This is a genomic window from Exiguobacterium chiriqhucha RW-2 (genome assembly GCF_000416965.1).
GTDB classification, from domain to species: Bacteria; Bacillota; Bacilli; order Exiguobacteriales; family Exiguobacteriaceae; genus Exiguobacterium; species Exiguobacterium chiriqhucha.
The window spans coordinates 167434-223775 of sequence record NZ_ATCL01000014.1; the positions used below are offsets into that span (position 1 = coordinate 167434).

59 protein-coding genes (2 of these 59 only partly in view) are annotated in these 56342 nt (G+C 53.7%); 44 read left to right on the forward strand and 15 right to left on the reverse strand.

Features of this window, described 5'->3' with window-relative positions; genetic code table 11:
* From M467_RS20600 to amyS, 4 genes are all read left to right on the forward strand, one after another.
* On the forward strand, nucleotides 1-174 hold the 3' portion of the coding sequence (locus M467_RS20600; protein ID WP_021066044.1) for a YfbR-like 5'-deoxynucleotidase. Its footprint begins 954 nt before the window's first position; the window shows 174 of its 1128 coding nt (coding positions 955-1128); its start codon lies off the left edge, out of view; its stop codon occupies nucleotides 172-174.
* A 113-nt stretch (nucleotides 175-287) separates the two neighbouring features.
* Nucleotides 288-620 (forward strand): PadR family transcriptional regulator, encoded by a 333-nt coding sequence (locus M467_RS20605; RefSeq protein ID WP_021066045.1) that lies wholly within the window; start codon nucleotides 288-290, stop codon nucleotides 618-620.
* Entirely contained in the window at nucleotides 617-1144 is a 528-nt protein-coding gene (locus M467_RS20610) for a DUF2812 domain-containing protein (RefSeq protein ID WP_021066046.1), read from the forward strand. Before M467_RS20605 ends, M467_RS20610 begins: the two co-directional genes overlap by 4 nt.
* Nucleotides 1145-1342: 198 nt before the next feature.
* Nucleotides 1343-2860, forward strand: coding sequence for an alpha-amylase (gene amyS / locus M467_RS20615; protein ID WP_235045174.1), 1518 nt, complete (start codon nucleotides 1343-1345; stop codon nucleotides 2858-2860).
* A gap of 56 nt (nucleotides 2861-2916) precedes the next feature.
* On the opposite strand, the gene M467_RS20620 is transcribed toward amyS, so the two are convergent.
* Nucleotides 2917-3747, reverse strand: coding sequence for a lipoate--protein ligase family protein (locus tag M467_RS20620; RefSeq protein WP_021066048.1), 831 nt, complete (start codon nucleotides 3745-3747; stop codon nucleotides 2917-2919).
* A gap of 18 nt (nucleotides 3748-3765) precedes the next feature.
* Nucleotides 3766-4665: a lipoyl synthase gene (gene lipA, locus M467_RS20625; RefSeq protein WP_338041854.1), complete on the reverse strand. Its 900-nt coding sequence runs from the start codon at nucleotides 4663-4665 to the stop codon at nucleotides 3766-3768.
* Between the two features lie 326 nt (nucleotides 4666-4991).
* Between lipA and M467_RS20630 the strand changes: the two genes are divergently transcribed.
* Complete coding sequence (locus M467_RS20630) at nucleotides 4992-6941, forward strand: glycoside hydrolase family 3 protein (RefSeq protein WP_021066050.1); 1950 nt, start codon at nucleotides 4992-4994, stop codon at nucleotides 6939-6941.
* Nucleotides 6942-6992: 51 nt separating this feature from the next.
* Here M467_RS20630 and M467_RS20635 read toward each other — a convergent pair whose 3' ends face one another.
* Both M467_RS20635 and M467_RS20640 read right to left on the reverse strand, forming a co-directional pair.
* Nucleotides 6993-7838 (reverse strand): DegV family protein, encoded by an 846-nt coding sequence (locus tag M467_RS20635; protein ID WP_021066051.1) that lies wholly within the window; start codon nucleotides 7836-7838, stop codon nucleotides 6993-6995.
* 4 nt (nucleotides 7839-7842) lie between these two features.
* On the reverse strand, nucleotides 7843-8691 hold the full coding sequence (locus M467_RS20640) for a lipoate--protein ligase family protein (protein ID WP_031199988.1): 849 nt from the start codon (nucleotides 8689-8691) through the stop codon (nucleotides 7843-7845).
* 100 nt (nucleotides 8692-8791) lie between these two features.
* Here M467_RS20640 and M467_RS20645 point away from each other — a divergent pair, with 100 nt between their 5' ends.
* On the forward strand, nucleotides 8792-10087 hold the full coding sequence (locus M467_RS20645) for an HD domain-containing protein (protein ID WP_021066053.1): 1296 nt from the start codon (nucleotides 8792-8794) through the stop codon (nucleotides 10085-10087).
* Between the two features lie 23 nt (nucleotides 10088-10110).
* On the forward strand, nucleotides 10111-11697 hold the full coding sequence (locus M467_RS20650) for a Na/Pi cotransporter family protein (RefSeq protein ID WP_021066054.1): 1587 nt from the start codon (nucleotides 10111-10113) through the stop codon (nucleotides 11695-11697).
* A gap of 40 nt (nucleotides 11698-11737) precedes the next feature.
* On the opposite strand, the gene M467_RS20655 is transcribed toward M467_RS20650, so the two are convergent.
* Nucleotides 11738-11926, reverse strand: a complete 189-nt coding sequence (locus tag M467_RS20655) for a 2-hydroxymuconate tautomerase (protein WP_012727443.1) — start codon at nucleotides 11924-11926, stop codon at nucleotides 11738-11740.
* 164 nt (nucleotides 11927-12090) lie between these two features.
* On the opposite strand from M467_RS20655, the gene ypfJ reads away from it, so the two are divergent.
* From ypfJ to M467_RS20700, 9 genes are all read left to right on the forward strand, one after another.
* The gene (ypfJ, locus tag M467_RS20660) at nucleotides 12091-12948 is read left to right on the forward strand and encodes a KPN_02809 family neutral zinc metallopeptidase (RefSeq protein ID WP_021066055.1); all 858 of its coding nucleotides are present in this window, start codon (nucleotides 12091-12093) and stop codon (nucleotides 12946-12948) included.
* 108 nt (nucleotides 12949-13056) lie between these two features.
* Nucleotides 13057-13905, forward strand: a complete 849-nt coding sequence (locus tag M467_RS20665) for a MurR/RpiR family transcriptional regulator (protein WP_021066056.1) — start codon at nucleotides 13057-13059, stop codon at nucleotides 13903-13905.
* Entirely contained in the window at nucleotides 13902-14357 is a 456-nt protein-coding gene (locus M467_RS20670) for a GNAT family N-acetyltransferase (RefSeq protein ID WP_021066057.1), read from the forward strand. Before M467_RS20665 ends, M467_RS20670 begins: the two co-directional genes overlap by 4 nt.
* A 170-nt stretch (nucleotides 14358-14527) precedes the next feature.
* Nucleotides 14528-15421, forward strand: a complete 894-nt coding sequence (gene murQ, locus M467_RS20675) for an N-acetylmuramic acid 6-phosphate etherase (RefSeq protein WP_268743708.1) — start codon at nucleotides 14528-14530, stop codon at nucleotides 15419-15421.
* Nucleotides 15422-15433: 12 nt separating this feature from the next.
* Entirely contained in the window at nucleotides 15434-16807 is a 1374-nt protein-coding gene (locus tag M467_RS20680) for a PTS transporter subunit EIIC (RefSeq protein WP_021066059.1), read from the forward strand.
* A gap of 54 nt (nucleotides 16808-16861) precedes the next feature.
* On the forward strand, nucleotides 16862-17914 hold the full coding sequence (locus M467_RS20685) for a DUF871 domain-containing protein (protein ID WP_021066060.1): 1053 nt from the start codon (nucleotides 16862-16864) through the stop codon (nucleotides 17912-17914).
* 57 nt (nucleotides 17915-17971) lie between these two features.
* Nucleotides 17972-18475 carry a YwhD family protein gene (locus M467_RS20690; protein ID WP_021066061.1) on the forward strand — a complete coding sequence of 168 codons (504 nt, stop codon included), beginning with the start codon at nucleotides 17972-17974 and terminating at the stop codon, nucleotides 18473-18475.
* Nucleotides 18476-18633: 158 nt separating this feature from the next.
* Nucleotides 18634-19896 (forward strand): dicarboxylate/amino acid:cation symporter, encoded by a 1263-nt coding sequence (locus M467_RS20695; RefSeq protein ID WP_031199993.1) that lies wholly within the window; start codon nucleotides 18634-18636, stop codon nucleotides 19894-19896.
* Nucleotides 19897-19957: 61 nt separating this feature from the next.
* Entirely contained in the window at nucleotides 19958-20491 is a 534-nt protein-coding gene (locus tag M467_RS20700; RefSeq protein ID WP_021066063.1) for a TVP38/TMEM64 family protein, read from the forward strand.
* Here M467_RS20700 and cls read toward each other — a convergent pair.
* On the reverse strand, nucleotides 20467-21990 hold the full coding sequence (gene cls, locus M467_RS20705) for a cardiolipin synthase (protein WP_235045164.1): 1524 nt from the start codon (nucleotides 21988-21990) through the stop codon (nucleotides 20467-20469). The two genes, M467_RS20700 and cls, sit on opposite strands and share 25 nt — an antisense overlap.
* 138 nt (nucleotides 21991-22128) lie before the next feature.
* Here cls and M467_RS31725 point away from each other — a divergent pair, with 138 nt between their 5' ends.
* Nucleotides 22129-22269 carry a hypothetical protein gene (locus tag M467_RS31725; RefSeq protein WP_021066065.1) on the forward strand — a complete coding sequence of 47 codons (141 nt, stop codon included), beginning with the start codon at nucleotides 22129-22131 and terminating at the stop codon, nucleotides 22267-22269.
* A 39-nt stretch (nucleotides 22270-22308) separates the two neighbouring features.
* Here M467_RS31725 and M467_RS20710 read toward each other — a convergent pair whose 3' ends face one another.
* A complete protein-coding gene (locus tag M467_RS20710; RefSeq protein ID WP_021066066.1) occupies nucleotides 22309-23229 on the reverse strand; it encodes an EAL domain-containing protein in 921 nt (306 codons plus the stop codon).
* Nucleotides 23230-23435: 206 nt separating this feature from the next.
* Here M467_RS20710 and speE point away from each other — a divergent pair, with 206 nt between their 5' ends.
* The 4 genes from speE to M467_RS20730 all read left to right on the forward strand — a co-directional run bounded on the left by speE (nucleotide 23436) and on the right by M467_RS20730 (nucleotide 26668).
* The gene (gene speE / locus M467_RS20715) at nucleotides 23436-24275 is read left to right on the forward strand and encodes a polyamine aminopropyltransferase (protein ID WP_021066067.1); all 840 of its coding nucleotides are present in this window, start codon (nucleotides 23436-23438) and stop codon (nucleotides 24273-24275) included.
* Nucleotides 24272-25153 (forward strand): agmatinase, encoded by an 882-nt coding sequence (gene speB / locus M467_RS20720; protein WP_021066068.1) that lies wholly within the window; start codon nucleotides 24272-24274, stop codon nucleotides 25151-25153. The genes speE and speB overlap by 4 nt, the downstream gene beginning before the upstream one ends.
* A 2-nt stretch (nucleotides 25154-25155) precedes the next feature.
* Entirely contained in the window at nucleotides 25156-25524 is a 369-nt protein-coding gene (locus M467_RS20725) for a Na-translocating system protein MpsC family protein (protein ID WP_021066069.1), read from the forward strand.
* Between the two features lie 193 nt (nucleotides 25525-25717).
* Entirely contained in the window at nucleotides 25718-26668 is a 951-nt protein-coding gene (locus M467_RS20730; protein ID WP_021066070.1) for a sodium-dependent bicarbonate transport family permease, read from the forward strand.
* 39 nt (nucleotides 26669-26707) lie between these two features.
* On the opposite strand, the gene M467_RS20735 is transcribed toward M467_RS20730, so the two are convergent.
* Nucleotides 26708-27460, reverse strand: a complete 753-nt coding sequence (locus M467_RS20735) for a homing endonuclease associated repeat-containing protein (protein WP_021066071.1) — start codon at nucleotides 27458-27460, stop codon at nucleotides 26708-26710.
* Between the two features lie 420 nt (nucleotides 27461-27880).
* Between M467_RS20735 and M467_RS20740 the strand changes: the two genes are divergently transcribed.
* From M467_RS20740 to M467_RS20760, 5 genes are all read left to right on the forward strand, one after another.
* Nucleotides 27881-29800, forward strand: a complete 1920-nt coding sequence (locus M467_RS20740) for a polysaccharide biosynthesis protein (RefSeq protein ID WP_021066072.1) — start codon at nucleotides 27881-27883, stop codon at nucleotides 29798-29800.
* 29 nt (nucleotides 29801-29829) lie between these two features.
* Nucleotides 29830-30675, forward strand: a complete 846-nt coding sequence (locus M467_RS20745; RefSeq protein ID WP_021066073.1) for an NAD-dependent epimerase/dehydratase family protein — start codon at nucleotides 29830-29832, stop codon at nucleotides 30673-30675.
* Entirely contained in the window at nucleotides 30672-31814 is a 1143-nt protein-coding gene (locus M467_RS20750) for a DegT/DnrJ/EryC1/StrS family aminotransferase (protein ID WP_021066074.1), read from the forward strand. The genes M467_RS20745 and M467_RS20750 overlap by 4 nt, the downstream gene beginning before the upstream one ends.
* Nucleotides 31815-31826: 12 nt before the next feature.
* Nucleotides 31827-32411: a hypothetical protein gene (locus tag M467_RS20755; RefSeq protein ID WP_021066075.1), complete on the forward strand. Its 585-nt coding sequence runs from the start codon at nucleotides 31827-31829 to the stop codon at nucleotides 32409-32411.
* Nucleotides 32412-32500: 89 nt separating this feature from the next.
* Nucleotides 32501-33154: a hypothetical protein gene (locus M467_RS20760; protein ID WP_021066076.1), complete on the forward strand. Its 654-nt coding sequence runs from the start codon at nucleotides 32501-32503 to the stop codon at nucleotides 33152-33154.
* A gap of 26 nt (nucleotides 33155-33180) precedes the next feature.
* Here the strand turns inward: M467_RS20760 and M467_RS20765 are convergent, their stop codons facing one another.
* Nucleotides 33181-33945 (reverse strand): MerR family transcriptional regulator, encoded by a 765-nt coding sequence (locus M467_RS20765; RefSeq protein WP_021066077.1) that lies wholly within the window; start codon nucleotides 33943-33945, stop codon nucleotides 33181-33183.
* 47 nt (nucleotides 33946-33992) lie between these two features.
* A complete protein-coding gene (locus M467_RS20770) occupies nucleotides 33993-34457 on the reverse strand; it encodes a GNAT family N-acetyltransferase (RefSeq protein ID WP_021066078.1) in 465 nt (154 codons plus the stop codon).
* A 214-nt stretch (nucleotides 34458-34671) separates the two neighbouring features.
* Here M467_RS20770 and M467_RS20775 point away from each other — a divergent pair, with 214 nt between their 5' ends.
* The 7 genes from M467_RS20775 (at nucleotide 34672) to M467_RS20805 (ending at nucleotide 41757) form a co-directional block, all read left to right on the forward strand.
* Nucleotides 34672-36381 carry a glycoside hydrolase family 13 protein gene (locus M467_RS20775; RefSeq protein ID WP_021066079.1) on the forward strand — a complete coding sequence of 570 codons (1710 nt, stop codon included), beginning with the start codon at nucleotides 34672-34674 and terminating at the stop codon, nucleotides 36379-36381.
* Nucleotides 36382-36474: 93 nt separating this feature from the next.
* A complete protein-coding gene (locus M467_RS20780) occupies nucleotides 36475-37134 on the forward strand; it encodes a Type 1 glutamine amidotransferase-like domain-containing protein (protein WP_021066080.1) in 660 nt (219 codons plus the stop codon).
* Between the two features lie 186 nt (nucleotides 37135-37320).
* Nucleotides 37321-37740 carry a YwiB family protein gene (locus tag M467_RS20785; RefSeq protein WP_021066081.1) on the forward strand — a complete coding sequence of 140 codons (420 nt, stop codon included), beginning with the start codon at nucleotides 37321-37323 and terminating at the stop codon, nucleotides 37738-37740.
* The gene (locus M467_RS20790; protein ID WP_021066082.1) at nucleotides 37737-38165 is read left to right on the forward strand and encodes a hypothetical protein; all 429 of its coding nucleotides are present in this window, start codon (nucleotides 37737-37739) and stop codon (nucleotides 38163-38165) included. The genes M467_RS20785 and M467_RS20790 overlap by 4 nt, the downstream gene beginning before the upstream one ends.
* Before the next feature lie 133 nt (nucleotides 38166-38298).
* Entirely contained in the window at nucleotides 38299-38814 is a 516-nt protein-coding gene (locus tag M467_RS20795) for a GNAT family N-acetyltransferase (RefSeq protein ID WP_021066083.1), read from the forward strand.
* A 6-nt stretch (nucleotides 38815-38820) separates the two neighbouring features.
* Entirely contained in the window at nucleotides 38821-39537 is a 717-nt protein-coding gene (locus tag M467_RS20800) for a hypothetical protein (protein WP_021066084.1), read from the forward strand.
* A gap of 90 nt (nucleotides 39538-39627) precedes the next feature.
* On the forward strand, nucleotides 39628-41757 hold the full coding sequence (locus tag M467_RS20805; protein ID WP_021066085.1) for a (Fe-S)-binding protein: 2130 nt from the start codon (nucleotides 39628-39630) through the stop codon (nucleotides 41755-41757).
* Between the two features lie 39 nt (nucleotides 41758-41796).
* On the opposite strand, the gene M467_RS20810 is transcribed toward M467_RS20805, so the two are convergent.
* Nucleotides 41797-43095: a methyl-accepting chemotaxis protein gene (locus M467_RS20810; protein ID WP_021066086.1), complete on the reverse strand. Its 1299-nt coding sequence runs from the start codon at nucleotides 43093-43095 to the stop codon at nucleotides 41797-41799.
* A 173-nt stretch (nucleotides 43096-43268) separates the two neighbouring features.
* Here M467_RS20810 and M467_RS20815 point away from each other — a divergent pair, with 173 nt between their 5' ends.
* From M467_RS20815 to M467_RS20835, 5 genes are all read left to right on the forward strand, one after another.
* Nucleotides 43269-44588, forward strand: a complete 1320-nt coding sequence (locus M467_RS20815; RefSeq protein ID WP_021066087.1) for a hypothetical protein — start codon at nucleotides 43269-43271, stop codon at nucleotides 44586-44588.
* A gap of 80 nt (nucleotides 44589-44668) precedes the next feature.
* Nucleotides 44669-45148, forward strand: a complete 480-nt coding sequence (gene rpoE, locus M467_RS20820; protein ID WP_021066088.1) for a DNA-directed RNA polymerase subunit delta — start codon at nucleotides 44669-44671, stop codon at nucleotides 45146-45148.
* Nucleotides 45149-45383: 235 nt separating this feature from the next.
* Complete coding sequence (locus M467_RS20825; RefSeq protein WP_021066089.1) at nucleotides 45384-46979, forward strand: CTP synthase; 1596 nt, start codon at nucleotides 45384-45386, stop codon at nucleotides 46977-46979.
* 133 nt (nucleotides 46980-47112) lie between these two features.
* Nucleotides 47113-47943 carry a TVP38/TMEM64 family protein gene (locus tag M467_RS20830; protein WP_031199997.1) on the forward strand — a complete coding sequence of 277 codons (831 nt, stop codon included), beginning with the start codon at nucleotides 47113-47115 and terminating at the stop codon, nucleotides 47941-47943.
* Between the two features lie 42 nt (nucleotides 47944-47985).
* Entirely contained in the window at nucleotides 47986-48534 is a 549-nt protein-coding gene (locus tag M467_RS20835; RefSeq protein ID WP_021066091.1) for a GNAT family N-acetyltransferase, read from the forward strand.
* A gap of 14 nt (nucleotides 48535-48548) precedes the next feature.
* Here the strand turns inward: M467_RS20835 and M467_RS31415 are convergent, their stop codons facing one another.
* From M467_RS31415 to M467_RS20850, 3 genes are all read right to left on the reverse strand, one after another.
* The gene (locus M467_RS31415; RefSeq protein WP_144060653.1) at nucleotides 48549-49217 is read right to left on the reverse strand and encodes a helix-turn-helix transcriptional regulator; all 669 of its coding nucleotides are present in this window, start codon (nucleotides 49215-49217) and stop codon (nucleotides 48549-48551) included.
* 114 nt (nucleotides 49218-49331) lie between these two features.
* Nucleotides 49332-49544 (reverse strand): hypothetical protein, encoded by a 213-nt coding sequence (locus M467_RS20845; protein ID WP_021066093.1) that lies wholly within the window; start codon nucleotides 49542-49544, stop codon nucleotides 49332-49334.
* A gap of 265 nt (nucleotides 49545-49809) precedes the next feature.
* Nucleotides 49810-50925 (reverse strand): NADH-dependent flavin oxidoreductase, encoded by a 1116-nt coding sequence (locus M467_RS20850; RefSeq protein WP_021066094.1) that lies wholly within the window; start codon nucleotides 50923-50925, stop codon nucleotides 49810-49812.
* 262 nt (nucleotides 50926-51187) lie between these two features.
* Between M467_RS20850 and M467_RS20855 the strand changes: the two genes are divergently transcribed.
* Complete coding sequence (locus tag M467_RS20855) at nucleotides 51188-52843, forward strand: glycerol-3-phosphate dehydrogenase/oxidase (RefSeq protein ID WP_021066095.1); 1656 nt, start codon at nucleotides 51188-51190, stop codon at nucleotides 52841-52843.
* Between the two features lie 37 nt (nucleotides 52844-52880).
* Here M467_RS20855 and M467_RS20860 read toward each other — a convergent pair whose 3' ends face one another.
* The gene (locus M467_RS20860; RefSeq protein WP_021066096.1) at nucleotides 52881-53303 is read right to left on the reverse strand and encodes a hypothetical protein; all 423 of its coding nucleotides are present in this window, start codon (nucleotides 53301-53303) and stop codon (nucleotides 52881-52883) included.
* Between the two features lie 112 nt (nucleotides 53304-53415).
* Here M467_RS20860 and M467_RS20865 point away from each other — a divergent pair, with 112 nt between their 5' ends.
* The 5 genes from M467_RS20865 to fsa all read left to right on the forward strand — a co-directional run.
* Nucleotides 53416-53766: a YxeA family protein gene (locus tag M467_RS20865; RefSeq protein WP_021066097.1), complete on the forward strand. Its 351-nt coding sequence runs from the start codon at nucleotides 53416-53418 to the stop codon at nucleotides 53764-53766.
* 80 nt (nucleotides 53767-53846) lie between these two features.
* Nucleotides 53847-54209, forward strand: a complete 363-nt coding sequence (locus M467_RS20870; protein ID WP_021066098.1) for a response regulator — start codon at nucleotides 53847-53849, stop codon at nucleotides 54207-54209.
* Nucleotides 54210-54366: 157 nt separating this feature from the next.
* Nucleotides 54367-55221: a class II fructose-1,6-bisphosphate aldolase gene (gene fba, locus M467_RS20875; protein WP_021066099.1), complete on the forward strand. Its 855-nt coding sequence runs from the start codon at nucleotides 54367-54369 to the stop codon at nucleotides 55219-55221.
* Between the two features lie 97 nt (nucleotides 55222-55318).
* Nucleotides 55319-56149 (forward strand): hypothetical protein, encoded by an 831-nt coding sequence (locus M467_RS20880; protein WP_021066100.1) that lies wholly within the window; start codon nucleotides 55319-55321, stop codon nucleotides 56147-56149.
* A 79-nt stretch (nucleotides 56150-56228) separates the two neighbouring features.
* On the forward strand, nucleotides 56229-56342 hold the 5' end (the start) of the coding sequence (gene fsa / locus M467_RS20885) for a fructose-6-phosphate aldolase (RefSeq protein ID WP_021066101.1). It continues 537 nt past the right edge of the window; 114 of the gene's 651 nt are visible here — the first part of the coding sequence; the start codon lies at nucleotides 56229-56231; the stop codon falls past the right edge of the window.

Below are 56342 nucleotides of genomic sequence, written 5' to 3' on the forward strand. Positions count from 1 at the left end.
ATGGACAAACTCGATGCGCTCATCAAGATGAACATGGAGCGGAAGATGAACGGGGCTGAGTACGAGGTCACGTATCGGGAACAACTTCGTAAAGTGCAGATGCGCTACGAGAACCCGAGCATGTTGTTCTTCTTGGCGTATATCTTGCACGATTTAGATTACGTCACTAGTTAACAAGGTCGCAGACGAACTGTCTGCGGCTTTTTTATATCATTTATTGACATATATCATTAAACGATATATATTTAGAGTAAGATATATCAATGAATGATATAGGAGGTGGCGGGATGCCACGTAACGACACAATCGAGCTCGGAGAATTGACCGACAGCATGCTCTATATCCTGCTCGCCTTGACCGAGGCGCGTCACGGCTATTTGATTATGCAGTTCGTCGAGGAGTTGACGAACGGACGAATCAAGATCGGTCCTGCGTCGATGTACACCATCATCAAGAAGCTCGTGAACGCGCAACTGATTGATCCGATTGACGGGGACGGCAAGCAGAAACGCTATGTGATTACGGGCCAAGGCCGTGCCCTCGTGGCGGAAGACTTGAAACGGCGGCAAGCGATCGTTGACGATGCACGCTTCATTTTAGACGGGGAGGGACACCGATGAAACGCAAATATATGTCGAGTTGGGGATTGGCGTTCGCCGAAGAACGGGAAATGAAAAAGCTAGGGGAGATGGCAGCTCGTGGCTGGCATTTAGAGAAGTTCGCTCCACTCGGCTATACGCTCGTCGAAGGGGAACCGATGGACGTGCGCTATAGTCTCGATTATCGCAAACAACCGGACGAGGATTACTTCGAACTGTTCGCCGCGAGCGGATGGGAACATGTCACGTCGACCGGCGATGAGATTCATGTGTTCAAAGGCAGTCCGGACGCGACGCCTCTTTATACGGATCGCCAGACGACCCAAGAGAAATATGGGCAAGTCGAGCGGACGATGGGGCGGGGTGCGCTCATCTGCTTGCTGTTATTCCTCGGATTCGTGTTCATGCTCCAATTGGATTGGCCGCAGACGGCGGAAGCCATCATTTTGGTGCTACAGACGCTTGTCGTCATCGGGCTCGTCTTCACAGGACTCCCGTATCTCGGTTTCCTCGTGAAGCGAAAACGTTTGGAACGGAATGAATGACTAGGCGGATGGCACAAGCCATCCGTTTTGCTTTGGTCGACTGAACTATTCAAGAAAAAAATAGTTAGGCGCAGAGAACTGTTTTATGGAAATCCTCTATTCAACCAAAATAGAATCGGGCATGATAATTAATGAAAGCGCTTGCATTCATTTTGAAGAGGAGGAACAGGCATGGGTAAAAGACGGAAAGGGTTAGCGATGACGGCAGGTGTCACCGCGATTGCACTGCTCGCCGGGCAACCGGTCGCACAGGCGGCGACGCCGCAAAACGGTACGATGATGCAGTACTTTGAATGGTACGTGCCGAACGACGGACTGCATTGGAACCGACTATCGAACGATTCACAGCACTTGAAAGACATCGGGGTGACGACGGTGTGGATTCCGCCGGCGTACAAAGGCACGTCACAGAACGATGTCGGGTATGGGGCGTACGATTTATACGATCTCGGCGAGTTCAATCAAAAAGGGACGACCCGGACGAAGTACGGGACGAAAGCGCAGCTCCAGACCGCCATCTCGAACTTGCGCGGTAAAGGGATCGGCGTGTACGGCGACGTCGTCATGAATCATAAGGGCGGGGCCGACTATACCGAATCCGTTCAGGCAATCGAGGTCAATCCGTCGAACCGGAACCAAGAGACGTCCGGCGAGTATGGCATCTCGGCCTGGACCGGGTTCAACTTCACGGGGCGCAACAATACATACTCGCCGTTCAAATGGCGCTGGTACCATTTTGACGGCACCGATTGGGATCAGTCACGCAGCTTGAGCCGCATCTATAAGTTCAAGAGCACGGGCAAGGCGTGGGACACGGACGTGTCGAACGAGAACGGCAACTATGATTATCTTATGTATGCCGACGTCGATTTCGAGCATCCCGAGGTCCGCCAAGAGATGAAGAACTGGGGCAAATGGTACGCCGACTCACTCGGGCTCGACGGTTTCCGGTTGGATGCGGTCAAACATATCAGCCACTCGTACTTGAAGGAGTGGGTGACGAGCGTGCGCCAGACGACCGGGAAAGAGATGTTCACGGTCGCCGAGTATTGGAAGAACGACCTCGGTGCCATCAACGACTATCTGTATAAGACGGGCTACACACACTCCGTCTTCGATGTGCCGCTCCATTACAACTTCCAAGCTGCCGGTAACGGCGGCGGGTATTACGATATGCGCAACATCTTGAAAGGCACCGTCACCGAACAGCATCCGTCGCTGTCCGTGACGATTGTCGATAACCACGACTCACAGCCGGGCCAGTCGCTCGAGTCGACGGTCGCCAACTGGTTCAAACCGCTCGCCTACGCGACGATCATGACGCGCGGTCAAGGTTATCCGGCCCTCTTCTATGGAGACTATTACGGCACGAAAGGGACGACGAACCGCGAAATCCCGAACATGTCGGGCACGCTCCAACCGATTTTGAAGGCACGAAAAGACTTCGCCTACGGGACGCAGCATGACTACCTCGATCATCAGGACGTCATCGGCTGGACACGTGAAGGTGTGACCGATCGTGCCAAATCGGGTCTCGCGACGATTCTATCGGACGGTCCGGGCGGCTCGAAGTGGATGTACGTCGGCAAACAGAACGCCGGCGAGGTATGGAAGGACATGACGAACAACAACGCCCGTCTCGTCACAATCAATGCTGACGGCTGGGGCCAGTTCTTCGTCAACGGAGGTTCGGTCTCGATTTATACGCAACAATAACGAAAACACCCGATTGAAGTGAGGGGATCCTCTCTTCGATCGGGTGTTGTTTGAATTTAGCGTTTCCAGACCCACTCGTCACTCTCATATTTGGCGACGAGCTCCTGAATCTCTTGTTGCTGCGCCTCGGTGAACGTCAGCGGTTCGAACGTCAAGTCGAACGCGTCACGGAACCCGTCCGTGAACGCCGCCGCGACCTCGTCGAAGGCGACCGGTCGACCGAGCGTCTCGTTCAAGGAGACGGCCTTGTCACCAAAGCGGGCTTTCGCCTCCGCCTTCGCATCGGCCTCGAGATTGAAGCAGTCGAACAAGACGTCATCGTCAATCGATAACGGAATCGACCCGTGCTGTAGGACGGCACCTTGGTGGCGCACTTGGGCGCTCCCGGCGATTTTCTTCCCGTCGACCGCGAGCTCATAGTACGAAGCGGCGTCAAAACAGACGGCCGATTTCGGTTTTCGGAGCGCCTCACGGTCGGCCTCGGTCAGCGGCACCGAGAACTCGGCAGGGACGCCGAGCGCGTGGTAGCCACGGCGCACCCCTTCGGTCAGGAGGCGATAGCTCTCGATGACGTTCGTCGGCAAAGACGGCATCGTCTCAGGGAGAATGACGCTATACGTCAGCTCGTCCGCGTGCAAGACGGCCCGCCCGCCGGTCAAACGACGGACGACCGGGATGCCGTTCAACGTGAGTGCGTCCCGATCGAGGTCGCGCGTCGCCCGTTGGAAGCGTCCGACGCTGATGGCGTGCGGGGCCCAGGCATAAAAGCGAAGTGTCGGTTTTACGTCACCACGCGCGACCCAGCCGGCGATGGCCTCGTCGATAGCCATATTCTCGGCCGGGGACAGCGGGGCGGTATGAAGCAAATGCCATGTCGTTCCAATCATAAACGTCTCTTCTTTCTCTTAGTCGATTGGCAACATCGTGTGACGACGCGCCTTGTGGACTTGTTCGTCCGCGTGATACGAGGAACGCACGAGCGGTCCGGCCTCGCAATGGGAGAATCCTTTCGCCAATGCAATCTCTTTCAGCTCGGCGAACTCATCCGGATGGTAATAGCGTTCGACGTCGAGGTGCTTCTTCGTCGGCTGCAAGTATTGGCCGAGCGTGAGGATGTCGACATGATGGGCCCGGAGGTCGTCCATCGCTTGAATCAACTCTTCCTTCGTCTCGCCGAGTCCGACCATGATGGACGACTTCGTCGGGATATCCGGGTTTAGCTCTTTCGATCGTTTTAAAAATTCGAGCGTCCGGTCGTACGTCGCTTTGGCGCGGACTCTAGGTGTCAAGCGGCGGACCGTCTCCAAGTTATGGTTCATGATGTCCGGTCCGGCATCGATGAGCGTCTGGAGCGCCGAGAAGTCACCCATCATATCCGACGGGAGCACTTCGATTGACGTCTCCGGGTTCATACCGCGGACAGCGCGGACCGTCTCGGCGAATACCGTCGCTCCGTAGTCGTTCAAGTCGTCGCGGGCGACGGCCGTGATGACGACGTGCTTCAGGTTCATGAGGCGGACCGACTCGGCAACGCGTTTCGGTTCTTCCCAGTCTAGTTCGTTCGGCTTGCCCGTCGTGACCGCGCAGAAGCGGCAGGCGCGGGTGCAAATGCTCCCAAGAATCATGAACGTCGCGGTGCGGCGGACGGCCCAGCATTCATGGATGTTCGGACATTTCGCCTCTTCACAGACGGTATGTAGATTTTTCTCGCGCATCATCTTTTTGAGACCGGTGTATGTCTCGTTCGTGTTCAGTTTAATCTTTAACCATTCCGGCTTTCGTTTCAGTTCCCCTCGTGCCAAGATGATTTCCCCCTTTTTGAAAGTTAACCCCTAACAAAAAGAGTTTACCAAAGATGAGGAAGAATTCGAACCAGCGAAATTATTGGCTTTGCCAATACAGCTTGGATGTGTGTCAAAACAGAACATATATTTCAAAATGGTTACGCTTTCATGTGAAGTGTTGTTTCCCATTTTTTGAATTGCTATACTGACGTTGACCACCTGAATAAGGACCATATGTAACTGATACGATCAGGCATGGGGTGAACGAGCGTTGGTGAGGCAACGCTTCTTCCTCCATGCCTTTTTGTTTGGGGGTCGGGGAAACTTTCAAAAAAGGAGTGGGGAACATGAACAAAGCATTGAACTGGACGGCGACACTGGGGCTAACGACAGCGCTACTCGTCTCATCGGTCCCGATGGCGACTGCGGTCGTAGCGGAGGAGACGCCAGCAACGTCGATTGAGCAGCGTGTGGACGCCAAGCTCGCGTCGATGACGCTTGAACAAAAGCTCGGTCAAATGATCATGCCAGACTTCCGATTATGGAACGGGGCGAACCATACGGCACTCGCGACAGATGTGGCGCGCGTCGTCGATCGGTTTGACCTCGGGGGTGTCATCTTGTTCGCGGAAAACGTGACCGAGACCGAACAGACGACGAAACTCGTCCACGACCTCCAAGAAGTCGTCAAACAAGACGAAAGCAACGACGTACCGCTCTTCATCACGATCGACCAAGAGGGTGGAATCGTGACACGTCTCGGGACGGGCACGAACTTGCCGGGTAACATGGCGCTCGGGGCGACACGGAGCAGCCAGTACGCATACGACGCGGGGAATATTATCGGTTCGGAGTTGAACGCTCTCGGGGTGAACGTCAACTTCGGTCCGGTGCTAGACGTCAACAACAACCCGGCCAACCCGGTCATCGGCGTACGCTCGTTCTCGAGCCACCCAGAACTCGTCGGCGAGCTCGGCTCGGCGATGACACAAGGGATTCAAGACCAGGGCGTCGCCGCGACGGCGAAGCATTTCCCAGGTCATGGTGACACGGCGGTCGACTCGCATTACGGACTTCCGATCGTCGACAAATCGCTCGAAGACTTGCGCGGTCTCGAGTTGTTACCGTTCAAACGAGCCATCACCGAAGGCATCGACATGATCATGACGGCACACATTGGGATGCCACAAATCGAGGATGAGGTCGTCAACTCACCGCGCGGCACATTCCCGCTCCCAGCGACGCTCTCGGACGACGTCATCACGGGCGTGTTACGGGAAGACATGGGCTATGACGGGATTGTCATCACGGACGCCTTGAACATGCAGGCGATTGCCGATAACTTCACGGAAGCCGAAGCGGTCATCAAGACGTTCGATGCGGGCGTGGATATCGCGCTCATGCCGACGATTTTACGGTCGAACGCGGACGTCGTGAAGCTCGAGACGATCTTTGAAGACGTCATGGCGGCCGTCGAGGATGGACGCCTGTCAGAAGAGAAGATTGATGCAGCGGTCGAGCGGATTTTGACGCTCAAAGCGGAACGCGGTATTTGGCAAGAGTCGGTCGACACGACGACGCTCGAGGCGAAACTCGCCGAGGCGAATGCGGTCGTCGGCAGTGCCGAACATAAAGCGAAAGAACGTGAAATCGCCGAGGCGGCGGTCACGCTCGTGAAAAATGACGACAAGACGCTCCCGTTCAAACCGAAAAAAGGTGAGACGGTCCTCGTCTTGTCACCGGCGAAAGACCAGACGGACAGCATGATCAAGACGATCAAGTCGCTCGAGAAGAACGCCGGTAACATGAAAGACGTGAACGTCATCGCTGCGAACTATACGGCATCGACGAAGCACTTGGATCAAAACCCGGCATTGAAAGAAAAACTCGACGCGGCCGACTATATCATCGTCGGCTCGAACGTGAACAACAGCGCCAAGCTGAAATCGACGTCGGCTGACAACTACGTGCCGGCCGAAGTGTTCCGTTACGCCAACGAGACGGGCAAGAAGTCAGTCTTGCTCAGCCTGCGTAACCCGTACGATGTGGCGGTTCAGCCGGACGCACCGGCCCAGCTCATCATCTACGGCTTCAAAGGTGACCCGAACGGACCGGATTCAGAGGCGGGCAATGCCAAATCGGCAGGACCGAACCTCCCGGCCGGCATTCGCGCCATCTTTGGTGAAGTGAAACCGACGGGCAAACTCCCGGTCGACGTACCGACGTTCGAGAACGGCGTGTTCGGAGATGACTTGCACCTCGAGTTTGGTGACGGATTCCGTAACTGGAACAAGTAAACTAAAACCGCGAGCGCCCCATGAGGGTGCTCGCGGTTTTTCGTTTGATTGTCACGCCTCGAAATAGCCGACGACGAGAAGGCCTGGGCCTGTGTGCGCCCCGATGGCCGAACCGACGATCGTCTTCGTGACGCTCGCCGGGTTCACATGTTCCCGTAACAACGCCTCGAACTGATCGGCTTTGACCGGGTCGTCCCCGTGACCGATGAAGATATGCCCACCCTCGACGAGCGGTTTCGACTCGGTCATCCACTCGACGATGCGGCGTAACACTTTCTTGTGACCGCGCACCTTCTCGATTGGGACGAGTTTGCCGTCTTCGACTGTCAAAAGCGGTAAAATTGTCAACAAATCCCCGATGAACGCGCTCGCTTTCGAGACACGGCCGCCGCGCATCAAATACTCGAGCGATTCGACCGTGAACAAATGCCGGATTTTGCCGACGAGCGACGTCGCGTAGGCGACCGTCTCTTCATACGTATGGTCTTGGCCATACTCGGCGACCGTCTTGACGAACAGCCCTTGGCCGACGGACGCGGCACGCGTATCGAGAATATGGAACGTGCTGTTCGGGTATTCTTCTTTAAGTAGGTTGCCGACCATGACGGCCGTCTGGTATGTACCCGAGAGCTCGCCCGAGAAAGCGAGATACAGGAACGGGATTTCTGATTCGAGATGTTGGCGGAAACAATGCTCAAGTCGGGCCGCCTCGATTTGGAACGTCTTCGGTGTCTTGCCGTTCCGCATCGCGTCGTACACGTCTTTCGGTTGAATCGTTTCTCCGTCTAAAAATTCCTCGTTGTCGATGATGACGCCGAGTGGCAATACCTCGAGGCCGTACTCGATAACTTGGTCTTGGGTCAAATCGGCTCCGGTATCGGTTATGATTTTAAACATGCGGTCACTCCTCTGCTAATTGTTGTTCAATGTCGCGAATCGGTTCGTTGCGTTTCCACATCCGGTCGAGCTGGGTCGCGAGCGTCGTTTGTTCGTTCTCATCGAGCGTGCCAGGTATGAGCCGGCTCATGCCACCGAGGACGGTGTAGGCGCGACGCAACACGTCATCGACAGTGAGCGGGATTCCAAGCAAATCCTCGAGTGACGCCATCGTCTCAGGGACGATGGCCGGATAGGTAAAGCGCGTCGCTTCACCTTGGATGGCTTGCGCATAAAAGTCACGGATGAGCGCGGCCCGTTCACTTCCGCTCTTGCGGACGCTCAAGTAAATCTGGACGGCGACGCCGCCACGGACGCGGCGCTGTGAAATACCGGCGAACTTCTTGCCGTCAATCGACAAATCGAAGCTGCCCGGGCAGTATGAGCCGACGATTTCGCCAGGCACGATCTCGTTCGTCACATCTTGGAACATGAGTTGGATGAGTGACGTCATCGCCTCGTAGCCGCTATCGATTTGAATCCCGTCTTTCTCGGGTAAAATCAAAGATAAGTTCAACACGTCCGCGTCTAAGACGACGGCCAGTCCTCCTGAATTGCGGACGACAGGACGGAAGCCGTGTTCATGAAGCAAACGGATGCCATCTGCCAAGTGGGGCAGACGGGCGTCTTGAATCCCGAGCACGACCGTGTTTAGATGAACCCAGGCCCGCAGGACGGCACCTGACGTCGCGGTCGAGGCACAGAGCGTATCGTCCGTCGCGAACGATTGCTCGGCTTGGAACGCCGGACCGAGCGAAGACTGGTCAATGACACGGTAGGTCGGTTGTCGTAATAATGGATGGGTCATATACATAATTCCTTTTCAATAAATAATTTCCTTCCCATTATAACATGGGAGGAACCACGCGCTAGAAGTCGAATCCAATCATTAATGAAACGTAGGGGGCAACGTCATGTATACGTCACGAGGTCAATTGTCAGGATCGAAAGTGTTCAAAGATCCGGTTCATCGATATATATACGTCTATGATCATCTCGTCTGGGAATTGATCAATACGAAAGAGTTTCAACGGTTACGTCGCATCAAGCAGCTCGGGACGTCGTTTTTGACGTTCCACGGGGCCGAGCATACGCGTTTCCATCATTCGCTCGGCGTCTACGAAATCGCCCGACAGCTAATCGATCAGTTCCATGAGTATCCGGAGTGGGATGACCGCAACCGGGAGTTGTTGCTCGCGGCGGCGCTGCTGCACGATGTCGGACATGGTCCGTTCTCGCACGCGTTCGAGCACGTCTTCGCCGTCCGTCACGAGGTGTGGACCGAACGCATCATCCTCGGGGACACGGAAGTGAACAAAGTGCTGTCCGAGATGGGGGTCGGCTTCCCGGAAGAAGTGGCGGCCATCATCAATAAGACACACCCGAACCGACTGCTCGTCAACATCCTCAGTTCGCAGCTCGACGTCGATCGGATGGACTATCTGCTCCGTGACGCCCATTTCGCCGGTGTCAGTTACGGCAAGTTCGACCTTGAGCGCATGCTTCGGGTGTTGCGTCCCGATGAGGACCAAGTCGTCGTCAAACAGTCGGGCATGCATACGATTGAGGACTATATCATGCGGCGCTATCAAATGTATTGGCAAGTCTATTTGCACCCGGCGACGCGGTCGAGCGACCTGTTGCTCAAAGCCGTGCTCGAGCGGGCGCAAGAGCTGTACGAGTCGGGCTACGCCTTCGAGATGACGCCGAAGCATTTCTTGCCGATTTTCAATCATGAGGACATGACGCTCGAGCATTACTTGAAGCTCGATGAGACGATCGTCTATTTCTATTTCCAAGAATGGATGGACGAGGTGGACCCGATTTTGGCCGATCTCGCGAGCCGGTTCGTCAACCGCCGCCTGTTGAAGTATAAGAATTTCCCGGAAGCGAACCGCGTCCGCTACATGGACCGCTTGCGTTCGACGATGGAGTCAATCGGGTTGCCGACCCGCTACTACTTACTCGAGGACCAGCTCAGTCAACTGCCGTACGACTTGTATAAAGGGCATGGCAAATACGAAGGCATCTACCTGCAAATGAACGACGGCGACCGTCGCGAAATCTCAGAAGTATCGATGCTCGTCCAATCGATTTTGAACTCGCGCCAGTCAGACGAGAAAATCTATTATCCTGAGGACGTGCTCCTCAATTTGAAAGATTACGCGTCAGAAAAAACATGGATGTTGTCAACGTTACGGGGAGAGTGAATCGTTGAAAAGGAAGTGACACCATGGGAGTTGGCACATTGGTCGGCGGGGTCGGGATCTTCTTGCTCGGGATGATGCTGTTGACGGATACGTTGAAAAACATGGCCGGGGAAAGGCTCCGGCAACGCTTGAACCTATTGGCAGAGGGACCGGTGTCAGGTGCGTTTCTCGGAGCCACAATGACGACACTCTTCCAGTCATCGACCGTGACGACGCTCATGACGATCAGTTTCGTCAGCGCCGGTCTGTTGACGTTCACCCAAGCGCTCACACTCGTCATCGGAGCGAACGCGGGCAGCGCGACGACCGGATGGATTGTAGCGCTCTTAGGTTATAACGTGGATATTCGCGAACTGTTGCTCCCGCTCATCGGGGTCGGTATGGCGCTACGTTTGATCGGACGGCGCGTCAAGCGCATCGGTATGCTCATGGTCGGACTCGGTCTGATTTTCGTTGGCATCGGGACACTTCAAGAGGCGATGCGCGACGTCGTCACGTTCTCATTCGCCGGTTGGGAAGCGGACACACCGTTGCATCAACTCGCACTGCTTGGGACAGGATTACTGATGACCGTCCTATTACAGTCCTCGAGCATTGGTCTCGTCTTGACGATGACGGCGCTCGCGACCGATACGGTGACGCTCGCCCAAGCCTGTCTGCTCGTGCTTGGACAAAGCGCCGGGACGAGTCTCGTCGTCGCCATCGGGTCGATTGGAGGCTGGAAGTCGGCCCGCCGCATCGTCTTGGCGCACGTGCTCGTCCACGGCTCGATTTTACTCATCGGCTGGCTGACGTTCCCGCTCTTGTTCGGTGTCGTGAACGGTGTGGCCGATCGCCTCAATTGGAACGAACTGTTGCGGCTCGCCTTGTTCCACACCTCGTTCCATTTGCTCGGGGTGTTCACGTTCCTGCCGTTCCATCAGGCGTTCAGTCGTCAGTTGCTCAAGTGGATCCCGAGCCGGGCGGAAAAGCTGACCCGGTTCCTCGACCCGAATATGGCCCGCATCCCGACGGTCGCGCTCGAGGCGGCCCGGCGCTCGTTGATTGAGATTGAGCGCTATTTGGCCAAAGAGACGCAACTGTTGCTGAACGAGGCACGTAAACGCGACGACGAGCTTCAACTCGTCGAGAAGACGCTCGGCGACGTCCGTGTCTTTTTGAGCACGATTCAATTGGAAGAAGGGCGAGGACGCAACGACTACGGCCAACATCTGTCGCTGCTCCATACAATCGACCACTTGGAGCGGTGGCTGTTCGTCATGCGTGAAGTCGACCCGGTCGACGCGCTCCGCGATACGGACTTCCTGGTCGCGCGTCAGCTCGTCTTGCATGAACTCGACATGGTCGAGACGCTTAACCATCACACGCCCCCGGAAGAGTCGCGGCAGTGGAAGACGGCCTCGAAACAGCTCGCTGAATATCGAAAAGCGCATCGGGCCGAACTGCTCGAGGAGACGGCGGCGAATCAGCTCGAGATGGACCAGACGATTCAAAAAGTCCAGGCGCTCCTCTGGCTCGACCGGATCGGCTATCATATTTGGCGAGCGACGCGTCACCTCATTAAACCGACCGTCCCGAGCGAGCGGTTTGAAGTGAATCTGGAAGATTGAAAAACGACCGCCCTCCGAGATGGAAGGGCGGTCGCTGTGTTTACTTCTTATCTGCGTGCATGACGCCGGCTTGGCCGTAGTGCGTCGCGTCCATCTCTTCGATGAAGACGGTGATGTTTTCTTTCGGGGCGTTCGTCGTCTCGGAGACGGCGTCTGTCACCTTTTCAATCAACGCACGTTTTTGTTCGACCGTGCGACCTGGGAGCATTTTAACCGTTACGTATGGCATCACATTTCCTCCTTTTAGTTCGTTCCCTTTCATTCTAGTGAAAGGTGAGGCAAGTGGAAAGCAGAAAATCGATTGGGCGGACGGTACAAATAAAAAATGCAGGTGCGAAATATGTGAAAACGGGGTAAGGAACAAGACAGACTAGTCGTAGGAGGAACAGGCGGATGAAATGGAAGGGTAGACAAGCAAGTCGAAACGTCGAGGATCGACGGGGGCAACGTGTCGGAGGGAAAGGCATCGCAGGAATCGGTGGGGGCTTTGGTCTCATCTTGGTCATCGTCTTCACACTGCTCAACGGGGGCAATCCGGGCGATATCGTCAACAACATCGGACTCGGAGAACCGGAACAGTCCTCTGGAACGTATGAAGGCTCGGCGCGGGAAGAAGAGATGGCCGACTTCGTGTCGGTCGTGCTAAGGGATACCGAAGAAGTGTGGACCGATATTTTTGCGGAGAACGGATTGACGTATCGGGAGCCGACGCTCGTCATCTATAAAGATCAAGTCGAATCGGCGTGCGGGATTGCCGGATCGGCTGTCGGACCGTTCTACTGTCCGGGTGATCAGAAGTTGTATATCGATTTGAGTTTCTATGATGACCTGAGTCAACAGTTCAATGCACCGGGTGACTTCGCGATGGCGTACGTCGTCGCCCACGAGGTCGGTCACCACGTCCAGACGTTGCTCGGCACGACGGACGAGATTATGCCGCTCCGAAACGAGATGAGTGAGACACAGTTCAACAAATATTTGGTCCGCTTCGAACTCCAGGCCGATTATTATGCAGGCGTTTGGGCCCACCACGCTCAAGGGATGGGTTACCTCGAGTCCGGCGACGTCGAAGAAGCGATGAATGCGGCGCACCAAATCGGGGATGACACCCTTCAGAAACAGGCGCGCGGCTATGTGACACCGGATTCGTTCACGCACGGGACGTCCGAACAACGGAAACGCTGGTTCGATAAAGGGTTCCAAAACGGGACGATTCAAGGCGGCGATACGTTCAACGCTAAAAACTTATAACCATGAGGTCAAGCGATGGCTTGACCTTTTTCCATGTCCAAGTTGGCTTGTGAAGAAAGAATCCGCTATCATGGAAACAGAAACTAGAAGTAGGAAGGGGATGACCCGATGGAATCCTTACTCAAAAAAATCGAATTCGCCAAAAGCGAGATGACGTCCGTGGAGAAAAAAATCGCCGACTATATTTTATCCCACTCGACGCTCGTTCCGAATATGACGACGAAAGAGCTCGCTCAAAAGACGGACGTGTCCGAGGCGAGTATCGTTCGCTTTGCGCGTGTCGTCGGAATCGATAGCTTCAAGGCGTTCAAACTCGCCCTCGTCAAAGACTTGGCGATCACCGAGACGACGCTCACCGATTTCAACGTGTTGCAGCAGAAAGACACACCTTACGATTCGTTTCAAAAAGTCATCCATGTGAACAAAATGGCCATCGAGGCATGTGCCGAGGCGATGGACAAGCGTGAGCTCGAGCATGCGATCGATACGTTCGCCCGAGCGAACCGGGTCGTGTTTTATGGGGTCGGCGGTTCGTCGACGGCCGCCTATGACGCGCAATATAAATTCACAAAGCTCGGCTATGCGGCCCAGACATCGCAAGATTTCCATTACATGTTGTCTCTCATTCCGCATCTCGGCCCGAACGACGTTTTCGTCGCCATCAGTACGTCGGGTCGGACGAAAGACGTACTCGAACTCGTCCGCTTCGCCAAGAAAAAAGGGGTGCCGGTCGTCGCCATCACGGACCTCGATAAATCTCCGCTCTATCGAGAAGCGGATGTCCGACTATGCACGCCGAGCGTCGAACGTGATTTCCGGATTGCGAGCATCGCTTCACGGATGACACAGTTGACGATTATCGACACACTTTATATGGGGCTGTTGCACCGAAAAGGCGAGGGATTGATTGATCGCTACGCCGAGGCACGTGACGAGATGGTGAAGTTGCGCCGATGATTCACGTCTATGACCCAACGTGGCGCGATGCGGTGGCGGCGTTCCTCTTACAACAACGGTCGTTCGCGGAATTGAACGGACAGGCGCCCGAAACGTTCCGCGATGAAAACGTGGCCGATTTTGAGACGGAGGAGACCGTCAGCCTCGTCTTTGAGGACGGGGACGTCATCGCCGTCGCCGACTTGTTGAAGCAACACCCGGTCGACGGCTCGCTTTGGCTCGGTCTGTTCGTCGTCGATGAACGGCTGCACGGCACCGGGATTGCGACGCGGTTGTATGAACAGCTCGAACAAACATATATGCGTCCGTTCCAGACGGTGTTCCGACTCGGGGTGTTACCTCACAATGAGCGGGCGCGTCGCTTTTGGGAACGGCAAGGCTACGTCTATGAAAAAGATTCCATCACGGCACGCGGCGATCACGTCCACGTGTTGAAAAAAGTCATCAGCTAAAGCGCTCGGTCCAATAGGGCCGGGCGTTTTCCATACATGTATACATGTATACAAATTTACATGCATACACGTATACGCCTGACCTATAATGAAATTTTATTTCCTTATTTTTTCAAATAAGTTTGACTTTTAATTTCAAGTTAGTACAATAAAATTAGAGAGAAGAAAGGATGGTGGCGATGTTAGACAAACTGGCTACTGAAAGACGAAATGAACGAACGATACACTTGGACGAGATGGCGGTCGAGGAGTTCCTTGCAGTGATGAATGAGGAAGATCAATCGGTCCCACACGTCATTCAAGAAGAACTGTCGGTCATTGCCGAAGTGACGAAGCGTGCCATCGCATCCTTCAAACAAGGCGGACGTTTGATTTACATCGGCGCAGGGACGAGCGGACGGCTCGGCATCTTAGACGCGGCAGAATGTGTGCCGACGTTTGGCGTGTCACCGGATATGGTCGTCGGACTCATCGCAGGTGGCGAACGGGCGTTGATTAAAGCGGTCGAGGGAGCAGAGGATAGCAAGGATTTGGCAGTCAATGATTTGAAAGCGCTTCACTTGAATGCGTTCGACACCGTCATCGGGATCGCCGCGAGCGGACGGACACCGTACGTCATCGGCGGACTCGATTACGCCCGCGAGGTCGGCGCGACGACAGCCGCGCTATCGTGTAACAAAGGTTCAAAAATCAGCGAACACGCCGAGTTCAAAATCGAAGTCGAGACGGGACCAGAAGTATTGACCGGATCGACCCGATTGAAAGCAGGGACGGCGCAAAAACTCGTCCTCAACATGATCTCGACGGCGTCGATGATTGGGGTAGGGAAAGTGTATCAAAACTTGATGGTCGACGTGCAGCCGACGAACGAGAAGTTGGAAGTGCGGGCCAAACGGATGATTGCGGAAGCGACAGGGGTCGACGAACAGACGGCCGCGCGTTATTTCGATTCATCCGGTGGTCACGTCAAGACGGCGATTGTCATGATTTTAGCCGACGTCCCGCATGCGGAGGCAGTCGAGCGATTAGAGCGTGCGAACGGATTCGTCCGTGACGCATTATAAGGGGGATTCGAGATGAAGAAAGAAGAGGTTCTTGCACATGCGATATTAGAGCATGTCGGGGGGAAAGATAACATTCGTCAACTCGCGCACTGTATGACACGTGTGCGTTTAGCGCTCAAAGATCCGACGAAAGCGGATCTCACTGCATTGAAACAAATCGATGGTGTCATGGGTGTCATCGATGACGAGACGTTGCAAATCGTCGTTGGCCCGGGGACGGTCAACCGCGTGGCGGACCATCTCAGTCGTGAGACGGGGCTCGCCATCGGGGAAGAGTCGGTCGATGCGAATTTGACGCCGGACGAACGGGCGGCCATCGAACGTCAAAAAGTGAAAGACAAACAGAAGTCGCCGTTCAAGCGCTTCTTGCGTCGCTTAGGGAACATCTTTATTCCGCTCATTCCAGGGCTTGTCGCTTCAGGTATCATTAACGGGGGAGCCAACTTCGCGAAGAACGCCGGCGTTGACCCGACCGAAACGTGGATGCAAATCCTCTTATTGCTCGGTAGCACAGTGTTCGCGTATCTCGCCATCCTCGTCGGTTGGAACACGGCCAAAGAGTTCGGCGGGACGCCGGTACTCGGTGCCATCGCCGGGGGGATTCTCTTCAACCCGGTGCTCGCGGATATCACCATTTATGGGGAACCGCTCGTTGTCGGGCGGGGTGGACTGTTCGGGGTCATCTTTGCCGCTTGGCTCATGACGTACATCGAGAAACACGTTCGTCGCTTCATGCCGACGGCGATCGATATCATCTTTACACCGCTTCTCACGGTCCTCGTCGTCGGTTTCACGGCGCTCTATGCGATCATGCCGGTCGCAGGCATCTTGTCAGACGGGATCATGCAAGGATTGAACGCCGTACTTGAAGTCGGTGGACCGGTAGCAGGGGCTGTCCTTGCTGGATTCTTCCTCCCGCTCGTTATGGTCGGGTTGCACCACGGACTCACACCGATTCACTTGGAACTCTTGAACACGGTCGGTAACACGGCACTCTTGCCGATCCTGGCGATGGCAGGGGCCGGACAAGTCGGGGCGGCGCTCGCGATTTTCGTGAAGACGCGCAACCAACGTCTCCGTAACATCATCAAAGGGGCCATTCCGGTCGGATTCCTTGGAATCGGCGAGCCGCTCCTTTACGGGGTCACACTCCCGCTTGGCCGTCCGTTCTTGACGGCTTGTATGGGGGCCGCGGTCGGCGGTGCCTTCCAAGCGACGATGAAGACGGCAGCGCTCGGGATTGGGGTCTCGGGTCTCTCGCTTACGCCGCTCATCGACAACGGCATGTACTTGACGTACATCGCAGGTCTTGTCATTTCGTATACGGCTGGCTTCATCTTCACGTATTTCTTCGGCTTCAAAGAAGAAATGGCAGACGGGATTTAACAACTGAGGCGGCTCTTTGGAGTCGCCTTTTCATTTGATGAGGAGGAATTTCTGATGAAGGGATTATCGGTTTATTTGAGCGAACCGCTCACACCGCAGTTCAAGATATGGGTCGGACGCATGCGCGAGATTGGCTTCACCTCGATGTTCACGTCACTGCATATCCCCGAGGACGACACGTCGGTGTATACGGAACGGCTTCGTGACCTCGGGACGCTCGCACGAGAACTCGACATGGAACTGTTTGCGGATATCGCACCGACGTCGCTCGCCGCGCTCGGCAAGACGTGGGACGATGCCCATACGCTCACCGAGTGGGGCGTGACGGGGCTGCGCGTCGATTACGGCGTGACGCCGAAACAAGTCGCCGACTTGTCGACCCGAATGACGGTCGCCTTGAACGCGAGCACGCTGTCTGAAGCGGAACTCATAGAGATGAAGCAACACGGCCTCGTGACGGACAACGTCGAGGCGTGGCACAACTTCTATCCGCGCCCGGAGACGGGGCTCAATCGTAACTGGTTCGATGCCAAGAACGATTGGCTGAAGCGGCAAGGGTTGAGCGTCCAGGCGTTCATCCCTGGTGACGGGACACTCCGAGGACCGCTGTTCGAACGGCTGCCGACGCTCGAGGACCATCGCCTGTTGTCGACGTTCGCCTGCTACATGGACCTCATGGATTCAGTCGATCGCATCTTAATCGGCGATCCGGGACTCACCGATGAGACGATTGAACAGTTCGCCTCACACGCCGACAAAATGCTCGTTCTTCGGGCCGAAGCGGAGACGACGATTGAGGCCGCCTTCTATCGTGTCCAGACGAACCGGATGGACCCGGCACGTGACGTCGTCCGTTCGGTCGAATCGAGGGGCTATGGACGTCCGGGGGACCGCTTGCTCGAGCCGATGGCAGCAAGACCGCGTCCGCTCGGAACGATCACGGTCGATAATGCGAAGTACGGGCGCTATGCCGGTGAGCTGCAAATCACAAAACGCGATTTGGTGGCAGACGATCGGATCAACGTCCTTGGGCGCGTCATCGAGGCAGACCGGCCGCTCATCCAATCGATCGGACCGGGCACGAAGTTTCGAATCGAGTGGTGTTGACGTTCCGGATTGCCACATTCCCTCGTCTTTGTGTACAGTAGAGAGGGAGGGAATGCCATGAAAGAGATTAATTTTAACATCGTCGCTGACGATTCGACCGATGGCCACGGCGGTTTTGGGGTCGGTTCGCTCAGTTTGAACAATATGTCTCCCGTCATCATCGATGTCGAGGCGGGGACCGCGGTCATCGATATGGGGGCCATGCATGCCAAATCGGCGATCGAGAAACGCATCAAATTTTTGACGGATCCAGAAGCGGTGCCGAACGGAAAACCGTATTGGATCGTCTGGGTCACGGTCGGACGAAAGCCAGAAGGATTCTATTACGGCGGTGTCGCAGCTTGTGACATGTCGATTGACCTCGAGGCACGGCGCGGCTATAAACTGTTGCCGTATCACGTCAACCAGATGGACAAGTCGCTCAAAGGCCGCATCTTGATTGACATGATGGATGCACCGTCACGCGACGTGCTCGCTGCCTTTTTGAAAGAACATCGTCCTGAAATCTGGGAACAATCGACCGAACTTCAAACCGAGCTTGAGCGTTTGAGCGCCGAGTGAAAAGATTGGACCGTTTCGGTCTCCAATCTTTTTTGTTTTCATGTGCCCCGATTTGGGAACATGAATTTGTTATCATGTTGTGATTTCACCGTAATTGTATGAATATTCAGCATTATGCTATACTAAACGCACTTGTGTAAAAGAGAAAGGGTGACACGATGAGTGAAACTAAGAAAATTATGATTGGGCTACTGTTGGGGGTAGCCGTCGGTTTAGCATTAGCAGGATTACCGGGCAATATTTATGATATGGCCAATACGTATGTCCTCTCGCCAGTCGGAACCGTATTTTTGAACTTAATTAAAATGTTAGTCGTCCCGATTGTCTTCTTCTCGATCATTCTTGGTGTCATGGGTCTCGGTGACCCGAAAGAACTCGGTCGCGTTGGAACGAAATCATTGCTCTTCTTCTTGACGACGACGGCGCTCGCCATCGTCTTGGCGATGGGTGTCGCTTATGTCATCCAACCAGGAGAACGTGGAGATTTCCCGACGACGGGATTAGAGTTTGATGCCTCTGGCTCGGAAGAATCGTCTAATATCGTGCAGACGTTCGTCAACATGATTCCAACGAACCCGGTCCAAGCGCTCGCTGAAGGCAACATGCTTCAAATCATCGTGTTTGCGGCACTCATCGGATTCGCGATGATCGCACTCGGTGAAAAAGCGCGCACGTGGCGCCGGTTCGTCAAACAAGGTGACCGCATCATGATGTACTTGATTCATTTGGTCATGAAGCTCGCGCCGTACGGTGCGTTCGCTTTGATCGCCTCAGCCATCGGTGGCATTGGATTAGAGGCTGTCCAAGCGATGGCATGGTATATGATTGCCGTCGTCTTGACGTTGGCGCTCCATTCAGTCATCGTCTACGGCGGTGCAGTGGCGTTGCTCGGGAAAATGAATCCCGTCTTCTTCTTTAAAAACTTCTACGAGGCGATGACGTTCGCATTCTCGACGTCTTCATCGAATGCGACACTCCCGGTGTCGATGGAAGTGGCTCAAACGAAACTCGGTGTCCCACGCTCGATTTCGTCGTTCGTCCAACCGCTCGGTGCGACGGTCAACATGGACGGAACGGCCATCATGCAAGGGGTCGCAACGATTTTCATCGCGCAAGTGTTCAATGCTGATTTGACGATGACAGAGCTCTTGACGGTCGTCATCACAGCGGTACTCGCCTCAATCGGGACGGCGGGCGTACCAGGTGTCGGACTTGTCATGCTCGCGCTCGTTTTACAATCCGTCAACTTACCGGTCGAAGGGATTGCCCTGATCATCGGTGTCGACCGGATCCTCGATATGCTCCGGACGTCGGTCAACATTACAGGGGACGCCGCTTGTGCGGTCGTCGTCTCGAAACTCGAAGAGAAACATCTCCCTGCAGTCGACGAAGACTCGTGGGATGAAGTGGACGCAAAATAACCTAAAGGCTGACCCGGTTCATACCGGGCCAGCCTTTTCAAATGAAGTGAGGTTTTCATACATGGAATGGGAAGTTCTGCCGATCCCGCTGTTTGTCGTGGTCAGCATCATCTTAAACAGCATCATCGCCATCGCGGGCGTATTGCCGAGTGCCTTTTTGACGGCACTGAACGTTCAACTGCTAGGATTCGGACCAGGGGTCGCCGTCTCCATCGTCGGTGAGGCCGTCGGCGCCGTGCTCAGCTTTATCCTGTATCGGCAGGCACTCCATCGCTACACATCACCGGACGGAAAGCGGCTGCGGCGTCTCCGTGAAGCCGAAGGGGTCGAGGCTTGGTTCCTCGTCCTCGGGCTCCGGCTGTTACCGTTCGTGCCGTCTGGTCTCGTCACGCTGTCGGCTGCATTCAGCAGGATGTCGCTCCCCTCGTTCGCTGTAGCGAGCACGATTGGAAAAGTACCGGCGCTATTGATTGAGGCGCTTGCCGTCACGGCCGTCCTGACCGTGGCGAGCGGGTGGCAACTCGTTCTCGTCGCCGTTCTCGCCGTGCTGTACGCCGTGTGGCGTTTGTCTCAGAGAAGCGGCGAGAAGATATGACAGAACGCTTCGACGAAGCGTTTGCCGTTCGATTTCTTACGCATCATCGACCAGTCGACGAGAATCGATTCATCGAAGTCGTTCAAGAACGCTTCGTGCAACTCTTGAATGGATGACGTCTCGAACTGGGCGATGGTCATCTCATGGTTCAAATACATGCTCCGAAAATCAAAGTTAGCCGTCCCGACGAGCGCAATCTTGCCATCGATGAGGACGGTTTTTGCGTGGATAAAATGACGATTGTATTTATAAATCCGGATGTTCCGTTTGAGCAATTGCTCAAAATAATACTCGGTCGCATGGAAACTGAACCATTCGTCTCCTTTTCCGGGGACGACGATTCGGACGTCGATGCCTCGCTTGCCGGCGACTTCTAACAGCGCGAGCATTTCGGGAGGCGGAATCAAGTAAGGGGTCGTCATCCAAATCGATTCTTTCGCCTGCATCAACAGAGCCATGAGCCCGTCTCGAATCGTCACATCTTTCCCTGGTGATGTGACGAGCAGTTGCGTCGCCCCGTTTTCTTGTTGCGGCTCATCGATAAAGTATTCCGGTAAGTGTTTGCTGTCGGCAAACAAGTCCCACGTCTCTTTGTCTTCCTCATGACCGGCATACAGCCAATTCTCGACGAACAGGCGCTGCAATTCCCGGACGAGCGGCCCTTCGAGACGCAGATGGGTATCGCGCCAAAATCCGAGCTTTTTATGTTTGCCCAAATATTCATCTCCGACGTTCAGGCCACCCGTGTAAGCGATTCGTCCATCGATGACGATCAACTTCTGATGATTGCGGAAGTTGGCATTAAAGACGAGGAGCGGGTGGACGACCGGGTCGAACGCCTCGACGTGGACACGGGACTCGCGGAGTGGTTCGAGAAACGCTTCGCTAATCTCTTGACTGCCGAGGCCGTCATACAAGAAGCGGACGGTGACGTTCTCGTTGGATCGCTTGATGAGAGCGTCACGAATCTTGAGCGAGATTTCATCGGTCCGGAACAGATAATACTGGACGTGGATATGATGGGTCGCTTGCTCGATATCTTTAATCACTGCATCGAATTTTTCCTCGCCATTGACGAGTAGTTTCGTCGACGTGTGGCCGTCCGCGCCGGTCGCCCCGAGTTTTTCGAGCGTGCGCGTGAGCGGATAACGATCGGATACGTCATTGGACGTCTCGACGCGTTCCTCTTCAATCGCTTGGCGGAACATACGAATCTCGGTCGAAGTCCGTTTAATCCGACGGTGGCGTCGCGGTGTCCGTCCGAATAGTACCCAGGCGAGGGCGCCGAGGAACGGGATGAACAGGACGGCGAGTAGCCAAGCGAGCTTGGCCTGCGGTTGGACCTGGTCGAATAAAATATGCCAGCTGACGAGGAGCGGCGCCACGATCGCGAGACCAATCAAGAATGGGATCAATCCGTCCACGGAGTAGAGGACGAGGAGAAGGAGGAGGCCGAGTACAATCATGGTGAGGAGTTGCCAGACGCGTCGTTTCAACACGTACACCTTCTTTCTGTTCAGTTGTCATCACTGAATTCATTCCACCGTTTACACATTGTTAATCTAAAATTACGTTTCACGATATGGGCGAAGGGAATTATCGTAACTGTACGACACAACGTAAAAGGGGTGTTAGCGATGAAGAAGAAAGGTGCATTGGCCGCGTCGCTCTTGGCGACAGGCATCATTCTCGGGGCTTGCGGGGGAGCAGACGAAGAACCGATGAACAATGAAGATACAGAAATGCAAGAAGATATGGATGAAGAAGAAGACGATTAAAAAAACGGCCTAGAGCGGATGCTCTAGGCCTTCGTTGCGTCAAAGCGAATACGGGGACGGTTTGCCAAAGTAATAGCCTTGGGCGAGGTCGAATCCGAGTTCACGACAGACGTCGACTTCTTCGGCGCGTTCGATGCCTTCGGCCAGAATCGTGATGTCCATCGATTTGGTCAATTGACGTACATTTTTCAAGAATGTCCGTTTTTCGGCGTCTTGATCGCAAAACGAGATGTACGACCGGTCGATTTTGACATAGTCTGGTTCGAGGCGTTTCAACATATCGAGCGTCGAGAAGCCGGCCCCGACATCGTCGAGGGCGACTTTCATGCCGCGCTTCTTATATGTAGAGAACACGTGCTGCAAGTGGGCCACGTCTTGCACTTTCTCCGTCTCGACGACTTCAAAGATGAAACGGTCGGGACTAAGCCCGTATTGATCGATAATCTCGAACGTATGTTGCAGACAATAGTCCGGGTTATAAATCGTCGACGGCAAGAAGTTGATGAACGTCTTCTCGTGCGGGGCGACGGCATGATAGGTCGCTTTAATCGCCTCGGCGCGAGCGCGCTGGTCAAGCTTGGAATGCAGACCGAAACGGTTGGCCGCGCGGAACAGTTCTCCGGGAGAGACGTTATTGCGACTGCGGAGTAACGCTTCGTAACCGAATCGTTCACCGGTATCGAGATGGACGATTGGTTGCAGATGGCTCTCGAATTCACCGTGTTGAATGAGTTCGATCGTATCACGGTTGGCGATTTGTTCGAGCAGATTACTCGCCGAGATGATTGCAGTTTGACGTTTCGTCACTTGATCAACGCAATAGACGTCCTCCTCGACGGTGGAGAGGTGTGCGCTTAATTCATCTAACGATTCATACGGATGGAACGTGTCGTTGACGACGACAAGGCCGCGCTCAAAGAACGGGATGTTCGTGGAGCAGGCGGTACAGGGAGACCACATGTACATTCCTCCTTTCCAAGAGATAAAGTTGGTTCTATTTAGTTTATCGGATAAAACTCACATAAAACTCACATGGTAGGACAAATAAATAAAAAAATCGTGCAAAATGCGGGCAGTTTTTGTATACTTCCTATCGTATGAATAAGAAGCGCCTCAAAACGCCACTCGCATACGAACAACTTTTTGAACAGAAAGGGGTTCTATCGATGGACCAAAAATTAAAATTATGGTTTACGGAGCACCAGACAGAAGATTACGGAATCACGTTCCGTGTAAACCACGTTTATGAGAGCGAACAAACGGAGTTTCAACGACTAGAAATGGTCGAAACGGACGAGTTCGGAACAATGTTGTTACTTGACGGAATGGTCATGACGACGGATAAGGACGAATTCGTCTATCACGAGATGGTGGCTCACGTCCCACTCTTTACGCACCCGAATCCGAAGCATGTGCTCGTAGTCGGCGGCGGAGACGGCGGCGTCATCCGTGAGATTATGAAACACCCATCAGTCGAAAAAGCAGTTCTCGTCGACATCGACGGGAAAGTCATTGAATATTCGAAGAAATACTTACCAAACATCGCAGGCGAACTCGACAACCCACGCGTTGAAGTCATCGTCGGCGACGGCTTCATGCATATCGCTGAGTCTGAGAACGAGTACGACGTCATCATGGTCGACTCGACAGAACCAGTCGGCCCAGCGGCCAACTTGTTCACGAAAGGATTCTACGCCGGAATCTCGAGAGCGCTCAAAGCCGATGGAATCTTCGTCGCGCAGACGGACAACCCATGGTTCACGCCAGAGCTCATCCAGACAGTCCAACGTGACGTGAAAGAAATCTTCCCGATCACGAAGCTCTACACAGCGAACGTACCGACGTACCCGAGCGGCATGTGGACGTTCACAATCGGTTCGAAGCAGTATGACCCGGAAGCAGTGGCTTCGGAGCGTTTCCACGACATCGAGACGAAGTACTACACGCCGAAGCTTCACAATGCAGCCTTCGTCCTTCCTAAATTCGTGGAGGACTTGACGAAATGATTAAACGTTTCGATGAAGCCTATTCAGGCAAAGTGTTTATCGCGAGCCTGCCAGAAGTCGCAGACGCGAAGACGGTCCTTTACGGGATGCCGATGGACTGGACGGTCAGTTTCCGTCCAGGCTCACGTTTCGGTCCGAACCGAATCCGTGAAGTCTCAATCGGGCTTGAAGAGTACAGCCCGTACTTGGACGGAGATTTGAGTGAAGCCGCCGTCTATGACGCTGGTGATATCCCGCTTCCGTTCGGGAATGCTCAGAAATCGCTCGACATGATCGAGTCGTTCGTCAAAGACGTCATCCAAGCAGGCAAGTTCCCGCTCGGTATGGGTGGGGAACACCTCGTCACTTGGCCGGTCATCAAGGCGATGCACGATGCGTACGGCGACGATTTCGTCATTCTTCACTTCGATGCGCACACGGACCTCCGTGACGAATACGAAGGCGAGCCGTTGTCGCACTCGACACCGCTCAAAAAAGCGGCCAACTTGATTGGACCATCGAACTGCTACTCGTTCGGAATTCGTTCTGGGATGAAAGAAGAGTTCGACTGGGTCAAAGAAGTCGGCTATAACATGTATAAATATGAAGTGATCGAACCGCTCAAACGCGTGTTGCCGACGCTCGCCGGGAAGAAAGTGTACGTCACGATCGACATCGACGTCCTCGACCCATCGGCAGCGCCGGGAACGGGCACGCAAGAAATCGGTGGCATCACGACGAAAGAATTGCTTGAAGCGGTCCACGCCATCGCGAACGCCGACGTCGACGTCATCGGGGCCGACCTCGTCGAAGTGTCACCGGCGTACGATCAGTCGGACATGACGGCCATCGCCGCCGCGAAGATCCTTCGCGAGATGATGATCGGGTTCGTGAAGTAACGATGCCGAAAAAAGGTCAGCTCGAGATGGAGCTGAGTGCTCGCATCACCCAATGGGAGAAAGAGTATCTCGGACGCGGTTCCTTGACGTGTAAAGCAGATTTGCTCCGCGACCTGGCGATCGTGACGCTCCAAGGCGTCTTGACCCCGGCCGAGTACGAACTGGCCGCCAAGTCGGCCGGGCGCGAGCAATTGAAGAAGTACCGCAACAACCTCGTCGAATCCGGTCGGCCTCAGCTCGAGGCCATCGTGCACGACGTGCTCGGGCGGCGACTCGTCTCGCTCCACACGGACATCAGCACGAAGACAGGGGAACGCCTCATCGTCTTTCGCCTCGATGCGCCATGGGAGAATGGGATTGACAAGCCGTGACGACGTTTTTACACTAGAAGCAGAGACGGTTCAGGATTGGTGGTGTCCGCGAGACATCCCCGTCGTCCTGAACCGGAGCTGACTAACTACACATCCGACAATTGTCGGCTAGACGGAGCGAACGTGTTCGAGCCGTCGGCATGCAGCGCACACCTTTCTTTGGTGTGCGCTTTTGTCGTCTAGGAGGAAATGTATGGAACTATTGACGTTTTTATTGACGAGCGCCCCGGTGCTTTTGTTCGTGACCGGCGTGATTGCCGCTCTCGGAAAATCGAATTTGCGAATCCCGGAGTCGCTCAGCATCACGCTCAACTTGTACTTACTGCTCGCCATCGGGTTGAAAGGGGGAATCGGTCTCTCCTCGGTGTCGATGGACGAGTTGGCGCTCCCGCTGGCAGTGACGCTCGTCGTCGGCATCATCTTGCCGCTCGTCGCCTTTGGAATCGGGTCGCTGCTCAAATTTACGTTCCCGGAACGGATCGCCATGGCGGCCACGTTCGGCTCGGTCTCGCTCGTGACGTACGTGGCCGCGACAGCCCAGCTCGAACGTCTCGGTATCGTCTATGAACCGTTCATGACGACGCTCGTCGTCGTGCTCGAGATTCCGGGTCTCGTCGTCGCGCTGTTGCTCTACAATCAGAGCCGTGTCCTCGGGATTACGGCGGCCCCGACTCAATCGTTCACGGTCATCCGCGACAGTCTGCTTTCGAAGAGCATCCTGCTGTTGTTGGCCGGTCTCGTCGTCGGAATCGTCACGCCGGATACATCGGCGCTCGAACCGTTTTTCATCGACTTGTTCCCGGGCGTCTTGCTCTTGTTCCTGCTCAGCCTGGGCGTCAAGGTCGGTCATCAGTTGAAGGCGGTGCCGTCCTATGGCCTCAAGTTTTTAGTCATTGGCATGACGTTTCCGCTCGTCGGGGCCGTCATCGGTTACATCGCGGCCGGGATGGCCGGACTGTCGGACGGGGGAACGATTCTCTTCATGACGCTCGCCGCGAGCGGGTCATATATCGCCGCCCCGGCCATGCTCCAGGCGTCGGTACCTGAAGCGGAGCCGTCGTTTTATTTGACGCTCGCCCTCGCCGTCACGTTCCCGTTCAATCTGCTCGTCGGCATCCCGCTATTCATTTCAATCGTCACCTGAAAACAGGCCCGTTCTCACGAGTTGAGACCGGGCCTGTTTTTATTGATTCACTTTTTGTTCTTCCATACATTTTAACGCCGCCGTCCAACTGCCGAATAAGGCGTTGATGGTCGATGTGCTCGGCACGTTTCGTCCTTCGGCCCATTTCCGATAATGGAGGATGCTGAAGTGAGACAACTCTTGTCTGGCGACCCGAAGCGCCTCGATGACATCTTCTTCATCCCATTTCCGCTTCGGTGGGGCGATATCGAGGACGAACAAGGCGTAGCTCCACGATCCGTACTTCCGCGCAATCGTCGCGACCGTTGGATAGCCGCGCTCTTGGGCCCAGATGGCGTAGTGCTGGGATGTGAGACGCTCGAGTTCCTCTGACGCTTCAATCAACGCTTGAATAATTCGTTCTTCATTATTTTTCGCCGCGGTCGTCTGAAGTTTCGCTTCCCGGAGCGCGTTCGACCAAGAGCCGAACCGGCTGCTGATTAACGTGAGCGACGGGGAACGGGTCACTTTCGACCACTCCCGATACGTTTGGCTCGTGAAGAGCGAAAGTTCTTCGGCGGCTTGATTCAATGCCCGAAGGATATCTTCATCGGAATAGTAATGGAACGACATTTGAATTTGGGCGGCGACGAGTGCCTCGCGCCAAGACCCGAACTGGTGGATGACGGTGGAAAGGGACGGCACGTTTTTGGTTTGCGACCAAACGCTGTACCGTTTCGAATCGAGCTCGGCATGTTCTTGAGCAGCTAACTGCAATGCTTGTACGATTTGAGGGCGTGTCCATTTTTTCATCTTGGTGTCTCTCCTTTGGAGGGAGACGCAGCGAGCGTCTCGGAAGGTCTCTTGGTGTGAATGAACAGCTTGTATTGGTTGGAAGAGTCAACGAGCTAGTCAAAAAGAATGCTTGAAATCGATTTTTACCTCCTTATGCTCTGTTTTGATGAGATGCAAAATAATGTAAACGATACCCAATTCGGGTTATGTATATTCCCATTTCCCGTTTGTCCGACAATTATTCATTATGTGAAAGAAATCATGATAATAATTTCGTGAACTCCTTTGTTGCCATCCGTGTCGTTCATGAGAAAAAGCTTGTTTTATCTTTAAATTTGTCGAGAAGAGTCGGGTAGTTTACTAGCATCGACGCATCTTTTGCGCATTCCAACCCACACCACGAACGAACAACTCAGACTCTTGGAGGTGCGAACTACCATGGCAACACTTGTGAACGTGTATCGGAAGAATCAACGGAATTTGCTGTTCTTATGTCTCGACATCTTGATCGTCTCATTTGTGCTCTATGCGACGTTTGAATTGCTGTTCTCGACAATCACTTCGTACGCAGCGCTCGAATCAAACGAAATGTTGATGATGGTCGGTATCAAAATCATCAGCTTCAGCCTTGTCGGAACAGTATTAAAAATTCATCGCATCGACTGGCGTTACGCCTCGATTCATGAGATGAAACAAGTCGCCATCGCCTTACTGAGCAGTGATTTGGTGTTGTACGCCTACAACCAATTCCACTTTGGGGCAGGGCTCGGCATGATCATCGCCGTCCAAGGGTTGCTCGCCTTCAACTTGATTTTGTTCACGCGATTCTTGGCCCGTAACCACGTATTCGATGTGTTTAAACCGCACTCCAACCATCCCGGACGAAAAGCGCTCATCATCGGGGCCGGTGATTCGGGCCAGTTGATTGTCCGTGAGTTGAAAGAGCATCGGACGACCGTCCTCTGCGTCGTCGGGCTGCTCGATGACAACCCGCACCTACAGTCGCTTTACGTGCACGGGGTTCCTGTACTCGGGTTGACTGACGACTTAGAGCGTATCATCCAAGAGCACGGGATTGAAGTCGTGATTTTGGCCATCCCGAGCCTGTCCTATGCGCGACGCCTTGCCTTGCTCAAACGGATTGAGAAAACGGGCGCGGAATCCCATGCGTTACCGATGATCTCGGAGCTCGCGACCGGGAAGATCTCCATCAGTGAAATCCGTGAAGTGAAAATCGAAGACTTGCTAGGTCGAGAACCGGTCCAGTTGGACATATCTGGAATTTCTAGTCACGTTGAAGGCGCGACGGTACTCGTCACGGGCGCAGGTGGATCCATCGGCTCGGAACTGTGCCGTCAACTCATCAAATTCGCCCCGGCTGAAATGATTCTCCTTGGTCACGGGGAGAACAGTATTTATTTGATTGAACGAGAGTTGCGCGAACTCGGGACGGACACGGTGCTTTATCCCGTCATCGGTGATGTACAGGATGAAGCACGGCTCGAAGAAGTGTTCGGGATGTATAAACCGGATATCGTCTATCACGCCGCCGCCCACAAACACGTTCCACTCATGGAAGACAATCCACTCGAAGCCGTTAAAAACAACATTTACGGGACGAAACATATGGTCGACGTCGCGGCCCGACATAAAGTGAATCGCTTCATCATGATCTCGACGGACAAGGCGGTCAACCCGACGAACGTGATGGGCTCGACGAAACGAATCGCCGAGATGGTCGTCCAAGAGAAAGCTCGTGCCAGTGATACGATTTTTGCGGTCGTCCGCTTCGGCAACGTTCTCGGCAGTCGAGGTTCGGTCGTTCCGCTGTTTAAAGAACAGATTTTACGCGGAGGTCCGGTCACCGTCACGGATCCTGAGATGACCCGGTACTTCATGACCATCCCGGAAGCGAGTCGTCTCGTCATTCAAGCGAGTGTCTTATCGCGTGGTGGTGAAGTGTTCGTGCTCGATATGGGCGATCCGGTCAAAATCATCGATTTGGCTAAGAAAATGATTGAGTTGAGCGGTTTCACGACCGATCAGATTGGAATCGAGGTCACTGGGATTCGTCCTGGTGAGAAGTTGTATGAAGAACTGTTGGCCGAAAGTGAGCTCGGTCCGGAAGCGAACGTCTTCCCAAAAATATTTGTCGGTCGGACTCGGCCGTTCAAGACCGTCTCCTCTGTCCTGCATTTGATTGAAACGTTCCGCGATGACCGTGACGCGTTGATGTATCTATTGTTGTACATCGCCAACAGCGACGACCTCGACCGAGACGTCGAACGGATTTTCACACACGGGGTGAAACGAATGCGTCCTCATATCGCCGGGTCACGTCTCGCTGATGGGAACTGAACGCCACTACGAGCGAGGAGGAAAGAACGATGGTCGATCAAACAGTGCTCATCGTCGGCGTCGCCAGCTTTCAAGGATTCCATCTGGCACGTCGACTGTTACAGGAAGGGTTTGACGTCGTCGGAATCGACGATGAGGGGCGGCACAAGACGAGAATTGCCAAACAACGTCTCTACGTCCTGACGCACCCACAGTTTCAGTTGATTCGTACGACACTCGCGAACAAGACGGTCATGCGCAGCATCTTGAAGCGACATGAACCACGCCACATCATCTTGTGTTCGACCCGTACCGTCGACGACCCGCTCGAACGATACGAGTTGATGAAGCGATACATCGCGCTGCATACGACACGTGTCCCGCTCGAGTCGTTCATCACGTTCGACCTCCCGGTAAAGGAAGTGAGCGAAGAAGATCCCCCCGCCATCCACTTATTCACGGAAGACGTCTTCGGACCTTGGGATGACTCCTCGACACTCGTGTCCAAAGCGATTGTCGCCGTCGACCGCGGTGTCCGTCTTTCCGGTTATTATGCGACGGACATCATCAACGTCTCCTATATCGATGACGTCGTCGAGTCGGTCGTTCGGCTATTGCGTTTGGTTCAAACGGGACTGTCGCCCGTCGGCTACTTTCAAATTCCAGCCTCGGACTACGTGACCGTTCAAACGTTACTGTCCGATATCGGGCACATCCTCAACAAATCAGCCAAGACGTCGTTGCCGATGCGAACATCCGTGCTCCGGCAGTCGAACATTCCGACGCTCGATACCTTAGTCGGTTTCAGCCCGAGTACATCGCTATTTGAAGGGCTCGAGCAAGTCGTCGACTGGTATATCTCGTATAAAAACATGATGAAGGAGGGCATCAAATGAACATCTTATTATCAAAGCCGCATATGTCCGGACGTGAGATGGCTTATATCGAAGAGGCGTTCGCAAGCAATTGGATTGCGCCGCTCGGCCCGAACGTCAATGCGTTTGAAGCGGAAGTGGCTGCATATGCGGACCATCCTCACGCCTTGGCGACAAGTTCGGGCACGGCCGCCCTCCATTTAGCACTACTTACTATCGGTGTCGGGACAAATGACACAGTCTTCTGTCAATCGCTCACGTTCGTGGCATCGGTCAACCCGATCCGTTATGTCGGGGCGATCCCGGTCTTTATCGATTCGGAAACGACGACGTGGAACATGTCGCCGGACGCGCTCCGGAAAGCGTTCGTCCAGGCGGCGACGAAAGGGAAACTTCCGAAAGCAGTCATCGTCGTGCATCTCTATGGCGTCGTCGCGAAAATAGGTGAGATTCGCCACATTTGCCGCGAGTATGGTGTCCCGTTGATTGAAGATGCGGCCGAATCACTAGGTTCGACATGGCACGGGCAGATGACGGGCACGATCGGCGACATCGGCTTCTATTCGTTCAACGGCAACAAAATCATCACGACCTCAGGCGGCGGCATGCTCATGGTGCCGAATGCGGAAACGAAACAGTTAGCGCTCAAGTTGGCCACGCAAGCCCGGGAAGACGCGCCGCATTATGAGCATGAACAAGTCGGGTACAACTATCGATTGAGCAATGTCTCGGCCGGCATTGGTCGGGGACAGCTCGAAGTGATTGAACAGCGCGTCCAAGCGAGACGTCGCGTCTTTTCCCGCTACGAGCGCATGTTCCGGCAACTTGGGACGACGTATCAACAAGAGGTCCCATATTCACGGGCCAACCGTTGGCTCACGGCCATGCAATTGGACCAAACCGAATTGCATCGTGACACGTTGATGCAGCGGCTCGCCACGGCCGGGATTGAATCGCGTCCCGTCTGGAAGCCGATGCACTTACAGCCCGTTTACCGCGATGCGGAATACGTGTCGGTCGACGGAGAAGACGTCAGTCGCCGACTCTTCGAAAACGGCATCTGTCTTCCGTCGGGATCTGATTTGACGCTCGGAGAACAACAGCAAGTCATCCAGACGGTACTCGATACTCGTACAATCGTGACCGAACAAAGTGTCTGAGGAGGACGAACGATGAACCGGGAAGCAGAGATTATCCAGTCGCTTCGAGCCGCTGCATCTCTGACTCCGACCCTCACTGTCAAACAATATCAGCTCTGGAGCCGAGACCGAGACGTCCCGACGTTCCTCGACGTTCTCAATTTTTACGGGTCATGGACCGGTGCGTTAAAAGCGGCCGGTCTCGTCGAATCCCGCAAACAGTATACCCAACAAGAACTCATCGCAGCGCTTCGGCTCGCACTTGAACAGGAAGGGAGATTGACGAGCACCCACTATCAACAGTGGGCCAAAGGTCAAGTCGCCCCTTCCCTAGGTGATATTATTTCCCACTTCGGGTCTTGGAGTCTGGCCGTGAAAACGGTCGAGCGTTTAGAAGAACTCCATTTTACCGTCCAACCAGAACGTGAAAAAGCAGAAATCGTCCAATCGTTACTCGAAGCAAGCCGGGTCGTGGTCCCATTCAACGCCGTCACGTATCAGAAATGGGCCAAACAACATAAACGACCGAGTGTCGCAAAAATATCGCGGCGGTATGGCTCTTGGAAACGGGCACTCGCCGAATTGGAGCTTCGTGAGTCGTGTGATGGAAAGAAGTGAACGTTGAACAGAAATCGCGATGAACGGAACATTTGTCAGCTCGTTAGATTTTAAATTGAACTGCGACATCTTGGAAGGAGGGAAACGCCATGGGCCGACCAATCGTGTTACTTGTCGGGGAACATCGCACATCCGCCTACGTCTATCAGGCGATTCGCAACCTAGGGGTGACCCATGTGATTCGAGAAGATGGTCCGAGCGAGCATCGACCCGAATCGCTCAACCATTGGCTGACGCACGCCTATGTCCGGTCGATGGCGCCTCTCATGCGCGTATCCAGCCGGGCCCGGATTCGAGAATTGAAAGGTCGCTATCCGTTGAATGACGAGCCGATTCCGTTCCATCACATCCTGCGGGTCACTTCGTTAAACGATGCGAAGACGACGATGTGGCTCGATCGTCTCGACCCACAACTGATCGTCACCCATGAGACGGGACCGATCGATCCGAGTGTCCTCGCCCGATTCGATTGTCCGGTGCTGACGGTCAAACCGACGATCGCCGAAGGGCAGATTGAGGCATACTGGGCGTTCCGGGCCAAACCGGACGTCTGTGAGGTACGAATCGAACAGTGGACCGAGCGGGGCTGGTCTGTGGTCGACCGGGCCGTGCTCTATATCGGCGGGACGGATAACTTTGCCACGTACCCGTATTTACAGCTCACGACCGTATTGCCCCTCCTGAGACGGCAAATCGAGTTGCTGTTAAAGGAAGATGTCTATGACCGCCGAACGGCGAAATAACGGCCAAAGCGCGATGCTTTGGCCGTTTAGCTTTGGGTGATGCAATAGTGTTGGATGGCGTCATTATAGTAGACGGCAAGTCCTGGGGCGTACTTGTCATAGAATGCGGTGAAACGCTCGTCCATGACGTACATCTGTCCGAGTCCGCTGAACATGTCGAGCGAGCAGTCATAAAACTGGTCGTTGATGAACATGTGGTTTGCCTGGACGGCCGCTTGGACACGCGGGTCTTCGACCGGGACACCGGTCGTGAACAAGTCGACGAGCGGTTTGACGAGATCGACTTGCTGTTGACTGAGGGCTTCCCAGTCTTCTTTCGAGCGCTTGTCGGCACGCGTACGTGACGTCTTGTACGCCTCGCTCTCGCCCCAACGCTCCACGACCTCGGGCTCGTGTTTCGCTTCATGGGCTTTCAGTTCGTCAAACGACAGGCCGTTGAACAATGATTTGTCTTCCATTGAAATTCCTCCTCTCAGTGAGGTGAGCGTCGATTCCGCTGTCTCGGCGAGTGTCGCGAAATAGGCGGCCTTTGCGCGCAGAGCGGTCACCTGCTCCTCGAGGGCACGGGTCCGATCGAACGGTTCGGCTTCGAGCAACGCCTGAATCGTCTCGAGTGGAAAGTCGAGCGAGCGATATAGCAGAATCGACTGTAACCGCTCGGCGTCATGTGACGAGTAACGGCGATACCCGTTGGCGTCACGCTCGGCAACAAGCAGACCGACCGCATCATAGTGCCGTAGCGTCCGTGTGGTCGTGCCAGCGAGCGTGGCGAGCTGTTGAATCGTATACATGTCCTCACCTCCTTGGATTCAGCGTACATGTTGACGTCGCGTCAAGGTCAAGCCTTTGTTTCAAATAAGGAAAAGCCATCCCGTTCGCCGATGTAACGGAAGCCGAAGCGGGGATAATAGGCGTTCAAAAAAGAGTTCGTGGCGACGCAGTCGAGGCGAATCCGGTCCGACGTTGCTGCGAGTGCATGACGCATCAGCTGTTCGCCGATTTGTTGGCCTTTCATTCGGTCGTCGACGACGAGCCGATGTAAATAGACGGCCCCCCGGGAATCGTCCCATAAATTCTCATCCCAAGCCGTCGGCGGAATCAAACTGACCGACCCGGTGATGGTTCCATTTGTTTCATATACATACACGGTCCCGTTCGTGACGTCATGAGTCACAAAATCGGTCCGGCTCGGTTCCAAATATTTCACCCATTGCGTTTTTCCGGCTGCCTGAAAAGCTTGGGCTTTCTGTAAAATTAGTTGATCGATTGCCGAAAGATCGGCCTGTGTGGCCAAACGAATCATATAAGTCGCCTCACTTTCATTTCATTTAAAATTCGTGTAGGGTACACGGTGAGTAAGCTGTTGAAACACTCTTTGTATTGATTTCGAATTTTTGTTAAGATAAACGTAGTGCATCGTGCAAACGATTGCGCTAATTGCGATATAGAGAGAACAGCACTGATATTAGTATATAGGATGCGCAGTGAGTTTAGGGATAAGGGAGTATCATTGAGACATGCAACTTTTACAACGTGACCAACACACACAAACGAAAACACTGAAACGAAACTGGTGGAAAGAAGCCGTCGCTTATCAAATCTACCCGCGCAGCTTCTACGATGCGAACGGCGATGGAATCGGCGACATCCAAGGCATCATCGATAAGCTCGACTATTTGAAAGACCTCGGCGTCGACGTCATCTGGATTTGTCCGATGTATAAGTCGCCGAATGATGACAACGGCTATGACATTAGCGACTATCAGGACATCATGGACGAGTTCGGATCGATGGAAGATTTCGATCGACTGTTGACGGAAGTCCATGCACGCGGCATGAAGTTGTTGCTCGACCTCGTCGTCAACCATACGTCGGACGAGCACCCATGGTTCATCGAATCGAAGAGCTCGAAAGACAATCCGAAGCGTGACTGGTACATTTGGCGTGACGGCAAACCCGATGGCTCGAAACCGAACAACTGGGAGTCAATCTTTGGCGGGTCGGCCTGGGAGTTCGATGAGACGACGGAGCAATACTTCTTGCACGTCTTCTCGAAGAAACAACCGGACCTGAACTGGGAGAACGCCGAGATGCGCCAGACAATCTATAACATGATCAACTGGTGGCTCGACAAAGGCATCGACGGCTTCCGTGTCGATGCAATCAGCCACATCCGCAAACATCCATCGTTCGGCGATTTGCCGAACCCAGAAGGCCTCGACTTCGTGCCATCGTTCGAGATGCACATGAACGTCGATGGGATTCACGGTTATTTGGAAGAGCTTCGCGACGAGACGTTCAACAAGCACGACATCATGACGGTCGGGGAAGCGAACGGCGTGTCGCCTGACGACGCCCACCTTTGGGTCGGCGAGAAGGAAGGCAAGATGAACATGGTGTTCCAATTCGAACACATGGGTCTCTGGCGTGAAGACGCCGAGTCGAAGCTCGACGTCGTCCACTTGAAGAACGTCCTGACGAAATGGCAAAAAGGTCTCGAAGAAGACGGCTGGAACGCCCTCTATGTCGAGAACCACGATCAGACACGGACCGTGTCGTCATGGGGTGATGACGAGCGCTATTGGAAAGAGAGCGCGAAATCGATTGCGATGATGTATTTCCTCATGCAAGGGACGCCGTTCATCTATCAAGGCCAAGAGATCGGCATGACGAACGTGAAGTTCGACTCGATCGACCAGTACGACGATATCGCGACACGCAACCGCTATTACATCGGTCTCGAACATGGCAAGAGCCATGAGGAGATGATGGACATCACGTGGAACTCGTCACGTGATAACACGCGCACACCGATGCAGTGGAGCGATGCCCCGAACGCGGGCTTCACGTTCGCCGAGACGCCTTGGTTCGGCATCAACCCGAACTACACGGACATCAACGTCGACGCCCAGCTCGAAGACGACGACTCGATTCTCAACTTCTATAAAGAGATGATTCGTCTTCGCAAGCAAGACGAGACGTTCGTTTACGGGACGTATGACATCGTCTTGCCGGAGCACCCGGAGATTTACGCGTACACGCGCACGCTCGGTGACTCGCAATACCTCGTCATGACGAACTTGACGGGCAAAGAAGCCATCTTTGCGACGGAGCTCACGCTTCGCTCGGAAGACGTCGTCTTGCAAAACATGCCGCTCGAGCCGCATGATGATACGACACTCGTCCACTTGAAGCCGTTCGAGGGGCGCGTCTATAAAATGAGTTAATCGAAGACAGGGACATTCCCTGTCTTTTTTTGCGTACAGGGAAATGACGAGAGAGCACGAATTCATATATAGACAAGACGAGGAGGGGTTGGAATGAGACTGTTACTGACATCGGCCGGGATTAAAAATGACCGGATTAAACAAGCGTTACTCGAGTTGTTAGGGAAACCGATTGAGGAGTGTACCGCCCTGTGCATCCCGACCGCGATTTACGCGTTGCCGGGTGGGACGAATCACGCGTGGAACTTTTTCAACGGTGATTTCTCGACGCCGATGTGTGAGTTAGGGTGGAAGTCGGTCGGGGTCCTCGAATTGAGTGCCCTCCCAAGCCTTGATGAAACGGTGTGGAGACCGGCGTTCGACGAGGCGGATGTGTTGTTGGTCAACGGAGGCGACCCACTGTTCTTGCATTATTGGATGCAGCAGTCCGGTGTCGCGCAGCTGTTACCGGATTGGAATGGCGTCTATGTCGGTTTGAGTGCCGGCAGCATGGTCATGACCCCGCGCATCGGGGAGGCGTTTGTCGGTTGGCAGGCACCGGGCGAGCAGGGCGATAAGACACTAGGGTATGTCGATTTCTCGATTTTCCCTCACCTCGATCATGAGATGTTGCCGGAGAACACGTCCGAGCATGCGACCGAATGGGCAGGCATGTTGGCTGGGCCGAGCTACGCCATCGATGACGAGACGGCGATTCGAGTCGTCGACGGTCGTGTAGACGTGATTTCGGAAGGGAATTGGCTGAAGTTTTAACGAAACGAACGGCCGCGGATGATCACATCCGCGGTCTTTTGCTTGAAGCGGACTTCTTGCACGCACATAATATAAAATTGATCGGGCCCGACGTGTGAAGCGCGTGCGAACCGGGAAAGAAAAAGTTACCGATTCCGGACCGTTCGCGAGATATGGTACGATGGGACAGCGGAAAGGGGAATCACCATGGCAATTGAACCGAAACGCGTACGTGTGCGCCAAAAGACGACGATCAGTGAGATCGCGGAACCGATCGAGCTGCAAGCCGAGGGGCTCTATTATGAATTGAAGACCGGCTTCATCTTGACGTTCGATCAAGAACGGGAAGACGGTGTCGTTCCGACGACAATCAAATATACGACAGGCCGGCTCGCGCTCATCTGTAAAGGACCGATCGAGATGAATCATTCCTTTATTGAAGGACGTTTGACGCAAAGCCTATATAAAAACCCATATATGTCGATGACGATGGCGACGACGACAGAGCGACTCGATGTCGCGGACGGCCGTTGCCGCTTCGTCTACGAGTTATCGATGAACGAAGACGTGGCGGGAAATTATGACGTCGACGTCACATGGACGTTTGAAGGAGGAGAGTTCGCATGAATTTTGCAGAACGCGTGAAAAAGATTGAAGAGATGTTGAACGAGGATTGGTTCGAGATGCTCGAGACGAACGAGGACGAGTATGAAGAGTGGCGTGGCCGCCTCGAGGACCATGCTGAGCAGGTCGTCGGGCACTATGACAACGAGACCGGTGTCGATATGGACTCGGTCGACAAGTTGCTCCAGTTGAACGATGAGTTCCCGCTTCTTTATGGAGAAGATACGGTCCGGCTTTACGTCGCGTTGATCGAGGCGCGGCCGGAAGACAAGTCGGTGTACGAACGCTATATCGATTATTTGGCGGCCATCGGTGACGCGACACATGAGGAATTTTTACGGTTCCACACGCTCGTCGAGGCTGGCCGTTTAGACGAGGCCCGTACGCTCGCCCCACAGATGCCAAAACGACTAGGATTAGAAGACTGACCCGCAATCGATTGCGGGTTTTTTGCTAGATGATTCTATGAAAAAGGCGACATCTCGTCACAGGAACGTCTGTTTTCAACGTGAATCGGCTTCGTTATGATGAAGAGAGACCAATCAATTAGGGGGACGTCAGATGCTACAGCTCGTCAAAACAACGATGGCGCAACAAGCGCAAGTACTCGAATTTTTACAGGAGTGGCGGGAGCGGGAAGAGAAGATCGTCCCGAACGCGGTCGACCGCGACGTGTCTGACTTTGCGTCGTACGTTAAACAGATTCGTGATAAAGAGCTACGGGTGAACAACGTCAGTTGGGTGCCGAGCACGACGTATTGGCTGACGGACGGGGACGAGTTGCTTGGGGCAGCGAATATCCGCCACGAATTGAATGACAACCTCCTCAACTTTGGGGGCCACATCGGTTACGGCATCAAGCCGAGCGCACGTGGACGCGGTCTGGCAACGAAACAGCTCGAGCTCGCGCTCGAGAAAGCGAAAGAACTTGGGATTGAGCGGGCGTTGATTACGTGTGACCGGACGAACGTGGCGTCACGCCAAGTCATCTTGAATAACGGAGGAATACCGGACACACCGTTCACAGCGGAAGGCGGGAAAATCGTCGAGCGATTTTGGATTGAACTGAAAGGGTGACGTGAGATGGCGAATTGGATCGTGGTCTATTTAGCACTGATTAATTTTTTCGGAATCTATCTGTTTCCACGAGAACGGGTACCGTCTCAAAAATGGTTCTCGTTTTCGAGCGGGATCGCCATCACGTACTTTTTCATGTATCTCTTGCCGTCTTTGAACAAGCGGCAAGACACGCTCCGGGTCGAATGGCTCGACCTGGCCTTGCCGTCGGAGATTTATGTCATCAGCCTGCTCGGCTTCACCGTCTTTTACGGGACGATGCGTGTCGTTCGAACGCCACACTTCAAAGACGAGACGATTGATCAGAACGTGTCGTATTGGCTCCAAGTGACGCTGTTGACGGCATATATGTCGTTCTCGGCTTACGTCGTTACGGCATCATCCGTCACGTTCGTCGCCCGCAGCTTCTACGCGACGGCGCTCGGCGTTCACTTCCTCGCCGTCGGTCACGACTTGTATCGCCATTACGGGGAACGCTACCTTCGGCAAGGACGTTATTTGTTGAGCGGCGGCATCCTCATCGGCGGTTTCTTCTCCCGTTTCATCGATCTCGCCTCGCACGTCGAGGCCATCTTGTTCGCGTTCGTCGCCGGGGCGATGATTCTGAATATCGTCAAGTTCGAACTTCCAGCCGACCGCAACCTCCACTTCCGGACGTTCGTCCTCGCGGTCGTCGGGTATGGCGGCATCCTCTTATTCTTGAAGCATGTACTCAATTTTTGACCCCTTCGATAAAAATGAATGACTGTTCATTCATTGTTTGATATACTGAATTCAAGATTGAATCCGTTTTCATAAGGGGGAGTTTTGGGGATGTCTACATTTTTAATCGTCAACTGGATTCTATTCTTGCTCGTCCTCGGCTATGGACTGTATTTGTTCGCCTCGCTGGTCTATCAGCGCTATACGTTCATCAAGCTCGGGAAGCAGGCAGAGTGGAGCCAAACGAATAAGGAACGGCTCGAACAGGTCATGATCAACGTGTTCGGCCAAAAGAAATTGTTAAAAGACAAGAAGAGCGGCATCATTCACGTCATGATGTTCTATGGGTTCATCCTCGTCCAGTTCGGGGCTATTGACTTCATCTGGAAAGGGCTTGCTGTCGGGACACGTTTCCCGCATATCCCGCTCGGTCCGCTCTATCCGATTTTCACGTTCATGCAAGAAATCGTCATGCTCATGATTCTTGTCGCGGTCGTTTGGGGATTCTACCGCCGTTACATCGAGAAGCTTGTGCGCTTGAAACGAAACTTCTTGGCCGGCCTCGCCCTCATCTTCATCGGTGGGCTGATGGTATCGGTCTTGTTCGGGAACGGGTTCTACCTCGTCTATAAGGAAGAACTTCCGATGTGGGGTGAACCGGTCGCGACGCTCATCGGTTCGGCGTTTGCTTGGGTACCGGGAGGGGTCGCCTTCGCCTTGTTCGTCGTCTTCTGGTGGCTTCATCTCTTGTTCTTGCTCAGCTTCATGATTTATATCCCGCAAGGCAAGCACGCCCACTTGATCGCCGGGACGCTCAACGTCTGGCTCGGACGGACGCACCAGGTCGGTCGTCTCGCTCCGGTCGATTTCTCGGCGATGGAAGAAGCCGAGGAGTCGGACGAAGAAGTCGTCTTCGGGGTCAATAAAATCGAAGACTTCAACCAAAAACAACTCGTCGATTTGTATGCCTGTGTCGAGTGCGGACGCTGTACGAACGTCTGCCCGGCGACCGGGACCGGTAAGATGCTGTCGCCGATGGACCTCATCGTCAAGCTGCGCGACCATATGAACATGAAAGGGGCCGCTGTCACACGGAAGTCACCGTGGGCACCGGCGCTCTTGTTCCAAAACACGCAAGGGGCCGAGATTGCCGCCGCGGCCCAAGACGGGCATATGCTCGTTGCCGACGAGTTGATCGGCAACGTCATCACCGAAGAAGAGATTTGGGCATGTACGACGTGCCGCAACTGTGAGGACCAATGTCCGGTCATGAACGAGCACGTCGACAAGATTATCGATTTGCGCCGTTACCTCGTCATGATGGAAGGCAAGATGGATCCAGAAGCGCAGCGTACGGTCGCCAATATCGAACGTCAAGGCAACCCGTGGGGGATGAACCGGAAAGAGCGCGAGAATTGGCGCAAAGACCGGGAAGAACTTGTCATCCCGACGGCAAAAGAGAAGAAAAAGGCCGGCGAAGAGTTCGAATTCCTCTTCTGGGTCGGGGCGATGGGCTCATACGACAGCCGTAGCCAAAAAGTCGCGCAAAGCTTTGCGAGCGTCTTGAACAAGGCTGGCGTCTCGTTCGCCATCCTCGGGAATGAAGAGAAGAACTCAGGGGATACGCCACGCCGTATCGGAAACGAGCTGTTGTTCCAAGAGCTCGCCGAAGCGAACATCAAACTGTTCGAGAAGTATGGGGTCACGAAAATCGTCACGGTCGACCCGCACGCGTATAACACGTTCAAAAACGAGTATCCGGACTTTGGACTCACGGGTGTGAAAGTGTATCACCATACCGAGCTCCTCGCCGAGCTGCTCGATACGGGCCGGGTCAAACCGGACTTCTCCGTGAACGAGCGTGTCGTCTATCACGATTCATGTTATCTCGGACGCTATAACGGTATTTACGACGCCCCACGTTTCGTCTTGGAACGCATCCCAGGTGTCGAACTCGTCGAGGCGGAGCGGAACCGTGAGAACGGCATGTGCTGCGGCGCCGGTGGCGGTCTCATGTGGCAAGAAGAGAAAGTCGGGACGCGCGTTAACGTGGCCCGGACCGAGCAGTTGCTCGAGACGAAACCGACGGTCATCGGGTCGGCGTGTCCGTACTGTTTGACGATGCTCTCGGACGGGACGAAAGCGAAAGAAGTCGATGAGACGGTCGGTACGTTCGACGTCGTCGAATTGCTTGATCGCTCCCTCGCTCCAATCGAAGTACCAGAACCGATTGTCCAATAAAAACAAGGCACGGTCCGCGGACCGTGCCTTGTTCTGTCGTCAGTGCATCTCGGAAGTGGCCAATAAGGAAGACGTCAGGTGTGATAGTCCTTGCGTCGTCTCATTGATGGCCGAAATCGTCTCGACCATTTGGCCGAGGTCTTGCTTGTTTCGTTCGAACGACAGGACGTAATTGCCCATCTCGTCTTTGACGGTCGAGAAGCCAGCTTTGACGGCACCGAGTTGACGCATTGCCTCGTCGTTCGTTCGATGCATCTGTCCCATTTGATCGAGCAGGGCGGCGATGTTCGCTTCATTCTCATGGATGAGGACGTTGATTTGACTGCTCAGCTGTTTCGCATTCTCGGCGAGCGTCCGCACTTCGGTCGCGACGACGGCGAAGCCTTTGCCATGCTCACCGGCCCGGGCCGCTTCGATTGATGCGTTCAAGGCGAGCAAGTTCGTCTGGTTGGCGATCTGTTCGATGCTCCGGGTCATGCTGACGATTTCTTGCGAGCCGTCCTTGAGCGCGGTGATGCGATCGAGCGAGGCATCGACGTACGTCGCTGACTGTTTGAACTCGGATTCCATCTGTTCGATTTGCTCGCCGTTCGTATGCGTCAAGCTCATCAAGTGACGGCTCATCTTCTCCGTCTGCTCGGTCTCGGACAACACTTGATGGGCTCGCTTGCTCGTCTCGGACATGGCGTGACCGGTCTGTTCCATCGTCGTTGCGACTTCCGTGCTGACGCGACTGACATCGTTCAATAGCGTCGCTCGGGCGACGTTTGCCGATTCAATCTCATCGAGACGCGCATCGACGTACTGCTCAGTGACGATTTGGGCGTCCAAGTTCATCGCATGGGACAATGCGAGGAGCGATTCGGTCAATGTGGCCGGGTCGTGTTGGTACGTCTCGACGATTTTTGGGACGAGCAACGTGTTGAAGGCAGAATAGGTCGCGAGGAACCAGACGACCGGTACAGCATAGTGGTGATGCGTCTGGCCCATCCGTTTGCGCATCGCGAGAAACTTGTCATCGATGTTTCCGGTCAATAGACTACGGAAATAGTCAGCGAACACTTTTTTAAGTCGCTCCCGTGTCGACGAGGCGTTGGCGATTTGGACCATCTCGGGTTGCAACATTAAATGATCGAGCACGTTTTCGAGGACATCGTCTAACACGGATTCGACGAGCGGGGCCATGTCTTGAAGTCGCTTCACTTGCGACGCCGTATAACCCATATAATGGGTGCGCCCGTTCAAATTTGGATCGGTCGGTCGTGCGGTCTTCGCCACATCAGGGAAGCCAATCGACGCGGTGTAGGCGGTAGGTTTTGATTTACGGAACAGTGCCATGTTTCATTCTCCTTTTTCTCGTACAGCTAAAATAGCGTTCTTCTCTATATCGGCAAAAATGTGAAAAAACTGAGAAATCGATGTGCGATGAAGCTTGTTGTTATTGCGCTAGAAGCGGGAAAGAGAAGAAAGAGAGATTGGCTCGGCCATTTTTGAGAAATGAGGTGTCCGTTGTGAAGAACACGGTCGTGTTATTGACGATTGTCAGTGCCCTTAGCAGTCAAATCTTGCCTCAAATTTTATTTTTGTCCATCATGGCGGTCGAAGACGGCGTCGGGCGATTAATCCCGTTCATGATTTTTTACGTGGCGAGTATGTCGGGACTGCTTCTATGGGTGTATATCATCGGGCGGCTCGGCTCGAAACGGACGTTTTTAGTGGCGCTATCCGTCTTGGTCGCGGGCCTTGTCTGCTTCTTGTGGCCGTTCGATTGGGCGATTGAATTGAGCGCTTTTCTTGTCGGTGTTGGCTCGATCGGTGTCGGGTCGATTATGACGACGATTTTGTCACAGCTGAAGGAACTGTCCACCACAGACGAGTCGACGGAGAAGAAAGGGAGTTCGCTCCCGCTCGTACTCGCTCTCGTTGCCTGGATCGTCGTTTTCTCTTATGTGCTGACTCGATCATATGACGAGGCTGTCATCCTCTTCCTCATCAGTCTTCTCCTGCCGTGGCTGTTCGTGAGAAAGTTGCCGCTCGAGAAAACGGCGACGTGGGCATGGGCGACAGGGAAGTTCGTGCTTGCCTTCATCACCGTTACCGTGTTCACGTTGGTGAGCCGTCTCCTCAGCCTGTTGGAAGGGGCGAGCGGGTACGTGGAAATCTTTTTATTGATGATTATTTTGCTCGGCTACGTCGGGTGGGTATTGTTCCAGGAGCGGACGAGAACGTACGTCAGTGCCACCCGGACGCGCCAAGTTCAACTGCTCGCGTTCGTCGTCGGGTTGTTCGGCGGCTGGACGTTGATTGGCGCCGTATTCATCAGTCTGGCCCTATATTCGTTTCAAGTGCTCTTGTTCTATGTGTTCATGCCGTTCTTGGCGGGCGTCATCGGCTGGATATTATTGAACCGTGTGTTCGACGTGGCGCGTCATCCTTACTACGTCCTGCTCGTCACGTCGCTGCTATTCTTCCTCGGATTCTTGGAGCCGCTCGTGTTCATCCCGGTCCTGTTTGTGAGTGGGTACGTCCAGACGATGTATGCGAGTGCGGGTCATGTCTATCTATATGCATCGTATGGGGACAATAAAGAGTTTGCCTCGTTGCTCTTGCAACTATGGAAACGGTTCGGGATGGTCGTCGCTTATTCGGCCCTCATGGTCGGAGTGCTCGGCTACGGTCTATATACCGGCCAGTCCGTCAATGCAGAGTTGTCCTTTAAAATCCCGCGCGGTTGGATGCTCGGGGTGCTCGGTTTGACGTGGATCTTCAACGTCGGATTGATTACGCTGTATTGGTTGCGCATCCAAAAAACCGTTGAAACTTCAAAATAATTTCCTCTAGCTTTTTCATATCGGTTTTGTTTATAATGAGGAGTGATGTTTAACTAGTGACGGAAAAGGAGTGTCCTTTAATGAATAAATCGTTGATCGATTTCGTTTACGAAATTCTTCAAAAGACTGGCGAGCAACCAGTGTCATTTGATGAGATTCGTGAGCTGATCAGACAAAACTATACGTTCGCAAGTGAAGAGGAAGAGCTCGAGAAAATCGCGCAACTCTACACGGACATGAACATCGACGGACTATTCGTCAACTTGGGAGCTAACCGTTGGGCGCTTCGTGTTTGGTATCCGTTCGATAAGTCAGACGAAGATCTCGTCATCGAAGCACGCCAACGCGGTGAGCTCGATGAGTTCGAAGAAGAGATCGATGAGACGGATGAAGGCATCGTCGACATTGAAGACGACCTTGACGTCTTTGCAAAAGGTGAAGATTTTGACGCATCTGAGTTCGATGCCGAGGATGAAGCCGAAAAAGTGGAAGGCCTTGACGAGTTCGAGGACGAAGACTTGGACGACGACCTCGACTTAGAAGACGAGGATGATTTATAAGAGACCGCAAAAAGCCGGGCATTTGTCCCGGCTAGGCGTGTCTCTTTTTCTTTTTTGACAGTTGAAAAAAAGAAAAAATAATGACTTGACGACTGCATCGTCTCTGACGTAAATTAGTCATGGGCTAGTTTAGCACGTAACGATGCAGCAAAAGTGTCCTCCATTTCAGTGGGGGCACTTTTGCTTTTTTTGTTTTTTCGTTTCCCGTTGTGGCATTTAAGAGAGGAGAATGATGATGACAAAGTATATTTTCGTAACAGGTGGGGTAGTATCTTCACTCGGTAAAGGGATCACAGCCGCTTCACTCGCACGTCTACTCAAAAACCGAGGTTTGAACGTGACGATTCAGAAGTTTGACCCGTATATCAATATCGACCCAGGAACGATGAGCCCGTACCAGCACGGAGAGGTGTTCGTCACAGATGACGGCGCTGAGACGGACCTTGACCTCGGTCACTACGAGCGCTTCATCGACATCAACTTGTCGCAAAACGCCAACGTGACGTCAGGTCGCATCTACTCGACGGTCTTGAAAAAAGAGCGTCGTGGCGATTATAACGGGGGAACGGTCCAAGTCATTCCACACATCACGAACGAAATTAAAGACCGCGTCTTCCGCGCCGGTCGCGAGACGAACGCGGATGTCGTCATCACAGAGATTGGTGGAACAGTCGGGGACATCGAGTCGCTTCCGTTCATCGAGGCCATTCGTCAAGTGAAAAACGATATCGGCAAAGAGAACGTCATGTACGTTCACTGTACGCTCGTCCCTTATCTCCGCGCTGCTGGTGAGATGAAGACGAAACCGACCCAACATAGCGTCAAAGAACTCCGCAGTTACGGGATTCAGCCGGATATCATCGTCCTCCGTACCGAGCACGATATCCCAGAAGAGATGCGTGAAAAAATTGCCTTGTTCTGTGATACACGTAAAGAAGCGGTCATCGAGGCACAAGATGCGTCGACGCTTTACGAAGTGCCGCTCAACCTTCAAAAGCAAGGAATGGACCAACTCGTCAACGATTACTTCGGCTTCAACACGCCGGCCGCTGACATGACGGCTTGGAAAGAGCTCGTACACACGGTCACGCACCTCGAGAAGAAAGTCAAAATTGCTCTCGTCGGAAAATACGTCGAACTTCGTGACGCGTACATCTCGGTCGCGGAATCACTCAAGCACGCCGGTTACGCCTTCAACGCCGACATCGATATCGATTGGGTCAACGCTGAAGAGGTGACGGCAGAGAACGTCGAGACGCTTCTCGGAGACGCAGACGGGATTCTCGTCCCAGGCGGATTTGGAGAACGCGGCATTGAAGGGAAAATCGAAGCGACGCGTTATGCGCGTGAGAACAACGTCCCATTCTTCGGGATTTGCCTCGGCATGCAGCTCGCGACGGTCGAGTTCGCCCGTAACGTCTTGAAGCTCGACGGTGCCCACTCGGCCGAAATCGATCCGACGACGAACTATCCGATTATCGATTTGCTTCCAGAACAAAAAGATATCGAGGACCTCGGCGGCACGCTCCGTCTCGGCCTCTATCCATGTAAGCTCGAGCCAGGCACGAAAGCGCACGCCGCTTATAACCAAGAGCTCGTCTACGAGCGCCATCGTCACCGTTACGAGTTCAACAACGAGTACCGTGAAGCGTTCGAGGCAGAAGGGTTCAAGTTCTCAGGAACGAGCCCGGACGGCCGTCTCGTCGAAATCATCGAGATTCCAGAGCACAAGTGGTTCGTCGCGTCACAGTTCCACCCAGAACTCATTTCGCGTCCAGAGCGTCCGCAACGCTTGTTCCACGATTTCATCCAAGCCTCACTCGGCGAGTGAGTGGCAGGTCACAGTCTATGACTGTGGCCTTTTTTCTCGGGCAAAAGGCTGATGTGCGCAACAGCTTCAGGTGGATACATGTTGCCCGAAATCCGGGTACACTAATAGTAGAACAGGGAGAGGGCGATGCGACATGCGAGAACGAACTATGATTTATGCAGGATACGGGGGAGCGCTCGTCACGCTCAGCCTGTTGCCGTTCGTCGTCTTGCCGACGCTATTATTGCCGTATCAACTCGGGTGGACCGGAGTTGTATTGCTCGCACTGTCGATTGGTCTATTGCGGTCGATTCGCGAGGGCTCGAATACGTACTTGAAACAGATGCTCAAAGTCACGTTCACGTTATTTTTGTTGTTCGTCTTCGTATACTACGTCTCGTTTGGACTCGTCTTGTACGACTCGTACGGGCTCGAACGGTTGCTCGAACAGTATGGCGACCAGGCGATGTGGGTGTTCGCCGCCTTCAGCTTCTTGCAACCGATCGCGCTTCCGGTCCCGGAGGCGGTCAGTGTCCCGATTGGTAGTGTCGCCCTTGGGCCGCTTAGGGCGGCCTTAATCGGGAGCGTCGCGACGACGCTCGGCATCCTCGTCATGTACGGGCTCGCTCGGTTCGGGCGGGAGCGGGTGATGCGGCTTATCGACGCCGACAAGCTCGCGACGTATGACCGTTACGTCGACAAGTACGGGCTCGGTGTGTTGCTCGTCTTGTTCATCATCCCGATTTTGCCAGATGAGGTCATCTGTCTCGCGGCCGGGTTCAGCCGGGTGCCATTCCCGCGATTCGTTTTGATCGCCATCGGCGCGAAGCTCGTCACGTCGTTCGGTCTCGCCTATTCGGTCTCGCTCGGCGAACTGTTTATCACCGGTGCGAGTCCGTTCGCCGTCGTCTCGGTGACGGCGAGCCTATTGCTCGTCATCTTGGCGCTCGTCTGGCGCAAACGGAAAAAAGGGAATTCGAACTGACATCGCGAAACCGTCAAGAGCACAGTTAGAGAGGAAGACGTTATGGTTCGCGATGAAGAATTAGTGATTCGACCGATTGCGTCACGCGACTTGGATCGGTTATGGGAATTGATGTATAAGGACGAGGCGCCGGAATTCAAAAAGTGGGATGCGCCGTATTTTGAACATCGGGCGCAGACGTATGAGGTGTACTGTCAGAATGCGGGCGAACACGTCGGCCGTGACGACATGTGGGTCATCGAGGTCGATGGGACCGTCTACGGGACGGTTTCCTTCTATTATGAAGACGCCGGACAGAATTGGCTCGAGGTCGGGATCATCCTCCATCAAGCCGACCGCTGGAATCGTGGCATCGGCACGCGGGCGCTCAAGCTGTGGGTCGGCCATCTGTTTCAGACGTTGCCGACGGTCCGGGTCGGATTGACGACGTGGTCGGGCAATGAGCGGATGATGAAAGTGGCCGAGAAAATCGGCATGCGACTCGAAGGTCGGATTCGTCAGGTGCGCGTCGTCGACGACGTGCGTTACGACTCGATTCGCATGGGTTTGTTGCGAGAAGAATGGATGACAGAAAGCGCTAAGTCTCGGTAGAGGCTTAGCGCTTTTCACGTGTGGAACAATTGGCGGTATTGGAGCGGGGTCATTTGTTTGTACGTCTTGAACGTGTTGATATAGGCCGTGCACGAGGCGAAGCGATATTTCTCACCGATGGTACAAATCGGCAAATTCGTTCCGAGCAAATCGGCGATGGACGCATCGATGCGGCGGCGCCGGATTCGTTCGGGTACACTCTCGCCGACTTCCTGTTTGAACAGGGCCGACAAATAATTGTTTGATAACCCGATTTGTTGGGCGATCCACGGGAGCGATAGTTCTGGCTCTCTCAAATGCTCTTCAATCAAATGGATGGTCGTCGTGACGTTCGGGTTCGTCGACACGGGAGGGGATAGAAACGCCATCATCTTCGTCAAATGGTCGACGATGACGGGAATGGCATAGATAAAGTCGAGTGTCGTCGTCAGTTCATCGATTAAGATGAGAAGAGCGCTCGTATAATTGAGCGCGGTCTGGACGTTTGGGTTATCGACTGGAATCAGACGGATGACGTGATAGACGAGGCCGCGGTAGTAGAAACGGACACTCATATACTCATCGGAGACCGGAAGTTTCAATAGGTCGAGCGTCAGCGTCTCGAGCAGCTGTTCGGCCCGAATCGGATGGGCGCTGCGGAGCGCACTCACAATCTGTTGATCGAGCGTATAAAAGTTATCCACATGCTGAAAATCATCGAACAAATTTTTGTCACGATGCAGATGATTCAGAAATTGGCGTTTGATTTTGTTTTCCACCGGATGAGTCACTTCTTTCGTCGTACGATCGGGAACCGTTTATTTATTTCGTGGAACGTTCCGTTTGGTCGCTTGTTTCAACTCGGCGATTTCGCGAGCGAGTGCTTCTTCACGGGAACGTGCGGATGATTCGAGGTGGTGTTCGAGTTCCTTACTTTTTTGTCGATACGTTTCAGCGACTTCTTTCGTACGCTGTTGATGCTGATGGAGTTGTTTGTTGTACGCATCGAGATCAATTGGCTTTTTCGTCATACATCATATGCCCCTTTCAAAAGACGGTCAAACAGACAGGCGCGGTGCAAGCGAGGCTTGGCCCGCAGTTTCATCGAGGAAACGGTTCCTGTCCTTAGCTTACGAAGGGGGTGAAAGGTTGGAAAGTTAGGTCAACACGAAAGAAGTGGTGAAAAAGATGAAAAATGTGACGGAATTGTGTCCGTAGCATATCCCATTTCTCACACTACTCGATGAATTGCACAAACCACAAAAAACCGCAGACATGAAGTCTGCGGTTGATGGCTTATTTGACGGCTTGGTCTTTGATTGGGAACCAGCCGGCGCGTGTTGTGATGGCGTTCCAGAGCGGAGCCGGGACGGCGAGTTCGGCTTGTTTGTTCAAGTCGAGTTCGGTCTCGATTTCGTCTTCACGACCGTCTTTCACTTTCTCGAGCCAATCCGGGTCAATGATGAGTTCGCGGCCGAGCGCGGCGAGGTCGATGACGTTCAGTGCGTCTTCGACTTGACCTGGGCGCTGGAGCTGTCCGACTCCGATGAGCGGGACGGCACCGTTGATGCGTTTAGCGATGCGATCAATCGACCGCTCCGTCACGTTCTCGTTCCGCATTGAACCGATATTGAAGTTCCAGAGCGAGGCGTGGAGGTAGTCGAGATTTTCTTCGAGCAACATGTCGATCAATACGTCCGTATCGTCGAGCGTGATGCCTGGCTCTTCGACTTCTTCAGGCGAGAAGCGGTAGCCGATTAAGAAATCGTCCGCGCCTTCAGCTGCACGTTTGACCGAGCGAATGACTTCACGCGGGAATGTGAGGCGTGCGTTTACGTCGCCACCGAAGCGATCGTCGCGTCGATTCGAGTGAGGTGAGAAGAACTGTTGAATCAAATACGTGTTCGCCCCGTGAATCTCGACGCCGTCAAAACCGGCCTCAATGGCACGACGTGTCGCTTCGCCGAACGCCTCGATGATGGCTTCGACTTCTTCAGTCTCAAGGGCGCGTGGTGTGACGGCACCTTCACGGACCGGTGCGATGGCGCTGGCGCTTACTGGTTGTTCGTTCGGAACGAGTTCCGGAGGAGACATGCGTCCCGCATGGAAGATTTGAAGAATCGCTTTCGCGCCTTCCGCTCTTAAACTTTCAGCGAGCTGACGAAGCCCAGGGATGAACTTGTCGTCGTTCACACCGAAGGCGTTCGGGAACCCTTTGCCGTCTTCGGTCACGTAAGCACACGCCGTGATGGCGAGGCCGACGTTCTTCGCCCGCTTGCGGTAATAGGCGAGTTCGTGTTCCGACACTTCACCCGTCGGTGCTGACGAATAATGGGTCATCGGCGCAAGTACGAGCCGATTGTGGAGCTCGACGCCGTTTTTGAATTGGAAAGGTTGTAACATGCGTTTCATAAAAAAACTCCTCCTTGTTGGTGATACCTTGAAGTCTAGTCTTCTCATTTTGAAATTGCGAGCGGGACGCTTTCTGAGGAGCAGGTTGCACACTCCGTGAGCGGGTCGATGGTTGAATGCTAGAAAATGGGGTATAATACAGGAGAAAAGTTGATAACCGGTTGGAGACTACAGAGAGACCACGACATGGGGGGCGAAGCCTTGTTTTGTTGTGGTCTCTTTTCGCATACATCGAACCGGATTCATTATAGGAGGGGACAAGATGGAAATCAGAAATTTCTCAGCAAAAGAACGTGCCAAACGATATGAACAGTTAACGGGTGAACGTCACGACGTGCTCGTCGTCGGCGGAGGAATCACCGGTGCCGGAATCGCGCTCGATGCCGCGTCTCGCGGAATGAAGACGGCCGTGCTCGAAATGCAAGACTTCGCAGCCGGAACATCGAGCCGTTCGACGAAACTCGTCCACGGAGGGTTGCGCTACTTGAAACAGTTCGAAGTCGCGCTTGTCGCCGAAGTCGGAAAAGAACGCGCCATCGTCTATGAGAACGGGCCACACGTCACGACGCCAGAACGCATGCTGTTGCCGATGCATAAAGGCGGCACGTTCGGACCGCTTTCGACCGCGGTCGGCTTGATGGTGTACGATTTCTTAGCGGGCGTCAAACGCGCCGAGCGACGTTTGATGTTGAAGCCGGATGAAGTCATTCAAAAAGCGCCGCTCGTCAAAAAAGACGGTCTTGTCGGTGGCGGTTATTACGTCGAATATCGGACAGATGATGCCCGTATGACGATTGAAGTCGCGAAAGAGGCGGCCAACCACGGCGCCCTCCTCTTGAACTATTCGAAAGTGACTGGTCTCATCTATGAGCAAGGCAAAGTCGTCGGCGTCCACGTTGAAGACCAAATCGACGGCAAGACGTACGAAGTTTATGCGAAGAAAGTCATCAACGCGACCGGACCTTGGGTCGACGTGCTCCGCGAACAAGACGGCTCGAACAAAGGGAAGATGCTCCGTTTGACGAAAGGAATTCACCTCGTCATTGACCAGTCGAAATTCCCGCTCAAACAAGCCATCTATTTCGATACACCGGACGGCCGGATGGTGTTCGCGATTCCGCGTGACGGCAAAGCGTATGTCGGGACGACGGACACGTTCTTCGATAAGGATAAAGCTCATCCACGCATGACGACCGAGGACCGCGACTATATTTTAGAGGCGATCCACTATATGTTCCCAGACGTGAACGTGACGGCAGACGACGTCGAGTCGAGCTGGGCCGGGATTCGTCCGCTCATCTATGAAGAAGGCAAAGACCCGTCTGAAATCTCACGGAAAGATGAGGTTTGGCAGTCGGAAAGCGGCTTAATCACGATCGCCGGTGGGAAGTTGACCGGTTATCGCAAGATGTCAGAGACGGTCGTCGATTTGGTGGCGAAACTGCTCAAGCAAGAAGAAGGCATCGTCTTTCTCGCTTCGCGCACGAAACATATGCCGATGTCGGGCGGTCATGTCGGCGGTTCGAAAGGGTTCGATGACTTCTTGACGAAGAAGAAGGCTGAACTGAAAAACCTTGGTCTCGATGACGTCAAAGCCGAGCAGCTCGTTCGTCTCTACGGATCGAACATCGATCGTGTCATCGAACGGATGGACTCGAACGCGTACGATCTTCCAGAGTACGTCTATGCACAACTCATGTACGGCATCGAAGAAGAGTCGGTCGTTCGGGCTATCGACTTCCTCGTCCGCCGCACCGGAGCGATGTTCTTCGACATCAACTTCGTCCGCAACTATAAAGACGGCGTGCTCCGTTGCATGGCCGATGTCTTCAAATGGTCGGATGCTCGTCTCGCTGAAGAGCGGGCCGAGGTCGAGAAAGAGATTGATCTCGCGGTCGTCCCTGTCACGGTCGACTAACGAAATAAAAGGAACCTCGCCGCGGCGAGGTTCCTTTTCATATGCCTAATTCTTCATAATACGCCATGATGCGTTCGTCGAGCGCCTCGACGATGTCCGGTTCGCCGAACAAATACAGATAAAGATACGTGCCGTCCTCACGATCCACTTCTGTTTCGAGTGTCAGTGTGGTCGGTCGTCCTTTAAAGATGACATCGATTGTGCCGAGGGCGTGCACGTTCGCTTCGTCGAGTTCCGGATCAGAAGCCAGCTTTTTGATGCGGGCGATGTCACTGTCTGCGATTGGCTCATCGAACGTCTCGGATAAGACGGCGAACGTCTCCGGCAATTCCTCGAGATCGGTCTCGACGGCAGCGGCGAGCGGTATCTCTTCTTGGTCTTCCCCGAAGACGTTCACGACGAGTGCGACCATGCTTCCAATCGTCAAGATGAACAATATGTATAACAAATATGGTTTCATGATTTCGCTCCTATTCGTTTCATGTTTTCAGTATATCAGCGCACCGGGTGTTTAGAAATAGGGAGACAATGGTATTGAAAAAGATGGAAATGAGAAAGGCGGGAGAGCTACGATGAAACGAGCATTTACGATTGGTGGCGTCGTCCTCATCTTATTTCTCGGTTGGCAGTTCGTCGATACGAATCGGCTGTTTGCCGACGTCTACTATACGAAAGTACCGAGCACAAACGTCACCGACCAAGGAAAGAGACATACGTATGAAACGATTGGCTATGATGAAGATGGCAAGAAACGACCAATCACGTTCGAGGCGCCGATTCGGCTGGCCGAAGGCGATTTTTTGAAACTGTATGTGAAAAACGAGCGGACGGTGACGGCCTACGAGCCGGTACCTGAGTCGGAAGTACCGGCCCAGTTAAAGGACGAACAGACCGAAGAACCGGTATCGATACCGTTGCCTTGATTTCAAAATAGGTCCGTCGCCAAACGAAATCGGATTTGGTATGGTTAGATTAGTGCAAACTATGGAGAGAAGGTAGATGGATGTCACGGATGTTGATCGCAGACGACCAAGATGGGATTCGGTTGATGTTGGCGCAAGTGTTCCAAAACCTCGGCATCGAGGTCGACACGGCGAACGACGGACAGAACGCTTGGGAAAAGCTCGAACAGAACGGATACGATTTAGTATTGCTCGATATGAACATGCCGCGCATGTTCGGCCATGAAGTACTACGAAACATGCGCCAACGAGACATCGACACCCCGGTCATGATTATGACCGCGTTCGGTGAAAAATCGACGCTCGAAGAAGTGCAACGACTTGGCATTACCGCGCAATTTGAAAAGCCGTTCGATATTTATCGGATGATTGAAAAAGTGAAGGAAGTCCTCAAAATCACGTAATTCGTCACGAAGATGACATATGTAAACGCTTGCGCAGAGCCATTTCTATGCCCGAATAGCATAGGCACAAGTTTCGACGTGTGTTATAATGGGAACGAATTGCACGGGGGCATTTTTCCCAAAGTGCACAATAGCGAACAGACAGGAGGATGTCATTATGCCATTAGTATCAATGACAGAAATGCTTAACAAAGCATTCGAAGGCAAGTATGCAGTAGGCCAATTCAACATCAACAACCTCGAGTGGACGCAAGCGATTCTTCGCGCTGCGGAAGACGAGAAATCACCAGTTATCCTCGGTGTATCAGAAGGTGCAGCGAAGTACATGGGTGGCTTCACAACAGTTGTTAAAATGACTGAAGGTCTCATGCACGACTACAACATCACTGTTCCAGTTGCAATCCACCTCGACCACGGTTCATCTTTCGACAAGTGTAAAGCAGCAATTGACGCTGGTTTCACGTCTGTTATGATCGACGGTTCACACCATCCGATCGAAGAGAACATCGAAATGACGAAACAAGTCGTTGAATACGCACACGCTAAAGGTGCTTCAGTTGAAGCGGAAGTCGGCACAGTCGGCGGCGAAGAAGATGGCGTTGTTGGCGGCGTACAATACGCTGACCTCGACGAGTGCGTACGCGTCGTGAAAGAAGCGAAAGTTGACGCTCTTGCGGCAGCACTCGGTTCTGTACACGGAGAATACCAAGGCGAGCCTAAACTCGGCTTCAAAGAGATGGAAGAAATCGCAGAAGCGACTAAAACTCCACTCGTTCTTCACGGCGGTTCAGGTATTCCTGAGCACCAAATCAAAAAAGCAATCGAGCTCGGTCACAGCAAAATCAACGTTAACACAGAGTGCCAACAAGAATGGACTCGTGCCGTACGTGAGAAGCTCAACACGGACTCGAAAGTATATGACCCACGTAAAGTCATCGGCCCTGGTGTCGAAGCGATCTACAACGTCGTTACTGGCAAAATGCGTGAGTTCGGTTCAAGCAACCAAGCATAATCCTGTCACATCAGTCGGTTCTCCCTGTGAGAACCGGCTTTTTTTGTTGAAACGTAAGCGGTTAGGGTACCGTATATAGATGAAAAGGGGGAGTTTTATGAGTTATCAAGAACGTCAGACCGAATTGTTTTGGCGCGTGTTTTACGTCGTCGGTGCCATCGTTTTAATCGGGATGACGGTGGCCTTTGCCGCATTGCCGCTCATCCTCATCTTTACCAATCCGAAACCATGGTTGATTCCGCTCTTGTCACTTACCGTCCTCGGCGGTTACGGTGTGTATCGGTTCGTGAAACTATTTCGTCCGTTGTTCTGGAAAGAGCGGCACCACTCGCACTATACAGTGACCGCGACACGCGTCGAAGGCGTGACGTATCGGCACGAACCCGGTGAATCGGTCGAGCAGTCGTTCCCGCTCGATACGATTAAGCAAGTCGTCTTCTTCCCGGCCATCGTCCGAAAGACAGAAGCGGCAATGCCGCATCCCATCAGACGACGGACAATCGAGTTGTGCCCGATGCTCGCCATCATGACAGAGGAGGAGTCGATGGAAATCTTGTTCGATCCACGCGATCTCGTCGCGTTCGAACAGTGGATTCAGTATTTCGATGAAAGTGATGTGCCACTCTACTACACCCCGAAACGGCTCTATTGGATTGGGGCGAACATCTCGACACGGCGCGAGCGTTTCGACATGCTCCGTCGACCGGAAGAAATTATCCCATTCACGTATACAGGCGACCTCGTGATTGACGAAGAGACTGCAGTCGGACTTTGGATCGAGACGTATGGGTCGGAACGTTCGAAGGAAGGGCTGTATCAAGCGTATGAGGCAAAACAAAAAAACGTGAAACGATGGACTGCGGTTGGGACGCTTGTCGGCGTTGGTTTACTCATCGGTTCAATGTTCGCCATCGCCGCCTTGACGTAAAGGGTGTAGCAATTCCATGACAATTTCCTCATAATAAGAAGTGTAAGCGATCACAACACCATTCGAGGAGGAATTTTACATGCGTTTTTTCATTGACACGGCAAACGTGGAAGACATTAAGAAAGCTCATCAGATGGGCGTCATCGGGGGCGTGACGACGAATCCATCGCTCGTCGCCAAAGAAGGCGTCGAT

What these genes read in the sequence shown, in the direction of transcription:
- M467_RS20850 (WP_021066094.1), bottom strand. Translation starts at nt 50,925, where the DNA reads ATGAAACGCATGTTACAACCTTTCCAATTCAAAAACGGCGTCGAGCTC.
- M467_RS31725 (WP_021066065.1), top strand. Translation starts at nt 22,129, where the DNA reads ATGAAGAAGAAAGGTGCATTGGCCGCGTCGCTCTTGGCGACAGGCATC.
- M467_RS20610 (WP_021066046.1), top strand. Translation starts at nt 617, where the DNA reads ATGAAACGCAAATATATGTCGAGTTGGGGATTGGCGTTCGCCGAAGAA.
- M467_RS20620 (WP_021066048.1), bottom strand. Translation starts at nt 3,747, where the DNA reads ATGATTGGAACGACATGGCATTTGCTTCATACCGCCCCGCTGTCCCCG.
- M467_RS20865 (WP_021066097.1), top strand. Translation starts at nt 53,416, where the DNA reads ATGAAACGAGCATTTACGATTGGTGGCGTCGTCCTCATCTTATTTCTC.
- M467_RS20650 (WP_021066054.1), top strand. Translation starts at nt 10,111, where the DNA reads ATGGGAGTTGGCACATTGGTCGGCGGGGTCGGGATCTTCTTGCTCGGG.
- speE (WP_021066067.1), top strand. Translation starts at nt 23,436, where the DNA reads ATGGACCAAAAATTAAAATTATGGTTTACGGAGCACCAGACAGAAGAT.
- M467_RS20735 (WP_021066071.1), bottom strand. Translation starts at nt 27,460, where the DNA reads ATGAAAAAATGGACACGCCCTCAAATCGTACAAGCATTGCAGTTAGCT.
- M467_RS20805 (WP_021066085.1), top strand. Translation starts at nt 39,628, where the DNA reads ATGTCTACATTTTTAATCGTCAACTGGATTCTATTCTTGCTCGTCCTC.
- M467_RS20780 (WP_021066080.1), top strand. Translation starts at nt 36,475, where the DNA reads ATGAGACTGTTACTGACATCGGCCGGGATTAAAAATGACCGGATTAAA.
- M467_RS20665 (WP_021066056.1), top strand. Translation starts at nt 13,057, where the DNA reads ATGGAATCCTTACTCAAAAAAATCGAATTCGCCAAAAGCGAGATGACG.
- M467_RS20710 (WP_021066066.1), bottom strand. Translation starts at nt 23,229, where the DNA reads ATGTGGTCTCCCTGTACCGCCTGCTCCACGAACATCCCGTTCTTTGAG.
- M467_RS20645 (WP_021066053.1), top strand. Translation starts at nt 8,792, where the DNA reads ATGTATACGTCACGAGGTCAATTGTCAGGATCGAAAGTGTTCAAAGAT.
- M467_RS20655 (WP_012727443.1), bottom strand. Translation starts at nt 11,926, where the DNA reads ATGCCATACGTAACGGTTAAAATGCTCCCAGGTCGCACGGTCGAACAA.
- fba (WP_021066099.1), top strand. Translation starts at nt 54,367, where the DNA reads ATGCCATTAGTATCAATGACAGAAATGCTTAACAAAGCATTCGAAGGC.
- speB (WP_021066068.1), top strand. Translation starts at nt 24,272, where the DNA reads ATGATTAAACGTTTCGATGAAGCCTATTCAGGCAAAGTGTTTATCGCG.
- M467_RS20760 (WP_021066076.1), top strand. Translation starts at nt 32,501, where the DNA reads ATGGGCCGACCAATCGTGTTACTTGTCGGGGAACATCGCACATCCGCC.
- M467_RS20800 (WP_021066084.1), top strand. Translation starts at nt 38,821, where the DNA reads ATGGCGAATTGGATCGTGGTCTATTTAGCACTGATTAATTTTTTCGGA.
- M467_RS20795 (WP_021066083.1), top strand. Translation starts at nt 38,299, where the DNA reads ATGCTACAGCTCGTCAAAACAACGATGGCGCAACAAGCGCAAGTACTC.
- M467_RS20670 (WP_021066057.1), top strand. Translation starts at nt 13,902, where the DNA reads ATGATTCACGTCTATGACCCAACGTGGCGCGATGCGGTGGCGGCGTTC.
- M467_RS20685 (WP_021066060.1), top strand. Translation starts at nt 16,862, where the DNA reads ATGAAGGGATTATCGGTTTATTTGAGCGAACCGCTCACACCGCAGTTC.
- rpoE (WP_021066088.1), top strand. Translation starts at nt 44,669, where the DNA reads ATGAATAAATCGTTGATCGATTTCGTTTACGAAATTCTTCAAAAGACT.
- M467_RS20770 (WP_021066078.1), bottom strand. Translation starts at nt 34,457, where the DNA reads ATGATTCGTTTGGCCACACAGGCCGATCTTTCGGCAATCGATCAACTA.
- M467_RS20775 (WP_021066079.1), top strand. Translation starts at nt 34,672, where the DNA reads ATGCAACTTTTACAACGTGACCAACACACACAAACGAAAACACTGAAA.
- M467_RS20730 (WP_021066070.1), top strand. Translation starts at nt 25,718, where the DNA reads ATGGAACTATTGACGTTTTTATTGACGAGCGCCCCGGTGCTTTTGTTC.
- M467_RS20830 (WP_031199997.1), top strand. Translation starts at nt 47,113, where the DNA reads ATGCGAGAACGAACTATGATTTATGCAGGATACGGGGGAGCGCTCGTC.
- M467_RS20790 (WP_021066082.1), top strand. Translation starts at nt 37,737, where the DNA reads ATGAATTTTGCAGAACGCGTGAAAAAGATTGAAGAGATGTTGAACGAG.
- M467_RS20725 (WP_021066069.1), top strand. Translation starts at nt 25,156, where the DNA reads ATGCCGAAAAAAGGTCAGCTCGAGATGGAGCTGAGTGCTCGCATCACC.
- M467_RS20630 (WP_021066050.1), top strand. Translation starts at nt 4,992, where the DNA reads ATGAACAAAGCATTGAACTGGACGGCGACACTGGGGCTAACGACAGCG.
- M467_RS20745 (WP_021066073.1), top strand. Translation starts at nt 29,830, where the DNA reads ATGGTCGATCAAACAGTGCTCATCGTCGGCGTCGCCAGCTTTCAAGGA.
- M467_RS20880 (WP_021066100.1), top strand. Translation starts at nt 55,319, where the DNA reads ATGAGTTATCAAGAACGTCAGACCGAATTGTTTTGGCGCGTGTTTTAC.
- M467_RS20785 (WP_021066081.1), top strand. Translation starts at nt 37,321, where the DNA reads ATGGCAATTGAACCGAAACGCGTACGTGTGCGCCAAAAGACGACGATC.
- M467_RS20605 (WP_021066045.1), top strand. Translation starts at nt 288, where the DNA reads ATGCCACGTAACGACACAATCGAGCTCGGAGAATTGACCGACAGCATG.
- M467_RS20855 (WP_021066095.1), top strand. Translation starts at nt 51,188, where the DNA reads ATGGAAATCAGAAATTTCTCAGCAAAAGAACGTGCCAAACGATATGAA.
- amyS (WP_235045174.1), top strand. Translation starts at nt 1,343, where the DNA reads ATGACGGCAGGTGTCACCGCGATTGCACTGCTCGCCGGGCAACCGGTC.
- M467_RS20740 (WP_021066072.1), top strand. Translation starts at nt 27,881, where the DNA reads ATGGCAACACTTGTGAACGTGTATCGGAAGAATCAACGGAATTTGCTG.
- M467_RS20810 (WP_021066086.1), bottom strand. Translation starts at nt 43,095, where the DNA reads ATGGCACTGTTCCGTAAATCAAAACCTACCGCCTACACCGCGTCGATT.
- M467_RS20680 (WP_021066059.1), top strand. Translation starts at nt 15,434, where the DNA reads ATGAAGAAAGAAGAGGTTCTTGCACATGCGATATTAGAGCATGTCGGG.
- M467_RS20765 (WP_021066077.1), bottom strand. Translation starts at nt 33,945, where the DNA reads ATGTATACGATTCAACAGCTCGCCACGCTCGCTGGCACGACCACACGG.
- M467_RS20750 (WP_021066074.1), top strand. Translation starts at nt 30,672, where the DNA reads ATGAACATCTTATTATCAAAGCCGCATATGTCCGGACGTGAGATGGCT.
- M467_RS20870 (WP_021066098.1), top strand. Translation starts at nt 53,847, where the DNA reads ATGTCACGGATGTTGATCGCAGACGACCAAGATGGGATTCGGTTGATG.
- M467_RS20640 (WP_031199988.1), bottom strand. Translation starts at nt 8,691, where the DNA reads ATGTATATGACCCATCCATTATTACGACAACCGACCTACCGTGTCATT.
- M467_RS20635 (WP_021066051.1), bottom strand. Translation starts at nt 7,838, where the DNA reads ATGTTTAAAATCATAACCGATACCGGAGCCGATTTGACCCAAGACCAA.
- M467_RS20690 (WP_021066061.1), top strand. Translation starts at nt 17,972, where the DNA reads ATGAAAGAGATTAATTTTAACATCGTCGCTGACGATTCGACCGATGGC.
- M467_RS20695 (WP_031199993.1), top strand. Translation starts at nt 18,634, where the DNA reads ATGAGTGAAACTAAGAAAATTATGATTGGGCTACTGTTGGGGGTAGCC.
- M467_RS20835 (WP_021066091.1), top strand. Translation starts at nt 47,986, where the DNA reads ATGGTTCGCGATGAAGAATTAGTGATTCGACCGATTGCGTCACGCGAC.
- ypfJ (WP_021066055.1), top strand. Translation starts at nt 12,091, where the DNA reads ATGAAATGGAAGGGTAGACAAGCAAGTCGAAACGTCGAGGATCGACGG.
- M467_RS20700 (WP_021066063.1), top strand. Translation starts at nt 19,958, where the DNA reads ATGGAATGGGAAGTTCTGCCGATCCCGCTGTTTGTCGTGGTCAGCATC.
- M467_RS20860 (WP_021066096.1), bottom strand. Translation starts at nt 53,303, where the DNA reads ATGAAACCATATTTGTTATACATATTGTTCATCTTGACGATTGGAAGC.
- M467_RS20825 (WP_021066089.1), top strand. Translation starts at nt 45,384, where the DNA reads ATGACAAAGTATATTTTCGTAACAGGTGGGGTAGTATCTTCACTCGGT.
- M467_RS20845 (WP_021066093.1), bottom strand. Translation starts at nt 49,544, where the DNA reads ATGACGAAAAAGCCAATTGATCTCGATGCGTACAACAAACAACTCCAT.
- murQ (WP_268743708.1), top strand. Translation starts at nt 14,528, where the DNA reads ATGGTGGCGATGTTAGACAAACTGGCTACTGAAAGACGAAATGAACGA.
- M467_RS20755 (WP_021066075.1), top strand. Translation starts at nt 31,827, where the DNA reads ATGAACCGGGAAGCAGAGATTATCCAGTCGCTTCGAGCCGCTGCATCT.